We start from the raw sequence: 55279 nt of genomic DNA, 5'->3' as shown, positions 1-55279 counted from the left end.
GGCGTGGTCGTCCGCCCGGTAGACGGGGTCGCGCCCACGCGCCGGGTCTTCGCCGCCGTGCGCCGGGGCGCGGAGGAGCACCCTCTGATCCGGCCGGTACTGGACGCGCTGGCGGAGGCCGCGACCGAGGACTGATCCACCCCGCCGGGGCCTGCCTTCACCGGCGGAGTCCTGTGCGCATCCGGGAACGATTCTCGTATGTGGGATAATATCCCGGATGTGGACGGCGAAGTGATCGACAGCGTGGACGCCCGGCTCGCCGGACGCCTGGCCGAGCTGCGGGCGGAACGCGGCTGGTCCCTGGACGAACTGGCGGAGCGCAGCGGCGTGAGCCGCTCGACCCTCTCCCGGGCCGAACGTGCCGAGATCAGCCCGACCGCTTCGCTGCTCAACCGGCTCTGCGCGGTCTACGGCCGCACGATGTCCCGGCTGCTGAGCGAGGTCGAGGCGGAGCCTGCACAAGTGCTCCGCGCCGCCGAGCAGACCGTGTGGCAGGACCCGGCCTCCGGCTTCGTACGGCGGTCGGTGTCTCCTCCGCATCCCGGGCTGCGCGGCGAACTCGTGGAGGGGCGGCTCGCGGCGGGCGCCGACATCGCGTACGACCGGCCGCCCGTGCCCGGGCTCGAACAGCACATCTGGGTCATCGACGGCGCGCTGGAGGTGACGGCCGGGGACATGGAGCACCGGCTTTGCGCCGGCGACTGCCTGCGGCTGCGGGTGTGGGGGCCGACCCGGTTCCGCTGCCCCGGACCCGACGGCGCCCGGTACGCACTGGTGGTGGTGCTCCCATGACCACGATCTCCGCGCTGAGCGGGACCGAGGTGCTCGCCAGGGCGGAGGGCCTGGCCGAACTGCTGACCGACACCGTGCACGGCGGAGCCTCGATCGGCTTCCTGGCGCCGCTCGAGCGGTCCGAGGCGGTCGCCTGGTGGAGGGCGCGGGCGGCCGCGGTAGAGGCGGGCGCGCTCGCGGTGTGGGTGGCACATGAGGGGGACCGGGTGACGGGCACGGTCGGACTGGCCCTCCCCGACAAGGCGAACAGCCGCCACCGCGGCGAACTGGTCAAACTCATGGTGCACCGGGAGGCCCGCGGCCGTGGCCTCGGGCGCCGGCTGCTGGCCACGGCCGAACGGGGTGCCTCGGCGGCCGGGATCACCCTGCTCCACCTGGACACCGAGACGGGCAGTCCTGCCGAGGTCCTGTATCGCTCCGCAGGCTGGACACGGGTCGGGGCGATTCCGGACTACGCGGCGACACCGGCCGGTGTCCTGCACCCGACGACGGTCTTCTACAAGCATGTGGGGGATTCCCGCTGAGCGTGCGGTCTCTGTCAGTGGCATTGGCTACGGTGCGGGACATGCCGGACGCCGAAGACGTACGCCGTATCGCCCTGTCCCTGCCGGACACGGCCGAGAAGATCGCCTGGAACATGCCCACGTTCAGGGTCGCGGGGAAGATGTTCGCCACGCTGCCCGAGGACGAGACGTCCATAGCGGTGCGGTGCCCCAAGGAGGAGCGGGACGAGCTGGTCCTGGCCGAGCCCGAGAAGTTCTGGGTCGCCGATCATGAGGCGCAGTTCGCCTGGATCCGAGTGCGCCTCGCGACCCTCGAGGACGAGGCGGAGCTGCGCGACATCCTGGCCGACTCCTGGCGCCAGGCGGCCCCGCCGCGCCTTCTCGACCACCACCCGGAGCTGGGGCTTGCGGCCGGGGACTGACGTGCGGGTGACCGGCAGACAAACCGGTGCGCGACCACCGGCCCGAGTGCGGTATTGTTTCTGTGCGCGTTCGGCCGGGGGAAACCCCAGGTCAGGCGGGCAACGGGACGTGGCGCAGCTTGGTAGCGCACTTGACTGGGGGTCAAGGGGTCGCAGGTTCAAATCCTGTCGTCCCGACCAGCTTCATTGCAGGTCGGAGGCCGTTTTCTCAGAGATGGGAAGACGGCCTTCCGCACGTCCATACGCCGGTTGGCCGCCGTGCGGGCCAGGCATCGCGGGGCCGTGACCGGGCCGCCGTTCCACGGCCGTACGCGGTTCGCCGCCCTCCGGGAAAACGCTTGGACTCCACGGGCGCCGTCGCGGGACACTTCGACTCCTGGTCTGCCCCTGTTCGTCCGTCGTTGTCCCCACGAGCCGCATGTGGCACCCCGTCGTGCCCCGTCCGACCGCTCGCGACCCGAATGAGGGCCGCCCACCCGAACCACACCTCCACACGGCCATCGAGGTGGCGTCACCACCCGGAAGAAGCACGTGACGCCGCCGCACGACACCACAGGGTTGGGATGGGATCACCTGATTCGCGCAAGGTCGTGCCGGGCAAGCGTTCCGCGCTCCTGGCACTTCGTTACTACGTAAGGGAGTTGGCACGGCTGCGGCGGCTGACGCTGCCCGCGATGCTGCTGCCGGCGCTGGGCAACATCGGCATCAACTACATCGCGCCGCTGGTCGTCGCGAAACTCGTCGGCCGCATCGCCGGCGACTCCGGCATCGGCGTCGGTTCGATGCTTCCCTACGTCCTCGCCTTCGGCTGCGCCCTGCTGCTCGCCGAGGCGCTGTGGCGCCTCGGCCTCCACTGCCTGAACCGTCTGGACGCCCTCGGCATCGAGCGCCTGTACGTGATCGGCATGGACGAACTGTTCGCCAGGGACGCCGCCTTCTTACACGACAACTTCGCCGGATCGCTCACCAAGCGGGTGCTGAGCTTCGCCTCCCGCTTCGAGGAGTTCGTCGACACGCTGACGTTCAACGTCGTGGGCAGTTTCGTGCCGCTGCTGTTCGGCTCGGTGGTGCTGTGGGGCTACGAACCGCTGCTCGTCGTCGGGCTCCTGGCGATGATCGCACTGACGGCGCTGTGTGTGGTGCCCCTCATCCGCCGCCGCCAGGCACTCGTCGATCAGCGCGAGGAGGCGATCGCCCGGGTGTCCGGCCATGTCGCCGACAGCCTGATGAACATGGACACGGTCCGGGCGTTCGCCGCAGAGGAGAGCGAGGCCGCCGAGCACCGGTCCCGCGTCGCCGAGTCGCGGCGTCTGACGCTCAAGTCCTGGGACTACGGCAACCTGCGCATCGACACACTGGTCGCGCCGATGTCCGTGCTGACCAACGCCCTGGGCCTGCTGCTCGCGGTCATGCTGGGCGGGGGCGAGCACGGTGTGGAGGCCGTCGTGGTCGCCTTCACGTACTACAGCAACGCCACCCGGATCATGTTCGAGTTCAACCAGATCTACCGTCGTCTGGAGAGTTCGATGACGGAGGCCGCACAGTTCACCGAACTGCTGCTGACCCCTCCGACCGTGCTCGACCCGGAGACGCCGGAGGTCCTTCGGTCCCGGACCGGCGATGTCCGCTTCGAGCGGGTGACCTTCGCTCACGGAGGCGGCAAGCCGCTCTTCGAAGGGCTCGACCTGGCCGTGTCCAGCGGGTCCAGGATCGGGCTCGTCGGCCGGTCGGGCGGCGGCAAGACCACCTTGACCCGGCTGTTGCTGCGGATGACCGACATCGACGCGGGCCGGATCCTGGTCGGGGGTCAGGACATCAGCAGCCTGCGACAGGCGGACCTGCGCAGTCTGATCGCCTATGTGCCGCAGGACCCGGCGATGTTCCACCGCTCACTGCGGGACAACATCGCGTTCGCCAGGCCGGACGCCACCGACGCCGAGATCCGGCGTGCCGCCGAGGCGGCGCACGTCACGGAGTTCGCCGACGCGCTGCCGGACGGCTTCGACACCATGGTGGGCGAGCGTGGTGTCAAGCTGTCCGGCGGACAGCGGCAGCGGGTCGCCCTCGCCAGGGCGATCCTGCGCGACGCGCCGATCCTGCTGCTGGACGAGGCGACCAGCGCGCTGGATTCCGAGAGCGAGATCCTCGTCCAGGAAGCGCTGTGGCGGCTGATGGACGGGCGGACTGCGCTGGTCGTGGCGCACCGGCTGAGCACCGTCGCCGGCATGGACCGGCTGGTGGTCCTCGACCGCGGCCGGATCGTCGAGCAGGGCACCCACCGGGAGCTGCTCGCATCGGAGGGCGCCTACGCGAAGCTGTGGCAGCACCAGTCGGGCGGCTTCCTCGGCGACAGTCCCGCGCGGGCCGAACTGCACTGATCGCGTGCCTGGGCCCTCGGCGCCCCGACACGCGATCCCGTGCTGCGAAGGGGACCTCGGTGGCCGGCCTCCGGCCGCCGTCGTTCCCGCGGTCACCGCATGATGTTCACCGCGCGGGCCACGACCAGGCCCACGGTGACGATGGAGACGGCCGACTGCATGAGCATCAGCAGTTTCGCCCACCGTGACATGGGCATCGTGTCGGTCGGGCTGAACGCGGTCGCGTTGGTGTACGAGACGTAGAGGTAGTCGAAGAACGCCGGTTCCCAGTCCCGGCTGACCAGCTCCTGCACCTGCATCTGCGGGAAGAGGAAGTCGGGATGGGCGCGGTGGGCGTGCGCACGCGCGACGGGGCCACCACGGTCGAACTCCCAGTACCACAGGGCGAAGACCACGATGTTGGTGCCCCAGATGCCGGCCGCGACCAGGAGCAGTGAGCTCGCGGAACGCTCCTCGTGCCCGGTGAGCAGGGCGGTGAGCAGCAGCACCAGGGACCAGGCGTTGGCCAGGCTGGCGATCGCCGCGAGGGCCAGGGACGCGCTGCGGAGCGGAACCGACTCGCGATTGATCCTGCCCGGATTGCTGAGCAGCAGCACCGCAAGGAAGACGCCCTCCACGGCGGGCAGCAGCCAGTGAGGGTGAAGGGTCAGCTTTCGGGGCTCCGCGAGTTGGGCGGCGATGATGAGCGCCAGAACCGCGGCGACCTGCCAGCGGTGCTCACCGTCGGTCGGCCGCCGCCACGCGGGGACCTTGGCCTTCTGCGGTGCATCAGTCATGCGGGTAAGTGTCGTACGGCCTTCGGGCGGTTCCTTCGCAGGGGAGCGGTGCGCGCGTCCGGGTCGCCGGGCTCCCCGAACGGGAGCCCGGCGGACGGTTCAGGACTGCGTCTCGGCGCGGTCGGTCGTGCCCCAGAGCGTGTGGAAGCTGCCCTCGCGGTCGACCCGCCGGTAGGTGTGCGCGCCGAAGTAGTCCCGCTGGCCCTGGGTGAGGGCGGCCGGCAGGCGCTCGGCGCGCAGGGAGTCGTAGTACGAGAGGGCGGCGGAGAACGCCGGCACCGGCACACCCCTGCGGGCCGCCGTGGCGATCACCTCGCGCCAGGGCACCTGGGCGTCCCCGATCTCGGCCGCGAACCCCGCGTCGGACAGCAGGCTGACCAGACCCGGATCGGTGGCGTAGGCGGCGCGGATGCGGTCGAGGAAGGCGGCGCGGATGATGCAGCCGCCGCGCCAGATCCTGGCGACCGCGCCGAGGTCGATCTCCCAGCCGTACTCCTCGGCGGCGTCCAGGATCATCTTCCAGCCCTGGTCGTAGGCGATCAGCTTCGAGGCGTAGAGGGCCTGTTCGACCTGTGCGGTGAAGCGCTCGGCCTCGTACGGGGTGAGGTCCACTGCGTGCCGCCCGGCAGTCCGCGGTAGGCACGGCGCAGCGCGGACTGGCCGGAGGCGGCGCGGGCGAAGGTCGCCTGGGCGATGGCGGTGACGGGGGAGCCCAGGTCCAGTGCGGTCTGCACGGTCCAGCGCCCGGTTCCCTTCTGCCCGGCGGCGTCGGCGACGACGTCCACGAACGGCTCGCCGGTCGAGGCGTCCACGTGGGCGAGCACCTCCGCCGTGATCTCGATCAGATACGAGTCCAGGCGCCCCTTGTTCCACTCGCGGAAGATGCCGGCGATCTCGGCGGGGGAGTATCCCGCCACCTGGCGCAGCAGGTCGTAGGCCTCTCCGATCACCTGCATGTCCGCGTACTCGATGCCGTTGTGCACCATCTTCACGAAGTGCCCGGCGCCGTCGGTGCCGATGTGCGTCGTGCACGGCTCGCCGTCGACCTCGGCACTGATCTTCTCGAACATCGGTCCGAGCGAGGCATATGACTCCGGGGAACCGCCGGGCATGATGCTCGGTCCGTGCAGGGCGCCCTCCTCGCCGGCGGAGAAACCCGCGCCGACGAAGTGGATGCCCTGATCGCGCAGCGACCGCTCCCGGCGCCGCGTGTCGGAGAAGTGTGCGTTGCCACCGTCGATGATCATGTCCCCGGGCTCCAGGAGCGGCGCGAACTCCTCGATCACGGCATCGGTCGCGTCGCCCGACTGAACCATGATCATCAGGCGGCGCGGACGCTCCATCGCCGCCACGAACTCCTCGGCCGTCTCGGCGGCCACGAACGCGCCCTCGTGCCCGAACTCCTCGACCAGCGCCTTGGTTCGGGTCGGGGTGCGGTTGTGCACGGCCACGGTGTACCCGTTCCGCGCGAAGTTCCGGGCCAGGTTGCGGCCCATCACCGCGAGCCCGGTGACGCCGATCTGCGCGGTCGCCTGCATGCTGTGCTCCTTGGGTCCGGATCCACCGCCCCCGGGTGTCCCTCGGGTGCGGCGGACCTCGCTCGGTGCGGCTCGTACCGCTGTCGCGATCAGGTACGGACGGCGGGGCGGGAGTTGCTCACCGCGGGGAGCGGGATCTCGGCGCGCCACCGGAGCGCGCGCCGGTGGCGCGCGCCCGACCGGGCGAGGCCGGCCGCGTCAGGCGCCGAGGACGTGGAGGGAGACCCAGAGCGCCGCCACCGCGCACACCAGTGCGGTCGGCACGGCGATCGCTCCGAGCCGGGTGAACTCCTTGAGGTCGACGGCGTGCTCGTGCTGGTGGACGATGCGCCGCCACAGCAGTGTGGCCAGCGAGCCGGCGTAGGTGAGGTTGGGGCCGATGTTCACGCCGAGCAGGACGGCGAGGACCGCGCCCGGACCCGACGGGACGGCCAGCGGCAGCAGGACCAGGACCGCCGGCAGATTGTTGATCAGATTGGCCAGCACGGCGGCCAGGGCGGCGATGCCCAGCAGCGCGGGCAGGCCGGTCCCGTCGGGGAGCACCCGGCCGAGCGCGCCGGCGAGCCCGTTGTCGACGACTGCGCGCACCACCACGCCGAGCGCCAGTACGAACGCCAGGAAGGAAGGCGCCGCCGCCCGCACCACCGTGAGGGGGGTGGCCCGGCGCCGGACGAGCGCACGCACGGCCAGGACCAGCGCTCCGGCCAGCGCCGACCATGCGGGGTCGATGCCGAAGACGGACGCGACCACGAACCCGGCGAGCGTGCAGGCCACGGTCAGCAGGGCGAACAGGGGGAGCGCGGGCGGCTCCTCCCGCACCGGGGCCGCGGCTCCGGCGCCGAGGTCCCGATGGAAGAACCTGCGGAAGACGACGTACTCGGCGGTGACGGCCACCAGCCACGGCAGGGCCATCAGGGCGGCGAACCGTGTGAAGCTCAGCCCCGAGGCGCCGAACGCAAGCAGGTTGGTGAGATTGGAGACCGGCAGCAGCAGCGAAGCCGTGTTCGACAGATGGGTGCAGGCGTAGAGGTGGGGCTTGGGACGGGCGCCCATATGGGCCGCCGTGGCGAACACCACCGGGGTGAGCAGCACGACCGTGGCGTCCAGGCTGAGCACGGCCGTGATCACCGAGGCGAGGGTGAACACCGCGGTCAGCAGCCGACCGGGCCGGCCGGCCGCCCAGCGTGCCATCCAGGCGCCGCACGCCCGGAACAGCCCTTCCACGTCGCAGAAGTGGGCCAGTACCAGCACCGCCGCCAGAAAGCCGACCACCGGCCCGAGCCGCTCGGCCTCGGCCCCCGCATGGGCCGGGGAGATGGCGCCGGTCGCGATCGCGATGCCTGCCGCCGGAACCGCGACCACGGCTTCCGGCAGCCCGAACGGACGCACCACGGCGCCGGCCAGTACGGCGACGAGCAGAACGATGGAGAGGGCCTCGGCGAGCGGGGTGTTCAGAGTACGGTCCTTCCGGAACGGATTCGGCGGTGCCCTTCCATCACACCAGGTCGGACGGCATCGCTCGACGCGCAGCGCCCCGGATGACGGTGCGGCGTCGCCGTCACCCACCCGCCCGCAGTCGCCATCCGTGGTCCACCGGACCGATGCCGGCCCCCAGGGCGAAGCCCGCCGCGATGGCCTCGGTGACGTACTCCTTGGCCTGCCGCACGGCCTGCGGCACCTCCAGACCCTGCGCGAGCCCCACCGCGACCGCCGAGGCGAGGGTGCAGCCCGTGCCGTGGGTGTGCCGGTTGTCGTGGCGCGGAGCCCGCAGCCAGTGCTCCTCGCGGCCGTCGGTCAGCAGGTCGACGGCCGCACCGGGCAGATGCCCGCCCTTCACCAGCACCCATCGGGGCCCGTACGAGAGCAGCTCCGCGGACGCGCGGCGCATGCCCTCCTCGTCGGTCACCGCGATGCCGGTCAGCTCCGCGACCTCGTCCAGGTTCGGCGTGGTCACCGTCGCGCGCGGCAGCAGCCTGGTGCGCACCGCGTCCAGCGCGTCGTCGGCGAGCAGCCGGTCCCCGTGCTTGGAGACGCTCACCGGGTCCACCACGACCGGGACCCCCACGTCCGCGAGCAGTTCGGCCACTACGGTGACCAGGCGGGGCGAGGCGAGCATCCCGGTCTTCACCGCCTGGACGCCGATGTCGTCGACCACGCTGCGGTACTGTGCGCGCACCGCATCCACCGGCAATTCCCAGGCGCCCTGCACCCCGACGGAGTTCTGCGCGGTGACCGCGGTGACCACGCTCATGCCGTGGGCGCCCAGGGCCAGCATGGTCTTGAGATCGGCCTGGATCCCGGCGCCGCCCCCGGAGTCGGAGCCGGCGATGGTCAGGACGCGCGGCGGCGCGGTCATGCGCGGCCCTCCTCTCGGACGCGCAGCGGGGCGTACACCGCGAGGGCCACCAGGAACGCCACGTAGTACGAGACGTCGGCGCCGTGCAGCGCACGGGCCACCGGACCCACGTACAGGCCCGTGTCCATGAAGGGCACCGCTGCGGCGAAGGCGGCGGCGAAGGCGAGCAGCGGTGGCCACACCGACCGCGGCCGGGCCGTCTCGGCGGCGAGATCGGCCACCCGGCCGCGCCGTACGAGCCAGTCGACGACCACGATCGCCACGAATCCGGGGATCCAGTAGCCGACGAACAGCAGCACGTTCTGGAAGCGGGCGGTGGTGTCGGCCGCGTGCATCCACAGCACCAGCGGGAATCCGAGAGCGGCGGCGAGGGCGGCCGCCACCGGGCGCGGTGTGCGCAGGCCGATGGTCTGCAGCGCCAGCGAGCCGCTGTAGTCGTTCATGGCGTTGCTGCACAGGGCCGCCAGCGCCACCGCCAGCAGCCCGAACGCGCCCGGCGCTCCGCCGCCGAGCAACTGGTCCACCCCGGCGGCCGTCTGGTCGGTGAGCGCCGAGGCACCCCACAGGCCGAGGACCTGCACGGCCAGGAAGGACACCACCAGACCGAGCAGTGTGTACCAGAACATCCGGGTCCGGGACGTGGTGCTCGGCAGATAGCGGCTGAAGTCGCTGGCGTACGGGGCCCAGGACAAGGTCAGGCTCAGGGCGATCGTGCTGGTCAGTACGAACGCGCCCGCCCGGTCCGCGCCGTGTGCGCTGCCCGTCAGGGCAGGATGGACGCCGGCCGGCATCCGTACGGCGATCAGCGCGAAGGCGGCCGCGAGGACGAAGGTCATGACGATCTGGAGACGGTGGATCGCCTCGTAACCGAGCACCCCGAGCGCACCCTGCCCCAGCATCATGACCAGCACCCCGAGCCAGAACGGCCAGCCGCACAGGCGTGCGAGCGCGTCCCCGCCGAACAGGCCGATCAGTGCGTCCCAGGCGATCGAGGACAGCCATTGCAGGGCTCCGGGCAGCACCACCGCGCGTCCGAACGCGAGCCGGGCGAGCGGGAGCTGGCCCGCGCCGGTGCGGCTTCCCCAGGTGCCGAGGTAGGCCGTGGGGACGGCGCCCAGTACCGTGCCCAGCACCACGGCGACGAGCGCCGTGCCGAAGCCGAGGCCGAGCGTGATGCCGATGGTGCCCGTGAAGACACCGGTCATGGTCAGATTGGGGGCGAACCACACCGTGAACAGCCGGCCCGCGCCGCCGTAGCGGTTGCTCTCGGGGACCGGTTCGATGCCGTGTCCCTCGACCCTGAGATCCCCGGGAGCGGTGGGCATCCGTCCGTCGAAGACGGTCCGCCGGCCGTCGGCGGGCAACCCGCCGGAGACATGCGCCAATGGCATGAAAGACATCCCTCCGCCAGTACGAACTGGTTCAGGTTCAACGGGTGTGATCTCAGCCCGCAGATGGGGCACCCCGTGTCCGGTACGGCGGCAAGACTAACCCGAGCCGCCGGATGTGCCATACACAAGGGCCGCCACCGGATACCGTGGCGGCCGGTCGGAGCCTTGCGGCGTGGCGCCGCCCGTGCCGGCCGGTCCCACCGGCCCGAGTCGCTCGTGCGGCGTGCCCGGGACGGCCCGGACCGCCTTCCTGACGGCGCGGCACCCATCAACGCCCGGTCCGTGGCGCCGGATTCGGTGTCCGCGACGGGCTGAACCGGCGCTCCCGGACCGCTGTCCCGGTGGGCACGGCCGCCTTCACCGCGACGATCGCCGACCCCTCCGGCGGTCCTGCTCGAGCGTCACCTTCTCCACCACCTCGCGCATGACCCGGATGTCGTCGTCGGTGAGGTCCATACGCCGCTTCTGCAGGATGGCGACGACGCGGGGGCCGTCCGCCCTGCCGGGGGATCCCGTGTCATCGTCGGCGTCCTGGACCCGCAGCCAGGCCGCGAGTTCCTGGGACGTCATGTTCACCACCTGCTGGAACTCGTCCCACAGTGCGTCCGTCTCCAGGGCGTCGGCCATCGTGAACTCTCCTCTCGCCCTCGCGGGTCGCCCTCCGCTCCGTACGTGCTCGTGTCCGTATGTGTGCCCGTCCGCTCAGTCCTCCCGCGGCCAGTTCTCCGCCTCGAACATCCAGCGCTGCTTCTCCAGCTCCGCGGTGAGCCCGATCAGCAGGTCCTGGGTGACCGGGTCGGGTTCCGCGGTCGCGTCGATCCTGGCGCGCAGACGCCCGATCGCCGTCCCGAGCGACTCGACCATCAACCGGACGACGTCGGTGTCGCGCAGCCAGCCCTCCTTCGCGTCCGGGAGGCCGTAGGCGGAGCCGATGGTCTCCGGCCTGCCGTCTGGCGGGACGCCGAGCGCGGCCGCGCGTTCGGCCACGGTGTCGGAGTAGGAGCGTGCCGTGGCCACCACCTCGTCGAGTTGGAGGTGGATCGAACGGAACCTCGGTCCGACGATGTTCCAGTGGGCCTGCTTCGCCATGAGGGAGAGCCCGACCAGGTCGACCAGCGTTTCCTGCAGGGCTTCCCCGGTGATGGCACGTGCGGGCTCGGGAAGGGTGCTGTGCACCACGGTCATCGTGCGCTTCTCCTTGTCATGCGCCGCTTTCTGGACCGGAGCAGTGCGGCGCGTTCCCTCTCGTCGGTGCCTCCCCAGACGCCCGCCGTCTGCCCGGTGTCCAGTGCCCACTCGAGGCAGTCGGCAGCGACCGGACAGCGTCGGCACACACGCTTCGCGGCGGCGGCCTCCACCAGAGCCGGTCCCGTCGTGCCGACCGGGAAGAACAAGTCGGGGTCCTCCTCCACGCATGCCGCGTGCCGCAACCACTCCATGGGCGCCCGGGTGCCCGAGAGGCAGGGGGTGAAACCCGGCGGGAGGCGGGCGATCCGGGGATACCGAAGAGGTGGTTCTTCCCAGTGGCGGCCCGGCGTTCTATAGTCAAAAACTAGCAGTGCTAATTACTCGTCGAGGGTGCTCAGGAGTCCCGTCGTGCGTACCGTCCACTTCGCGGCAGCCCGCCGCACTCCCATCGGCAGACTGCGTGGCGCTCTGTCCTCCGTGCGGCCCGACGACCTCGCGGCGACCGTGATCCGCGGTCTGATGGCCGACGTGCCCGCCCTGGACCCGGCGCGCATCGACGACGTCTACTGGGGCGCCGCCAACCAGGCGGGCGAGGACAACCGCAACGTGGCCCGCATGGCCGCCCTCCTCGCCGGCCTGCCCGAGTCCGTGCCGGGCGCGACGGTCAACCGGCTGTGCGCCTCCGGCCTGGAGGCGGTCACCACGGCCGCCCGCACCGTCGCCGCCGGTGAGGCCGACATCGTGCTCGCGGGCGGCTCGGAGTCCATGAGCCGCGCCCCGTTCGTGCTGCCCCGCCCCGACGAGGCCCTGCCCCACCGCATGGAGACCGTGGACACCCGCCTCGGCTGGCGGCTGGTCAACCCGGCGATGAAGGACCTCCACGGTCTGCTGTCCATGGGCGAGACCGCCGAAGAGGTCGCCGAGCGGTACGGCATCACCCGCGAGCGCCAGGACGACTTCGCCCTGCGCAGCCACCGGCGGGCGGCCGACGCCCGCAAGAACGGATGCTTCGACGCCGAGCTGCTTCCCGTCACCAGGGCGGACGGTGTCACCGTCACGGCCGACGAAGGTGTGCGCGAGGACACGTCGTACGAGAAACTCGCCCGTCTCAAGCCGGTGTTCCGCGAGGGCGGCACCGTCACGGCGGGCAACGCCTCACCCATGAACGACGGTGCGGCGGCGCTCCTCCTGGTCAGCGAGGAGGCTTTGAACGAGCTGGGCCTGCAGTCCCTCGGCCGCTATGTCGCGGGGGCCTCGGCCGGTGTCCACCCGGACGTCATGGGCATCGGCCCCGTCCCGGCGACCGAGAAGGCGCTCGCACGCGTCGGCTGGACGATCGGCGACATCCAGGAGGCCGAGTTCAACGAGGCGTTCGCCGCCCAGGCCCTCGCCTGCGTGGACCGCCTCGGGATCGACCCGGACCTGGTCAACCCCACCGGCGGCGCCATCGCCCTCGGCCACCCGCTCGGCTGCTCGGGCGCCCGCATCCTGACCACCCTGCTGCACCGCATGCGGCGCACCGGTGCCGGCCGCGGCCTCGCCACCATGTGCGTGGGCGTCGGCCAGGGCAGCACGGTGCTCGTCGAGCGCGCTTAGGACCTGTCGTCCGGATCATGCCGGGATCCGGACGACAGGCCCTGGCAGCCGAGGACGAGGGCGGTCGCCGAAACCGCCCGGCCGGCGTCAGGAGCTCGTGAGAACGACGAGCTGCTGGGTCGCCCGGGTCATCGCGACATAGCGGTCGACCGCCCCCTCGACACCCGTCCCGAAGGCCTCCGGGTCGACGAGGACGACCAGGTCGAACTCGAGCCCCTTCGACAACTCCGCGGTCAGCGACCGCACGCGTGGTGTCGCCCGGAACGTGGGATCGCCGATGACACAGGCGACCCCGTCGGCATGCCCGTCGAGCCAGCCGGCGAGGATCGAGTCCCGGTTCGCGACGCGGCCGTGGACGACGGGAACTCCGGTGCTGCGGACGGACGTCGGCACATTGGCATCCGGGAGCACGGTCCGTACGGCCGGCTCGGCCTCCGCCATGACCTCCTTCGGCGTGCGGTAGTTGATGGTCAGGGACGCCACATCGATCCGGCCGAGCCCGATCCGCTCGAGCCGCTCACGCCACGACTCGGTGAACCCGTGCCGTGCCTGGGCCCGGTCCCCGACGATGGTGAAGCTCCGGGAAGGGCAGCGCAGCAGCAGCATCTGCCACTCCGCGTCGGTCAGTTCCTGGGCCTCGTCCACGACGATGTGCGCGAACGGGCCGGCCAGCGGTTCCTGCGCGGTGCCGGGCAGCGCGGCCTCGTCGATCAGACTGTCCTGCAGATCCCGTCCGCGCAGCATCGTCACCGCTCCCTCGCCGTCCTGGTCGGCCGCGAGCACGTTGTCGATGACCGCGGCCATGCGCTCGCGTTCGGCGGCGACTGACGCCTTGTGCCGGCGCCTGCGTCTCGACGACTCCGGGTCGCCGAGGCGCTGCCGGGCGGCGTCCAGAAGCGGCAGGTCCGACACCGTCCAGGCCTGGGGGTCCCTGCGCTGCAGCCTGCGGACGTCGTCGGGGTTCAGCCAGGGAGCGCACAACCGCAGATAGGCGGGTACCGACCACAGGTCTCCCACGAGGTCGGCGGCTTCGAGCAGCGGCCAGGCGCGGTTGAGGGTCCCGACCAGCTCCTCGTCACGTTGCAGCGCCCTTCGGAACAGATCGGGCGAGATGTCGTCGTCGTGCTTGTCCCTGAGCGTCGTGAGCAGGGCCTCCCAGATCTGGTCGCGCGCCTCGTTGTGCGGGGTACCGGGGTCGGGTGCCTCGAACGCCTCGGCCCAGTCGTCCGCAGTCAGCCGAACGTCGGCCCAGGGAGTGGTCACCGACATTGCGGCGGTGGGCGGCGACTCGTAGAACCGCACGGCCGTCTCGACGGCCTTCACCATGCTCGCGGAGGACTTCAGCCGGGCGACGGCCGGGTCGGTCTCGAACGCCGCTCCGGCCCCCTCCGCGACCAGGTCCCGCAGGGTGCAGGTCCGCACCCCGTCCTCTCCGAGGCTCGGCAGGACGTCGGAGACGTAGGCCAGGTACGGCTGGTGCGGGCCGACGAACAGCACGCCGCCCCGACGGTGGTCGATGCGGGGGTCGGAGTAGAGGAGGTAGGCGGAGCGGTGCAGCGCGACCACGGTCTTTCCCGTGCCGGGACCGCCGTCGACGACGAGGGCGCCGGGAGAGGCCGCCCGGATGACGGCGTCCTGGTCGGCCTGGATGGTGGCGAGCACGTCCCGCATCCGGTCCGAGCGGCTGCCGCCCAGCTCGGCGATGAAGGCGGACTGGTCGTCCAGAGCGGCGCGCCGCGCCAGTCCGTCGGCGGTGAACACCTCGTCCCAGTAGTCGCTGATCCGTCCGCGGGTCCAGCGGTACCTGCGGCGGCTCACCAGACCCATCGGATGGGCGTGGGTCGCCGCGAAGAACGGCTCGGCCGCCGGCGAGCGCCAGTCGATCAGCAGGCGGCGCCCCGTACTGTCCGTCAGGCCCAGTCGCCCGATGTACAGGGGCTCGGGGCTGTCCGCGTCCACCATGTGGCCGAGGCACAGATCCAGGCCGAAGCGACGCAGGGCGCGCAGACGGGCGGTCAGCCGGTGGACCTCCGCGTCCCGGTCCATAGCCTGCCGCCCGATGCCACCGGGCGACTTGAGTGCGGCGTCGAGGCGGTCGGACAGTTCGGCGATCGTCTGCTCCAGAGTGTCGGCGATCGCCGCGAAGTGCCGCTCGTCATCGGCGATCAGCAACGGGTCGGCCTTGGCGGAGAGGTTGTCGGGCAGGTCGAACGCGCTGGTGGTCAGGAAGTTCATGTCAGCAGCTCCGATCCGGGTTCGCGTCCGCCGAGTCCGGGGCCGCACACACGTGCGGCCCCGCGCCGAGCGCCCGCGACGGCAGTACGCGGCATCCCACCGGCACAACGTCACGGCACGCCCCATGAACCGACAAAAGCAAATGCACTTCGTGAATCTCCCATTTCCGCAAGTTCCGGCGTCGGTGTGCGATTGTGCGGCACGAACCGGGCCTTGCCGCAAGCCCCCCGGTGCGCTATACGTTGAGAGTGGCGAGGGGTGCGTGTCCACATCCGCACCGATCGGCCCCGGTGGACGACAGACCCTCGCGAGGCGCCAACGGACCCCGGGCGTGCGGGAACACAGGACCCGGATCGTCGCGGATCACCAGGCGAGACACCCCTGACGCGGCGAGATGCGTGGGCATAGCATCGGTCACCGCATGAACACGATGACGCTCTGGGACATATCCCTGTGGGGGTTCGCCGCGCTGGCCTTCGCCGCGCTGCTCGTCGGCTTCTCCAAGACCGCCGTGAGCGGCGCCAACACCGTCAGCCTGGCCATCTTCGCCGCCGTCCTGCCCGCCCGCGCCTCCACCGGCGTGCTGCTGCCCGTCCTGATCGTCGGCGACGTCCTCGCCGTCCTGACCTATCGTCGGCACGCCCACTGGCCGACCCTGTGGCGGCTGTTCCCGGCGGTCGCCGCGGGCGTCGTGCTCGGCACGCTGTTCCTGGTGTGGGCCGACGACGCGGTCGTACGGACGTCGATCGGTGCGATCCTGCTGCTGATGGCGGCGGTGACCGTGTGGCGGCGCCGACGCGCCGACCAGGACGTGGAACCGGACTCGGTGACCACACGGGCCGGCCGTGCCAAGGCACGTTCCTACGGCGTCCTCGGGGGCTTCACCACGATGGTGGCGAACGCGGGCGGCCCGGTGATGTCGATGTATCTCCTTTCGGCCGGATTCCGCAAGCTCGGCTTCCTCGGCACCTCGGCCTTCTTCTTCCTGATCGTCAACGTCTCCAAGGTGCCCTTCAGCGCGGGTCTCGGGCTGATCGACGGCCGCTCACTGCTGCTTGACGCGGCGCTCGCGCTGTTCGTGGTGCCGGGCGCGTTCCTCGGGAAATGGGCGGTCAACCGGATCAATCAGCGGCTGTTCGAGCAACTGGTGATCGCGGCGACGGTCGTGGGCGGCGTCCAGCTGCTGCTGCGCTGAGCCCGCGTCACACCGGTGTCCGCCCGACTACCGGAGCAGGGCGGGAAGGTCGGCGAAGGAGTCGAGGACGTGATCGGGCGCACCGCTCGCCGCCCGGTGCGTCTCGGGCAGATACTTGCCGGTCCTGACCAGGGCCCCGGTGATCCCGGCTCGCTGGGCCGCGAGCACGTCGGACTCGATGTCGTCGCCGATCATGAGCGCCTGATCCGCGCCGACCCCGAGATGGGCGAGAGCCGCCTCGAAGAACGCGGGCGACGGCTTGCCGGTGACGACGGCCTCGGTGTGTGCGGCCTTCTCCAGCCCCAGCAGGAACGCCCCCGAGTCGAGTTGCAGACCTTGGTCGGTGCGCCAGTACAGGTTACGGTGCATGGCGACCAGCCGCGCGCCTCTTTGCAGGTGGCCGAAGGCCCGGTTGAGTGCCGGGTAGTCGAACTCCGGGCCGGCACCTCCGAGAATCACGACGTCCGGGACCGTGTCCGCGTCGTCGACGAAGCAGACGCCGGTGAGATCCTCGCGGATGTCGCCGCTGTTGAGCAGCGAGCACCGTGCGCCCGGCAGACGGTCCGCGAGATACGCGGCCGTGACGGCGGGTGCGGTCAGGATGTCCTCGGCCGCGACGGGAAAGCCCACCGCGGAGAGGGTCCCGGCGATCGATGCGCGGGTGCGGGAGGTCGTGTTGGTGAGCAGGGCGACGGCGAGACCGGAGTCACGGATCTCGTGCAGGGCGTCGACCGTGCCGGGCAGGGGCTGCCAGGAGACGGTGAGGACCCCGTCGATGTCGATGAGGACGGCACGCACTGAATCCATGGCAGGACCCTAACGAGGCCGGCGGCCACCCGCCCTGCGGCGTGCGGGACACGATGCGACCGCCGCGCCGTCCGGCCGCGGGTACCGGCAGGAGACCGGAGGGAGGCCTGCCCGTACCCTCGGCACCATGTCCCCGCACGTCCTGGTCCTCGGCGGCACCGCAGAGGCACGTGAACTCGCCGCGTCGCTCGTCTCCCGGCACGGGGTGCGGGTGACCACCTCCCTGGCAGGGCGGGTGTCCCGGCCCGGTGCGCTCGAAGGTGAGGTTCGCGTCGGGGGTTTCGGCGGCGTCGAGGGACTGGCCGACTGGCTCCGGGGGCACCGGGTCGACGCGCTGGTCGATGCCACGCACCCGTTCGCCACGGGCATCACCGCGAACGCGACACGGGCGGCGGTGGCCACGCGCGTTCCGGCCGTGGTGCTGCGCAGGCCCGGCTGGAGCGCGGTCCCCGGAGACCGCTGGCACGATGCGGCCGACTTGGAGGACGCGGCGGCCCTGGTGCCCGCGCTAGGCCGACGGGTGTTCCTCACCACCGGTCGACTGGGGCTCGCGGCCTTCGCGGGCCTGGCCGGTATCCATTTCGTGGTGCGGTCGGTGGAGCCCCCACAGCCGCCCATGCCGCCGGACACCCGGGTGCTCTCGGCCCGCGGGCCGTTCACGGTCGAGGACGAGACGGCATTGCTCGTCGAGCACCGCATCGATGTGCTCGTGACGAAGGACAGCGGGGGAACGGCGACGGCGGCCAAACTCACGGCCGCGCGCGATCGCGGGCTACCCGTGGTCATGGTCCGCCGTCCGCCGCTGCCCGACGGGGTGACCACGGTGCCGGACGTCGTGGGGGTGCTGTCGTTCCTGGGGCTCGGTCCCCGATGACGGACGCATGGGCCGTGCCGACGGCGTGCACCGTCCCGTCGCGGTGATGCGCCCTCTTCACCCACGCCGGCAGTCGTGCGACGACGGTCGTCCTTCGTCGCCCGTCGTGCCGGGCGGGCGTTCGCGCGGTGCGCCGCGACGAACCGCCCGTTCCCGTCGCGGGGTTGGAGGCATCGTGTCGAGAAAGTCGTGCGTGCTGCTGGGGCACGGAAACGGAGCGTCGGCAACCGGCGACAGCACGGCAGATGCGCGTGACACGCCCCGCGACGCCGACATGATCCAAAGACAGGTCCTAGCCGCGCGGACGCCTGCGCAGCAGATAGGTGTCCATGATCCAGCCCTTGCGCTCCCGCGCCTGAGCGCGCAGGCGCTCGATGTGCTGTGTCGTTTCGGCCAGTGGACCGGAGACGAGGATCTCGTCCGGAGTGCCGATGTAGGCACCCCAGTAGATGTCGATGTCCTGGTCCGCGTACTGCCGGAAGGTCTGATGGGCGTCGAGCATCACCACGACGTCGTCGACCCCGTCGGGGAACCCCTCCGCCAGCCGCCGGCCCGTGGTGATCTGCACGGGCCGGCCCACCCGGTTGAGTCCCGTGCGGTGCCTTGCGACGAGTGCCGAGACGCTGCTGATGCCGGGCACGACGTCGTAGGAGAACGTCACCCCGCCCCGGTCCAGGATCTCCTCGAGGATGCCGAGCGTGCTGTCGTACAGCGCCGGGTCGCCCCACACCAGGAACGCTCCGGTCTCGTCCTCGCCCAGTTCCTCGACGATGAGCCGCTCGTAGATGCCGGCACGCGCCGAACGCCAGTCGCCGACGGCGGGGGAGTAGGCGGCGCCCCCGGCGGAGCGGTCGCGCTCCGGATCGCGCGCCTCGACGAGGCGGTACGCCCCCTCGGGCACATGTGCGTCGAGAATGTCCCGGCGCAGCTGGACGAGGTCCGACTTCGACTCGCCCTTGTCGAGGATGAAGAACACGTCCGTGCTCCTCAGCGCCTTGACCGCCTGCAGGGTCAGTTGGTCGGGGTCGCCCGCTCCGATGCCGATGACATGAATCTTTCGCACCCCCCGAGTCTGCCGTACCGCGCGGGCGGGCGGCCCGACGCCCCCGCCTCCGCCCGCTACGGCCGCCGGCCGCAAAGCCGGGGGGCCCACTCCCGCGCGTCGACCTTGGCCGCGTCCCGCTCCACCATCGCGGCCAACTCCCTTGCCCAGGAGATGAGTTCCGCCAGTGCCATGCCGTACGGACGGCTCTGTCCCGACTGTGCGGCCCAGCCCTCCACGGCCGTGGCGCCGCGCCGCAGCAGCCGGGTGCCACCGGTGGCGTTGCCGCGGGCCGCGTGCGTGAGTCCGACCGCCAGTTGGGCGAGCCCGCGCCACAGGGGGCGCTCCCCTTCGGGCCCGGACTTCCAGGCGTCCTCGAAGACCTCGTGCGCATGGAACGGTTTCCCGGCGTCCAGCAGGGCCTGGGCTTCGGTGACGCTGTTGTCAGGAGTCCGCAGGACCCCTTCGGGCTGGCGTGCGACCCCCTGGGCGTCGTACGGAAGGGGCCGCCCCAGTCCGTCCCGCGGCCGGGCGTTGCGGGCCCGCCCTTCCGCGTCCCGGTCGCGCCCTCGACGAGCCCGGGCTTCCGATGCGTCACTCATACCCCGATTGTCCCGCACCTCCCGCTCGCTTCGGGGCAGTACCTGCCGTGGGGTAAAGTTCTGTCCGCGCGATCACGCGGATCACCGCGGAAAGCGCACCGGGACGTGGCGCAGCTTGGTAGCGCACTTGACTGGGGGTCAAGGGGTCGCAGGTTCAAATCCTGTCGTCCCGACGGCGACGTCGGAAGTCTTCTCGGGTCAGGGGCTCTCTTTGCGGGGGCCCCTGACGCGTGAGCGCCGCGGCAACCCTCGTTCGCTCCTCGCCCACGCTTCGCGTCGGTGCCGTGCGGCACCTGTCGATCGTCCTCGGGTCCCGGTGTGCGGCCGCCTCAGTCCGCCTGCTCCGCGGAGAAGCTCACCTCCGCCGTGTCCATGGTTCCGCCGCGGCGCCCGGGAGCCTTCTGCCACTGCCAGTAGAGGTTCGTGTGCGCGATCACCTGCTCCGGGGCAGGCGCTCCGTATGCCGTGAGGTCCTCCGTGGTGTGCGCATCGGCGACCAGCGTCGCGTCGTATCCACGGACGAGGGCCCCGTGCAGGGTCGAGCGGATGCAGGCGTCGGTCTGGGCACCCGTGACGACGAGCCGGCCCACTCCCTGCCCGGCCAGCACCGACTCCAGGTCCGTCTCCTCGAAGGAGTCCAAGTAGGTCTTGTGGATGAGCGGTTCCGCGTCGCGCCGGACCAGCTCCGGGACGTAGTTCCAGCTCTCGCTGCCCCGCACGAGCTCGGCGCCGGAGTGCTGCACCCAGACCACCGGGACGTCCTCGGCGCGGGCCTTGTCGATCAGGGTGTTGATGTTCGCGATCATTTCGTCGCGGTTGTGGGAGCCGTCCACGACCCCGTTCTGGACATCTATGACGAGCAGTGCGGTACGGGGCCGGTCGGGAAGGGTCGTCATGGTGTCTCCCGTTTCTCGTCCTGGAACTGACCGGCCCCCACAGTAGGCCGCACCACTGACAGCGGCGACCGCCGTCCGGCCGGACGTCAGCGCAGCAGCTCCGCCAGACGGCGCCACGCGGCACGCGGCAGGGCGTCGCGGGGCCCGGCGTCGACCACTTGGACGGCGACGTGGTCCGCGCCAGCGGTATGGAACGCCTCGATCCGCTCCCGGATGCGGTCGTCGTCGCCCCAGGCGAACAGCGCGTCGACCAGGCGGTCGCTGCCGCCGTCGGCGAAGTCGTCCTCGGTGAAGCCGAAACGGAGGAGGGAGTTGGTGTAGTTGGGCAGGGTCAGGTAGAGGGCGAGGGTGCCGCGGGCCGTCGTACGGGCCCGGTCCGGGTCCGTGTCCAGGACGACCTTCGTCTCGGGCGCGAGAAGCGGTGCGGTGCCCAGGATCTCCCGGGCCACGGCGGTGTGTTCGACCGTCATCAGGTACGGATGCGAGCCGGCGGCGCGGTCGCGGGACAGTTCCAGCATCTTCGGCCCGAGTGCGGCGAGGACCCGGCGTCCCGCGGGGACCCCGGCGGCATCGAGCGCGTCCAGGTAGTCGACCATGGCCGAGTAGGGGCGACGGTACTGTTCCGTCATCTTGGCGTGACTCACGCCCAGTCCGAGCAGGAACCGCCCGGGACGGTCCTTCTCCAACTCGCCGAAGTGCGCCGCGGTCCCGGCGGCCTCGTGCTGCCAGATGCTCTGGATGCCGGTCGCCACGACAAGCCTCGAGGTCGCCTCGATCAGCGGGACCGCGTGGCGTACCGTGGCGCTGCCGCCGAGCCAGACGGCACCGAAACCGAGTTCTTCGAGTTCGGCGGCGGCATCGGCCAGTTCGCCGCGTCGCGCCTGGTCCTCCGAACGCAGTCCCACGCTCCAGACGCCGTGCCGTCCGACGGCCGCCTTCAGCGGGCCTGCGCCGTCCGTGCCTGTGACATCACCCATCGGTTCCCCATCCCTCCGCGCTCGGTGCAGCGCCGTGCTCCTGCATCACTTGATCACAGCAGAACCCAACGGATCGACGGCACGGCGCATTCCACGCCGGATGTACTCCTCGTGGGGCGGTACTTCACCTTGGGGCGGGGCACTTCGCAACCGGCGGGTGGTGGTTCCCTGCGGCCGCACGGACGCGGGCCCGACCGCCGGTCCCTGCCTCCGGAACCCGGTCGGCCGGCCGGTCCGCCCCGAGCCGGCCGGCAGCCGGGAGCGGGCGCAAAGCCGTGACAACGGGCTCATATAGGCTGCTCGCTCCGGTTCCCGCAGTCCGAGTGCCCGGGAGTGTTTCCAGTGACCGTAACGATCGATCCGTCCGGAGCGACGGGTTCGCCCGGGGACGAGCAGCCCGCGCGGGAGGCGTCGGCCGTCAACGCACCGGTCGTCCGGGCGACGCCCGCGGACGACGGGTTCTGGGTGGAGCCGGCGGCCACGGGCGACGCGGAGGCGTCCGACGTCGACGGGACGGTGGCGCGTGACGCCCACGATTTCGGGGTGTACGCCCGCACCGGCGGCTGGGCGTTCGCCCTGAAGGTGGCGCGCAGCGTACGGCCCGGCGGGCAGCCGGCGGGGGAGACCCCGAAGATCTCCGCCAAGCGGTTCGCCGAGCTGGCGGGATGCTCCCCGGAGCGGGTCATGCGGTACTACAAGGCGTGGGACAAGGCGGCCGACGACGGTCTCGTCCCCCACTTCGAGATCCTCGTCCCCGGCCAGGAGATCGCGCTGCCGGACTCCGACGCCTGGCTCGCCTACTACACGGCCCGCACCAGCGCCGCGTCCGAGCGTGGTCAGGCCATCGCCGCGTCCGCCGAGGCCGAGGGCATCCGGCCGACCAAGGCGCTGGAGGTCGCCGAGAATCCCACCGCACTGCGTGCCGCGATCCTGGCCGACCCCGCCACCGCCCGGGCCGCGCGTGCCGCCCTTCTCGACCGGCTCCGGGAGGACCCGGCCCTGCAGACCGAGCTCGCCCGTGACGTCGCCAGGACGGACGAGTTGAAGAAGGCGGTGGCCACCGAGAGCCGGGTCGCGGACCGTATCGGGTACGTCCGGCAGATCGTGGAGAAGGGCCAGGTCAAGACCCCTGCGGGGCAGACGATCGATGCGCCCGCCGAACTCCGTGCGCAGGCCGAGCGTCATCTTTCCCTGATCGACGAGCTGGACGACGGGGAGGAGGCGGGACCGTGGGCCGCCGAGGCGTACGACACGGTGAAGGAACTCGTGGCCCGGACCGTCGAGGCCGACCCCGACCTGCGTCTTCGGGAGCGCCGCACCAAGTTCTACAGCAGCCTGCAGCGGGCGACGAAGGTGTTCGAGGAGCTGACCCTCGACGACGTCGAGGACCTGGACGACCTGTATGAGGACGACATGCTCCAGCGGCTGGAGGAGCTGCAGTCCGCCGTGGGCAGCTGCATCGCGGTCCTGCGGGGAGCGGCACCGCCACAGGCCTGATCCTGGCGGAAGGTGGCCCACGGCGTCCGCCGCGGCCGTCCCCCCGCCGTCACCCGGCGAGTACCTCCGCCCAGCGGCTGGTCCCCTCAGGGTGCACCTCCACGCCGTACCGGGCCGACAGCGCGGCGACGATGCACAGCCCCCGGCCGTGCTCGTCCGGATCGATCGTCGCCGACGAGCGGCAGGTGGGTACGGCCGGTCCCATGTCGGTGACCGCGACGCGTACGGCATCGCGCCCGTTCAGCCGGGCACGCGACAGCCGTAGTGCCGCCGGCGGGAAGGCATGGACGACCGCGTTCGTCAGCAGCTCCGAGATCACGAGAAGCACATCCTCTGCGACGCCCGCGGGCAGGTTCCACCTGGTCAGAATGGCCTCCGCGCGTCGGCGCACGGTGGAGACGGCTCGGGGAGAGTGCGGGAGCGGGAAGACGTACTCCACTCCCTCCACAGGCGCGGCGTTGAGCTGCGCTATTGCCATGTGCCCTCCTCCTCGGGGCGAGCCGCCGGCCGGACGCCGGGCGTTCAGGCACGTTATGGACGGAGATCCGGCGGGTCAATGAGGGGTGGTCGGCATTACCGAACGCCGTCCTGAACCGGGAGGCGATCCGGATTAGGATCGGCTCATGGCCGGGCCAGTCCAGTCCATCGAGAGGGCGGCGGCGATCCTGCGCTTGCTCGCCGGCGGTCCCCGCCGGCTGGGGCTCGGCGAGGTGGCGTCGTCGCTGGGGCTGGCCAAGGGCACCGCCCATGGCATTCTGCGTACGCTCCAGCACGTGGACTTCGTGGAACAGGACGAGGCGACCGGAAAGTACCAGCTCGGAGCGGCACTGCTGCATCTCGGCACCAGCTATCTCGACGTCAACGAGCTGCGGTCGCGCTCGATCAACTGGGCCGACGCCCTGGCCGCCCGCAGCGGGGAGGCCGTCCGTCTCGGTACACCACTGGAAGGCAAGGTGCTCGTGGTGCACCACGTCTTCCGGCCGGACGACACCCTTCAGACGCTGGACGTGGGCACGCTGCTGCCCCTGCACGCCTGCTCCCTGGGCAAGGTGCTGCTGGCCTTCGGCGCCGAGCCCGTGGAGCCGCTCGTGGACGCGGGCCTCGAGGAGTACACCCGGCACACCCTGGTGCGCTCCGAGGATCTCAGCAGGGCCCTCGTCGAGGTGCGGGAGCTCGGCTGGGGCGCAGAGGTGCAGGAAATGGCCATGGGGGAGGCAGGCGTCGCCGCGCCGATCCGCGGGCACGGCGGCCTTGTGGTGGGTGCGATCGGAGTGTCGGGACCGGTCGAACGGATCTGCGACACCAAGGGCCGGCCGCAACCGGCCCTGATCACCTTGCTGCGGGAAGCCGCACGGGCGATCTCCAGAGACCTGGGCGCGGCCCGCTGGTAGCTCCCGGCGCCGCCGCGACGCATCGGAAGGCAGTCCCGATCATGGTTGAACGGTATGTGATGTCCATCGACCAGGGCACCACCTCCACGCGATGCATTCTGTTCGACCACCGCGGACGGCTGGTGACGGTCGCCCAACGAGAACACCGGCAGTTCTTCCCCCAGCCCGGCTGGGTCGAGCACGACGCCTCGGAGATCTGGCGCAACCTGGAGCGCATCGTGCCCGAGGCGCTGTCCGGCGTCGGCATAGACGTCGGGCAGATCACCGCCATCGGCATCGCCAACCAGCGTGAGACGACGGTGCTGTGGGACCGGCGGACCGGTGCCCCGGTGTGCCGGGCGATCGTCTGGCAGGACGTCCGGACCGCGCAGCTCGTCGAGGACCTCGGGCGGAGCCCCGGCGACGCGTTCTTCCTCGACCGCTGTTGTCTGCCCCCCTCCACCTACTTCTCCGCGCCCCGGCTCCGCTGGCTGTTCGATCACGTCGACGGCCTGGAGCAGCGGGCACGGGACGGTGAGGTGCTCTTCGGGACGGTGGAGAGCTGGGTGATCTGGAACCTGACCGGTGGCGCGGACGGCGGCCTGCACATCACCGACGCCACCAACGCCAGCCGTACGATGCTCATGAACATCCGCACGCTGACCTGGGACCCGGAACTGCTGGAGTTCTTCGGGGTCCCGAGCGCGATGCTGCCGGAGATCCGGCCGTCGATCGAGACCTACGGGCAGGCCCGCTCCGTGCTCCCCGGTGTCCCGATCACGGCTGCGCTCGGCGACCAGCAGGCGGCCCTGTTCGGACAGACCTGCTTCTCGCCGGGTGAGGCGAAGTGCACCTACGGCACCGGCAGCTTCCTGGTGATGAACACCGGTACCGATCTTGTGCGCTCCCGGCACGGGCTCCTCACCACCGTCGCGTACAAGATCGCGGATCAGCCCACGGTCTACGCACTCGAGGGCCCGATCGCCGTCACCGGTTCACTGGTCCAGTGGTTCCGCGACCGCCTCGGCCTGATCAGCAGCGCGCCCGAGATCGAGACGCTCGCGCTCACCGTCGAGGACAACGGCGGTTGCTACATCGTCCCCGCGTTCTCCGGCCTTTTCGCACCCCACTGGCGCAGCGACGCCCGCGGCGTCATCGTCGGGCTCACCTCGTACATCACCAAAGGGCACCTGGCGCGGGCCGTCCTCGAGGCCACCGGCTGGCAGACGCGCGAGGTCGTCGACGCCATGAACGCCGACTCGGCGCTCGCGATGAAGGAACTCAAGGTGGACGGGGGCATGACGTCCGACAACCTGCTCATGCAGTTCCTTGCGGATGTCCTCGACCTGCCCGTGGTGCGGCCCCTGGTCGCGGAGACGGTCTCCCTCGGGGCGGCGTACGCCGCCGGCCTCGCGGCCGGTTTCTGGCCCGACCTGGAGGTTCTGCGCCGCAACTGGCACAGGGCGGCGCAGTGGATGCCCGACATGGACCCGGAACGGCGGGAGTGGGAGTACGAGTGCTGGAAGCGCGCCGTCGAGCGGTCTCTGGGCTGGATCAGGCCGTCGGGACCGGCGTGACCGGATGCGGCCGGGGCGACTGGACGCGGTCCCCGTAGCACCATGAGTCGTTGAAATTTGCACGACATTGACGCTCGCACCTTTCGCCCGTTTTGGTAGGGTGACGTTCGCCACTTCGTCGTATTTCACCCTATACGGGGGCTTGATAAGCGATTCGGCGCATCATTCCCGATCGCCCGGTGATGTGTTTCACCCCAATAGTTCATTGTTCAACTATGCCGGAGTGCGTAGCTTGAGATCGCCGACACAACGGCAGGAACCCCACCGTTCGCATCCACCGGACGATGGGTCGCGCAAGGAGGAAAGACCATGAACAAGCTGGTGCGGCGTCTCACCACCGCGGGCGTCTCCGCTGCATTTCTCGGCGGCGCTCTCTTCGCTGCCGGCGGCTCGGCGATCGCGGCCACCCCGCAGACGCCCGGGCACGCCGCGGTCCGGTCCACTGTCGTCGCGGACACCAAGGTCGCCACCGTCCATACCCAGCACCGGGTCGATCCCTGGATCGCGGACCAGATCGCGATGTTCGACCCGTGGGTCGTCGGTCAGCTGGAAGACTTCGTCCCCTCGGGCGGCACCGGTGGTCAGCACGGGGTGAGCGACTGGCACCGCAGCCTCGATGACCACACTGTCGCCCTGAACGACGGCGCCCGCCCCTGATCCCACCGGTCCGCTTCCCCGCGGTACCGCGACGGTTCTCTCGCCCTTACGGCTCTCCGCACGGATCCGACACCCGACCCGTCCGTACCCGGACGCCGAACGTCGCCAACGCCCCCGACACCACCACTGCGGACAAGGCACTGCCGGCCAAGGCCGCCATGCTCAGCGCCCTCGGCCTGCACGTCCACCTGTGCGGTGACGTGCATGTGTGATCGCCCGGGCCGGCGAGGTCCCGGTCGGGCCCTTGGCGTTGGCCGCCCGTCCAGGTCGGCCCGCGATGAATCTCCCGGAGCCGCGTGCGGTCTTGAACGTTGCCCGCAGCTCGTCCTTCGATGCCCGTCGGTGGCCGCAGCGACGTCGGCTGAACACGAAGGTCCCGCGACTTCACTGCCGTCGGCCTGTTCCCGAGTGCCGGACGGCAGTGGTCGGTCACGCCGGTCCCTTTCCGTGCGCGGCACCGTCTCCAGCAGCGGCCCGGACGATGCCGGACAAGGGCGCCCGCCGGGTCTTCTTCCCGGCCAGGCGCCCTTCCTGGGGCTCTAGAAGAAGCCCAGCTTCTGCGGCGAGTACGACACCAGGAGGTTCTTGGTCTGCTGGTAGTGGTCCAGCATCATCTTGTGCGTCTCGCGGCCGATGCCCGAGCCCTTGTAGCCGCCGAAGGCAGCGTGCGCCGGGTACTGGTGGTAGCAGTTCGTCCAGACACGACCCGCCTGGATGGCGCGGCCCGCGCGGTACGCGGTGTTCATGTCCCGCGTCCACACACCGGCACCGAGCCCGTACAGCGTGTCGTTGGCGATCTTGATGGCGTCGTCGAAGTCGTTGAACGACGTCACGGACACCACCGGACCGAAGATCTCCTCCTGGAAGATCCGCATCCGGTTGTCGCCCTCGAAGATCGTCGGCTGGACGTAGTAGCCGCCCTTCAGCTCGCCGTCGTGCTCGATGCGCTCACCGCCCGTGAGGATCTTCGCGCCCTCCTGACGGCCGATGTCCAGATAGGAGAGGATCTTCTCCAGCTGGTCGTTGGACGCCTGCGCGCCGATCATCGTCTCCGTGTCCAGTGGGTGACCGGCCTTGATCTGCTCGGTGCGGGCGACGGCCGCCTCCATGAACTCGGCGTAGTGCCCCCGTTGCACCAGGGCCCGCGAGGGGCAAGTGCACACCTCGCCCTGGTTCAGCGCGAACATCGTGAAGCCTTCCAGCGCCTTGTCGCGGAAGTCGTCGTTCGCCGACCAGACGTCCTCGAAGAAGATGTTCGGGGACTTGCCGCCCAGTTCGAGGGTCACGGGGGTGATGTTCTCGGAGGCGTACTGCATGATCAGCCGTCCCGTGGTGGTCTCGCCCGTGAACGCCACCTTCGCCACGCGCGGGCTGGAGGCCAGGGGCTTGCCCGCCTCGACACCGAAGCCGTTGACGATGTTCACGACACCCGCCGGCAGCAGGTCGGCCACCAGGCTCATCCACACATGGATGGACGCCGGGGTCTGCTCCGCGGGCTTGAGGACGACCGCGTTGCCCGCCGCAAGGGCCGGTGCGAGCTTCCACGTGGCCATCAGGATCGGGAAGTTCCACGGGATGATCTGCGCCACCACGCCGAGCGGCTCGTGGAAGTGGTACGCCACCGTGTCGTCGTCGAGCTCGGCCAGCGAACCCTCCTGCCCCCGGATCGCCCCCGCGAAGTAGCGGAAGTGGTCGATGGCGAGGGGGATGTCCGCGGCCATGGTCTCCCGGACGGGCTTGCCGTTCTCCCAGCTCTCGGCCACCGCCAACTGCTCCAGGTTGGCCTCCATCCGGTCGGCGATCTTCCGGAGGACGTCGGAGCGCTCGGTCACGGAGGTACGGCCCCAGGCGGGTGCAGCGGCATGCGCCGCGTCCAGCGCCCGCTCCACGTCCTCCGAGGTACCCCGGGCGATCTCCGTGAACGGCTGCCCGTTCACCGGACTGGGGTTCTCGAAGTACTGACCGCGGGCCGGCGGCACGTACTCACCGCCGATGAAGTGGTCGTAGCGCGCCTGGTAGGAGACGATCGCGCCCTCGCTTCCGGGCGCTGCGTAACGGGTCATGCGGCTCTGCCTCCCGGGAAAGCGCTGCCCGCCGTTGGGCAGCTCTCGGCGCGAGGCTAGGGAATGCGACGTTGCGAGTACGTTGCGTGGCTGTGTCGGGCCGTATGCAGGGTGGGCACGCTGCGGGGGCCATGTCCGTGTGCGGCTGGTGCGAGTTGTGTGGCTGCCGCGCCGCGGGCACGGTGAGCACGCTGCGGTGTGGCCTTGCCCGAGCGCGGCTCGTCCGCGTTGCGTGGCTGTCGGGTCGTACGCACGGTGAGCGCACCGCTGGGACGCCGTGCCCGTGCGCGGCTTGTCAGTGCGGCAGCGCGCGTCCCCACCGGGGTGCCGCGAACTCCGACTCCAGCTCGTCGAGGCGTGCCCGCACCGTCGCCGTCGGCCGCACCGCCGCGAGCGCGCGCCAGATGTCGAGGTCGTCCTCGCCCCACGGAGCGTTCGCCCAGTCGGCCAGCAGGTCGGGGTCCCTGCGGGCGATGAGCGCGGTGCGCAGCCCGTCGTCGAGCCTGCGTCGCAGCCGGGCCACCGCCGGTGCCTGCGAACCCGGCAGCAAGGGGCCCCGGTACGCCGTCGCGGCCTCCGCCACTGCCCCGGACGCCAACCGCCGTTCCACGACCGCCACATCCGACTCGACCGCGGTCGTCAGCCTGTAGGGGCGTGAGGCGAGCAGTCCGGGACCGAGTACGCGTCGAAGGCGCGCCAGCTCGGCGCGCAAGGTGACCGGCGTGACCGACTCGTCCTCGTAGAGCGCGCACAGCAGTTCGTCGCCGGTCAGTCCTTCCGGATGCCTGGCCAGCAGGAGCAGGATCTCGCTGTGCCGGCGGCTGAGCCTGATCGTGCGGCCGTCCGCGAGGAGATGCGCCTCGTCGCGGCCGAGCGCGGTCAGCTCCACGCTGTCCGCCGCGGCCTCGGCCGGTGCCAGCAGCGCCAGTTGAGACTCGGCAGCGCGCGCAACCGCCTGGACGAACCCCAGGCTGTGCGGATGCGCGAGTCTGTCGCCACCGGTGATGTCCACTGCGCCGAGCACGCGCCCGGTGCGTGGATCGTGCACCGGTGCCGCCGCGCACGTCCACGGCTGGACCCGCACGGCGAAGTGCTCCGCCGCGAACACCTGCACCGGCCGGTCCACGGCGACCGCCGTCCCCGGCGCGTTCGTCCCCACCGCCGACTCCGCCCAGCGCGCCCCCGGCACAAAGTTCATCCGGTCCGCCCGCCGCCGGGTCGCGGGATGTCCCTCGACCCACAGCAGCCTGCCCTGCGCGTCGCACACGGCGAGCAGATGCTCCCCGTCCGACGCGAACGGACCCATCAGCTCCCGCACCAGCGGCATCACCCGGGCGAGCGGGTGTGCCGCGCGGTAGGAACCCAGGTCGCCGTCCGTCAGTTCCACACGGGCCGTACCGTCGGGCCCCACGCCCGCCCGCGCCGAGCGTCGCCACGACTCGGCCACCACAGGGCGGACCCGGCGCGCCACCGTGCCCACCGCTCTGAACGTCTCGTGGGCGCGACGCAACTCCCGTGCTCGCTCGACGGGATCGGCCCCCGGCTCGAGGGCCACCCACACATCGGTCAACTCGGCCTCCCGGGACGGCGCTCCGCTGGGGACATCGTCACTCCGGGGGTCCCGGTCGACAACCGTTTGGACCGTCATCGACCCGAACGGGGCCGGGGGAAGCCGCGTTCGCCCCGGAACCATGGCGGGAGCCCGGTCCCGGGAGGCCGCCGAGCGCACGGGGTGGGATCCGTCGGCCTCGCCTCCCATCAGGAGCCGACGGCCGTGGACCCTTGCCGTCAGCCGAAGTTGACCAGTTGCATGTACCGCGCCCAGTCCCAGTCCGGTCCCGGGTCGGTGTGGTCCGTGCCGGGGACCTCGTAGTGCCCGATGATGTGCGCACGGTCCTTCGGGATGCCGAATCTCGCGCAGATCGCCGCCGTCAGCCGGGCGGACCCCTCGTAGATGGAGTCGGTGAAGTAGCCGGGCCGGTCCACCCATCCTTCGTGCTCGATGCCGATGCTGCGCGTGTTGTAGTCCCAGTTGCCCGCGTGCCAGGCGATGTCGTGTTCGCGGACGCACTGCGCGATGTGCCCGTCCACCGACCGGACCACGTAGTGGGCGGACACCTTCTTGCGCGGGTTCGTGAAGATGCCGAGTGTGTTGGTGTAGGTCGCCTGGGTCACATGGATGACGACGCGGTCGACGGGATGACTCAGCGGCCGGGCCGAGGCCGTGAAGTTGGCCGGGTCAGCCGCCATCCAGACGGCGAAGGGATGATCGACGATCCGGGGGCGGGCGGCGGCGGGTACCGAGGGAAGCAGTGCGTAGGGCACCGCGGCGAGGGCCGCGCCCTTCAGCAACCGTCGTCTGCTCAAATGGTGTTCCGCTTGTTCCGAAGCGTCTTGGTCCATGGAGGAAGTGCCTTCCGCGCCTGAGGTCCGCAGCTGTGCCGGTCTTGTTCCTGGAGTGCTCAACGCCCCAGTGTTGCGGCCGTTTCGCGCAACTGCGTGTGGATTCCGCGATGCGTCTCGCGCGCGGGCAGCCATTCCTTGCGAATCTTGGCCACACACGTGTAGTTGGTGTCGCAGACGTTCGCCAGCGGCGATTCGACCGTCTGGGTGGCGAACTGATACGCGTCCAACTCGCCGAAGCCGTAGTCGCGCACCAGCCACTGCACCAGATCGAGCTGGGATATCCGGAAGGCGTCCTCCAACGGGCGGGCCGAGCCGGTCGAGATGATATGGGTGTCGGACTCGATCCGCGGCCAGGGCGTGGCGATCCCCTTGAGCAGTTCGACGATCACCACGGTGTTCATCGCGCATTCGACGGCCACACCGCATGTCTCGCCCTCACCCTGCCTGGCATGCCCGTCGCCCAGGCTGAACTGCCCGCCTTTGACGTTCACTCCCAGATAGCAGGTGACGCCCGCCCGCATCTCCGGAGTGTCCATGTTTCCCCCGTGCGCGTCCGGTACGAGAGCGGAGCGCACCTCGAGATTGGCCGGCGCCACGCCCACCGTCCCGTGCATGGGATCCATCGGCAGTTCGACGCTGATGTCGCCGTCGTGCGCGGTGAACAGGGCGGTACGCCGGTCCCGGTCGAGTTGCCAGATCCACACGGTCTCCGGCAACGGCGGCTGCAGGGTGGCCGTGGTGTGTGTGGAGGTCAGCGCTCCGAACAGAGGCACCGTGGTCGAGGCCGCCCAGTCCCGGGCGGGCTCGATCGACACGAAGTGGATCGCAAGGGTGTCGCCCGGCTCGGCGCCCTCCACATGGAACGGACCGGTCTGCGGATTCAGGAACGGGAACTCGCACACCTCGGACACGAGGTCCTTCTCCGACCGCACGCGTCCGGCGAAGCAGTCCTCGGTGTACAGGTCGAGCACGGTGCCCGGCACGATCCGCGCGACGGGCGGAGCACCGCCGAACGTCCACGCGTACTCGCCGGGCGCGGGGCGCACGGTCAGGATTCGGGGATCACTCATTGCTGCACGGCTCCGTTCGGGCGGGGATCGGGTGCGGATGAATCGTCGAGATGGACCCGGGCGGTCTCGGCTATGCGCCCGGGACGGCGCCGCAGCAGGACGAGCAGCACCACGACCCCGGCGGCCATCCAGACACCGACGATCGGCCCGGCGTACGACACCGGTGCCGACAGCGTGGTCACGAAGTCGAAGACGGGCAGGCCCGCCGCGGTCAGCAGGGCGGGCACGAAGGCGGCGATGCCCAGCAGCGGGAACAGCAGATGCTTCACCGGGCTGAACGACTCGCGCCCGCGGCGAAGGAAGTAGCCCGTGCAGGCCGCGTTCACGACGATGTACACACCGATGACGACGGTGACGATGACCGTGGCCAGCAGGAGGAATGCGGTGACAGGGTCGTAGTACAGGCCGAGCCCCAGCATGACGGCGACGGCCACCACGCCTTGCACGAGGACTCCGGCCACGGGGGAGAGGTGACGGGGGTGGAGGCGGGCGAAGACGGCCGGGAACACCTTGATCCGCGCGAACGCGAAGGCCGTGCGGGTCGACACATTGGCGCACGCGTTGGCGTTGGCGACGGTGGAGTTGACGACCGCCAGGAACACCAGGACCCAGAAGAGCCCGAAGGACGCACGCGCCACACCCTCCCAGGAGGCCGCTCCCGAGGCACCGAAGCCGGCGAAGCGGTCCGGACCGAAGTACACGGTCATGGCGTACGTCGTGACCACGTAGAAGAGGCCGATCGCCAGCGCGGCCCCTAGGACAGCACGGTGCATCGTGCGCCGCGGGTCCTTCGTCTCCTCCGCGAGCGGCGCGGCGGCCTCGAACCCCGCGAAGGCGAGCACCGTGTACACCGACCCGGCGAACACGCCACTGATGCCTTCGTATCCCTTGGCGGTGTGGGAGGTGCCGAACACGGACAGCGTGTTGTCACCGCCCGCCCTGACGATGAGCCAGACCGCGAAGACCAGGAGGACCAGCACCTCGAACGCACCGAGGATCGTGCCGAAGCGGGCCGAAGCCCGCACGCCGAAGTATCCCGCCGCGGCGATGACCACCGCTCCGGCGACGGCCCACGGCCACCACAGGTCCTCGGGGTACGAGGGCCACTCCTGGTGCAGCGTCCCTGCCGTGGTGAAGCCGAGCTGCAGGAGCAGCAGCGGCGGTACCAGTGCCTCGACGAAGACGTAGCCCCAGCCGACGAGGAAACCGACCGCCGGATGCAGCCCCTGCGCCGCATATGTCGCCACCGAGCCCGCCGAGGGCAGCCGGCGCGCCAGTTCGGCCACGCACGACGCGGTGAACAGGCAGGCCACGAGGGCGACGAGGACGGCAAGCGGAAGACTGCCGCCCGCGAAGGCGGCTCCCGAGGGGATGGACGCCGCGACCGCGGCGGCCGGCGCCATCGCCGTGATGCTCTGGAAGAGGACTTCGCGCAGACCGATCGCCTCGCGCCGCAAGCCCAAAGGTGCTTGCCCCGCCATATGAATCCCCCGATCCGACTCGTGCGCGGTCGCCGCCCGGCAGCTGCGCCTCGCGTGAACAACGGTAAGGCGCTGGGCGGTTGAGCAGGAAGGGGGCGGTGTCCTTGGTGGACGACGACGGGATTGTGGACAACTCCCTCACCCGTTGGAGGGGGAGCGGCCCGTCGAGAGGCCCGCAGGGCCCTCGCAGGCGGCTCCGCCGGTGCGGCCCGCCCGCTACACCCGTTCCGCGACGGCCGCCGGGTCGTCCAGCACCGCCCGCACGACCGAGTGCGCGGCGCCGAGCAGCGGTCCCTCGGGCCCCAGACGCGACACCGCCACCGCGCAGCCCCGGCCCGCCGTCCGCCGTGCCAGCTCCCGCTCCAGGGACGGCAGTAGCCAGGGCGCCAGGGCGGCCAGTGCACCACCGACCACGACCGCCTGCGGGTCCAGCAGGTTGACGGCTCCGGTCAGCGCGATACCGAGCGCGGTCCCCGCCTCGCCCAGTGCATCGCGCACCTCCGTGTCGCCTTGCGCGGCCCGTTCGGCCAGCAGCCCGACACGGTCCTGACCCGGTGGCAGTCCGGCCGCGCGCAGCACCGCCTCCTCGCCGGCGTACTGCTCCAGGCAGCCGCGCCCACCGCACGCGCACTCCGGTCCGTCGGGGCGCACGGGCACATGTCCCAGTTCGCCGGCGAAGCCGTGCGTACCGCGCAGCAGCCGCCCGTCCACGACCACCGCGCCACCGATACCGATCTCCGCCGAGACGTGCAGGAAGTCACGAGGGGTGGCTTCGCCGAGCCACAGTTCCGCGAGCGAGCCGAAGTTGGCCTCGTTGTCGACGGTCAGCGGCAGTCGGGCGGGAATCAGGGGCCCGAGGTCGAGATCGTGCCAGTCGAGGTTGGGGGCACGCACGACGGTCCGGGCATCGCGCGCGACCAGGCCGGGCACCGCGACGGCGAGTCCGGCGGGCCACAGCCCTTCCCGTTCCGCCTCCGCCACCACCTGACCCACGAGCGCGGTCAGTTCACCGAGCACCGGCTGCGGTGGGCGGCCGCGGTTCGTGCCGTGCCGCACCGCCCGCGCCCGTACGGCACCGCGCAGATCGACCGCGCACACCGCGAGGTGGTCGACCCCGATCTCGGCACCGATCCCGGCGGGACCACGACCGCTGACGGTCAGCGCGGAACCGGGTCGCCCGACGCGGCCCGGGCGCTCCGGCCCCAGTTCCTCCAGCAGTCCCGTACGGATCAGCTCGTCGACCAGTGTCGAGACGGCCGCCCGGGTCAGGCCGATCCGCGAGGCGACCGCGGCACGCGACAGCGGACCCTCGGCGCTCACGGTGTGCATGACCCGTGCCAGATTGCGCCGGCGCATGCCTTGCTGGGTGTCCGGCAGCCGGCGGCCGGGGCTGGACGGATGGGCTTCGTGCAGCGGTGCGGTCATGCCTCCCTCGGATCCCGTCAGTGCCGGTCCGGCTCGCGCTCCAGCAGCGGTGCCGCGTCGGAGAGTACCCCGGCGATCCTGGTCAGGGCCGCGTCGTCACGCTGCACGGCCTCCAGCACCGGACCGCGGGCCGTGTCCCAGCGCCGGGCGACGGCGGCCGGGTCCTCGCCCGTCAGCAGTCCGGCAGCCTGCGCGGCGGCCCCCAGCGCGACGAGTTCCTTGGCCTCCGGCACCTGCACGGGACGCCCCGAGAGCCGGCGCACCGTCTCCTGCCAGGCCCTGCCGCGGGCACCGCCACCGATGAGCAGCAGCGGAACCGTGCGGTCGGCGTCCTCGTCGAGCACAAGGTCGAGGGCACCCAACAGCGAGTGGACCGCCCCGTCGTACGCCGCCTGCAGCAGCTGGCCGGGCGTGGTGTCGTGCCGCAGGCCGTGCAGCAGTCCCGTGGCGTGCGGGAGATTCGGGGTGCGCTCCCCGTCGAGGAAGGGGAGCAGTGTCACGCCGGTGCCCGGTTCGACGGCCTCGCGGTCCCGGCCCAGCAACGCGGCGATCCGGTCGACGGCGAGGGTGCAGTTCAGGGTGCAGGCCAGGGGCAGCCAGTCGCCGTGCGCGTCCGCGAAGCCCGCCACGGTGCCGGTCGGGTCGGTGGGGCGGCGCTTGGAGACCGCGTACACCGTGCCGGACGTGCCGAGGCTCAGCACTGGGGTGCCGGGGCGCAGGCCGAGGCCCAGGGCGGCGGCCGCGTTGTCGCCCGTTCCCGGAGCGACCAGGGTGCCCTTGGAGAAGGGCAGGTCATGGGCGTCACGCACGGTGCCGGCGACTTCGCCGGGGCGCACCACCCGGGGCAGCAGGGCGGGGTCGAGTCCCACGTGCGCGAGGATCTCCGCGTCGTACGACTCCGTCGCGGACGCCCACCAGCCGGTGCCGGAGGCGTCGCCGCGGTCGGTCGTGCCATGACCCGTGAGACGTTCGGTGAGGTAGTCGTGGGGCAGACGAACGGCCGCGGTCGCCCGGACGGCCTCCGGCTCGTTCTCCGCGAGCCACGCCCACTTGGTGACCGTGAAGGACGCGCCGGGAACGCTGCCCGTGCGGTCGGCCCATGCCTTCGGGCCGCCCAGTTCCTCCACGAGCCGGCGGGCCTGGGGCGCCGACTGCACGTCGTTCCACAGCAGGGCCGGGCGTACCGGGTCGCCGTGCGCGTCCAGGGTGACCAGTCCGTGCTGCTGGCCGCCGATGGAGACCGCGGCCGCCTCGCGGGCCGCCTCGCCGCACTGCTCCAGTGCCTCGCACAGGGCGTCCCACCACTGGCGCGGATCGCTCTCGCGGCTCGCGCCCGTCGAGACGGTGTGCGGTGCCTGACCGGTCGCCACCACCTGTCCGGTCGATGCGTCGACGACCAGGGCCTTGGTGGACTGGGTGGACGAGTCCACCCCGACGACGAGCGGACCCTCGGCTGCTGACATCGGGCTCTCCTCTTCCGCGGCTGGCGGGATCTGGCCTGTGAGGGCGTGTCGCGGGCCCCTGCGGCCCTGTGTGCACACTTCGTCACCGTACGAAGTCTTCGTACAGGGACACATCGTCTCTTCCCAGAGATGCCTTCGCATACTAATTTGTTAAGCGCCATGACGAAATAGTCTTCAGCGAGCAAGGAGCCGTGGCATGAACTACCAGCCCACCCCCGAGGACAGGTTCACCTTCGGCCTGTGGACCGTCGGCTGGCAGGGACGGGACCCCTTCGGCGACGCCACCCGGCGTGCCCTTGATCCGGTGGAGACGGTTCAGCGCCTCGCCGGGCTCGGGGCCTACGGAGTCACGTTCCACGACGACGACCTGATCCCCTTCGGATCCTCGGACAGCGAGCGCGAGTCGCACATCAAGCGCTTCCGGCAGGCCCTCGACGCGGCCGGGATGACCGTGCCGATGGCCACCACCAACCTGTTCACGCACCCCGTGTTCAAGGACGGGGCCTTCACCGCGAACGACCGGGACGTCCGTCGTTACGCGCTGCGCAAGACCATCCGCAACATCGACCTGGCGGCGGAGCTGGGCGCGAAGACCTATGTCGCCTGGGGCGGCCGGGAAGGCGCCGAGTCCGGCGCGGCCAAGGACGTGCGCGCCGCCCTCGACCGCATGAAGGAGGCCTTCGACCTCCTCGGTGAGTACGTGACCTCCCAGGGCTACGACCTGCGTTTCGCCATCGAGCCCAAGCCGAACGAGCCGCGCGGCGACATCCTGCTGCCGACCGTCGGTCACGCCCTCGCGTTCATCGAGCGCCTGGAGCGCCCGGAGCTCTACGGCGTCAACCCCGAGGTGGGCCACGAGCAGATGGCCGGCCTCAACTTCCCGCACGGCATCGCCCAGGCCCTGTGGGCGGACAAGCTCTTCCACATCGACCTCAACGGCCAGTCGGGGATCAAGTACGACCAGGACCTGCGTTTCGGCGCGGGCGACCTGCGGTCCGCCTTCTGGCTGGTGGACCTCCTGGAGAGCGCCGGCTACAGCGGCCCGCGTCACTTCGACTTCAAGCCGCCGCGGACGGAGGACCTCGACGGCGTCTGGGCCTCGGCCGCGGGCTGCATGCGCAACTACCTCATCTTGAAGGAGCGTTCCGCGGCCTTCCGCGCGGACCCGGAGGTCCAGGAGGCCCTGCGCGCCTCGCGTCTGGACCAGCTCGCGCAGCCGACCGCGGCGGACGGCCTTGAGGCCCTGCTCGCGGACCGCGGTGCCTTCGAGGAGTTCGACGTGGAGGCGGCCGCCGCGCGCGGCATGGCCTTCGAGCGTCTCGACCAGCTGGCCATGGACCACCTGCTGGGCGCGCGCGGCTGATCGCTGCCGAATCCCGCCTGTGGGCGACCTCCGCGCGCAATGCTCCGGAATCATGCGATCCACGACATGACTCCGTATCAACCGCCGTGCGGGGGTCGCGCCATGGGCCCGTCCGGGGCAACTCTGGCGGTATGGCCATCCCGCCCATGCCACCCCAGCGACCAGGAGACACGCCGCCCGCGGACCACGGCGGATTCGGCCCGCCGTCCGGAGAGGGCCATGTCCCCGTCTCCGGCGGCTACGGTCCGCCCACCCGCGACCAGGGCACGCCCTACGGGAGCCCCGCTTCCGGCGGCTACGGCCCACCACCGGGCGACGGACACTGGTCGCCGGGCTCCGGGGGCGGCCTGCCCCCGGAACCGCCACAGGGACCGCCCGGTACCCCCGGTCCGCGCCGCGGTGTGATCTTCCTCGCCGTCGCCGTGATCGTGGCGCTGGGAATCGTCGCCGCGGTCCTGTTGGTGAACCGCGGAGGCGGGTCCCCGGAGCGCAAGCCGCCCGCCGGGAGCAGTCCGAGCGGTTCGTCCGCCCCTTCCCTCGGCATCCCGTCCGGACTGCCCACCGAGCTGCCCTCCGAGTTGCCCACAGAACTGCCTTCGGGGCTCCCTTCGAGCCTGCCGACGAAGCTGCCGTCCGGCTTCCCCAGCGAGCTGCCCAGCGGCCTCCCGAGCGGCCTCGAATCGCTCTTCGCCACCCCTGCTTCCTGATCCGCGGCGGGACCCGCCGGCCGTTCCTCGCCGGCGGGCGCCACGCGCGCGTGTCAGGGTTCGCGGCTCAGGGTTCTCTCAGGGTCGCGGTCCGGAACCGGCCGGAGCACGTGCCCGTTCTCAGAACAGAGAGCGGTGCCGCCGAGGCCCGCGAGCGGCTTCGGCCGCGAAGGAGGCGACACATGTCGAGAAACACGAAGATCGCCACGGGGGCGGTGCTGGCCGGGCTCGTCCTGTGGATCTGGCTGCCCTGGTGGGCGGTCCTTCTGATCGTGGTGGGGGTCCCCACGGCGGCGTACCTCACCTTGGACCCCTCCCAGCGGCGCAGGCTGCGCCGCGTCGCACGCAAGGAGATCGGCCGCTGAGGGGTCAGCGGCCGGCCGGGGCGTCCGTCAGGGCGCAGGAGCCGACCACGTCGCCGTTCGCGGGCCTGCCGACGGTACGGTCCGCGGGCGGCTGCACGCCCCGGTCCACCCAGGCGGTGAGCGCGTCGAAGGCGGCCCGGTAGCAGGGCAGGACGGGCCGCAGCCGGTCGGGATAGGTGTCGTAGAGGCCGTCGACATGGGTGCCGCCCTCGACGGTGTAGTAGCGGTGCAGTGCGCCGCGTCCGCTACGGGCCACCATGCGGGCGTAGACGTCCGAGTCCGTGGCCTTGGGCAGCAGGGCGTCCAGGTCGCCGTGCAGTGTGATCAGCGGTTTCCCGATCCGTCCTGTGAGGGCGACGCGGGCCACCGCCCGGTGCACGGACGCCGGTCGGGCCGCGTAGTCGTACGCCGCGTCCGAGCGGCAGGGCACGAGTATCTCCTCCGCCGTCGACCCCGCGGACGCGCCGGGGCAGGCGGTGTCGTACGAGGGGTCGAACTCTGCGCGATAGATCTTCTGCGTCAGACCCCAGTAGGCCTTTTCGTGGTACGCCCACAGGAATTCCGACCCCCGGGCGAACCCGGCCGCGTAGAGGTCCTCGTCCCGGGCCGAGCCGAGCGCCCGGGCCACGGTCACCGGCAGCGACGTCAGGAGGTTGGGGCCCTCGGCCGTCCACAGGGCGCCCTCCCAGTCCACGCCGCCGTCGTACAGCTCGGGCCGGTGCTCCAGCTGCCAGCGTGTCAGATAGCCGCCGTTGGAGATCCCGGTCATGTACGTCCGCCGGGGTGCTCGTCCGTAGTGTGCGGCGACGACCCGCTTGGCGGCGAGCGTCAGCTGGGTCGTACGCCGGTTCCACTCGTCGACCGCGTCACCGGGGCGGTTTCCGTCCCGGTAGAAGTCCGCCCCGCTGTTGCCCTTGTCCGTGGCCGCGTACGCGTACCCCTGGGCGAGGACCCGGTCGGAGATCGCCGTGTCGGTCGCGTACTGCCGGCGCGTTCCGGGCGCTCCGGTGACGACGAGGCCGCCGTTCCAGTGGTCGGGCAGCCGGATCACGAACTGGGCGTCGTGGTTCCAGCCGTGCGTCGTGTTGGTGTGCGAGTCGTCCGGGAAGTAGCCGTCGATCTGCAGACCCGACACGCCGGACGGGCTGCGGGTGTCCTTGGCCGTCAGTCCTGCCTGATCCGCCATGTCCGTGTACGGGGTCCCCGCGAGAGCGGACGTCGTCATGTCATAGAGGCAGGCGCTCTGCTGGAACGCGGCGCCCGGTACCCGCACCTTCTCCTGCCGGCCGCAGGGGTCACCGCCGACGGCCGAGGCAGGGCCGCCGAGGGTCGAGGCCAGCAGGGCGGCGGCGAACAGTACAACGCTTCGTGACAGGCGCATGGCGGGGCCTCCGGGACGCGACGGGAGCACGGAGCTGCCCATGCTGCGGCCGCGGGAGTCCGCCGACCATGGGTGCGGGCCACAGGGACGTGGCGGGCCCTATGGGGGCACACAACGCGCCCCTGGCGGCCGGCCGCTGATCCATCCCGATGCGCCGGACGTCTCAGAGCGGGCGTACCGCCATCTTGTCGAGGGCCGCCAGCAGGCTCGGCAGCTCCGGGCCCCGGCCCACGGGGACCACCTCGCCGGGTTCCTCGTCCAGGAGGACGAACGCGATGTCGTCGGTCCGGGCGATCATGGACCAGCCGGGCCCGTCGGCGCGGAGGATGCGCGCGTCTCCCGAAGCGAACGAGGACCGCACACGTCCCAGCGGCGGAGGGGCGTCCACGTATGCGCGTGCTTCGGCGAGGACGCGGCGGACGCCGGTGCTGAGCCTGCTCTCGCCCACGACCTCGGCCGGCTCGACTCCCTTCTCGGCCTTCGTCCCGTCGTCTGCGGGTGCGAAGGCGTTGTCGTCGAGCTGCTCGCGCCAGACGGCCCACCGCAGTGCGATGTCGTCGGCACCCAGACGCCGTTGTGCGGGCCCCCAGGCCTCGGTGTCCGGTGGCGCGAGCGGCCTGCGGTCGACGAGTTCGGGACCGGGGTCGTGGGGTGCGGGCACGTTGGGCGCCGCGACGGCCACGGCCAGCGGCCAGCCCGGCAGAGCGGCCACGACCGACCGCTCGTCGGGCGACAGGTCGTACTCCATGCCGCAGTCCCAGGACGCGATCGCCACGGCCACGAGCGAGACGTCGTCGACCACCACCGTCCAGCGCGCCCCATCGCCGTCCTGGCCGAGCACGAGCCCGTATCCGTCGGCGACGGGTGGCAGGTCGAGAGCCGCGCAGGCCTCAGGAAAGTCGTCGCCCAGCACGCTCGGGAACTGCGCGGGCGTCAACAGAATCGCCGTCAGCACATACAGCGCGTCGTCCTCGGCGGCGACGGCGTCCTCGTCCGTCCCGGCCATGCCATCCTCCCCAAGCTTTCGTCCGTCGGCGCACCTTAATGCGCCCGCGAGCCACTTGTCACGAGTGCGAATTCCATGAAGAGCCGCACGTGTCAGGCCGGACCGGGCGAATCGACCGGAGGAAAGTCCGCACTAGGCGGCGGGCAGACCGAGAAGCGTGCGCGCGACCGCCCGCGGTGACTCGTCGCGCTCCCGCGCAAGGGCGATGACCGCGCGGCAGGCAAGCTCGCTCACGCCGAACGACAGCGCCTCCGGAGAGACCCAGGTCGAGACCTCGTCCATCCGGTCCCGGTCGTCCTCGGCACACGCCGCGACATACTCGGAGGCCGCCTCGAAGAGGTTGTGCGTGCGCTTCTCGCCGCCTGCGGGCTCCTCCAGGCGCAGGGACTTGACGAGTCTGCCGACCGATGTGCGGATCCTGTCGAACATGCCGGGCCACCTTCCCCCTCGCGGTTGCCTTCTTCGACGTGCATCTGCTGCTCTCAACCTAAGGTCGAAGCCGCGATGGCAGAAGGGGGACAGGACAGTGAAGCGATTCGATCGACTCGAACGGATCAGGCGTCTGGATCCTGAGAAGGACGCCCTGGAGATCTACCGGCTCAGCACCGCCTACGAGTTCCCCTGGGACTACACCCGTGCCCTGGAACTGGCTCTCTACCGCACCTACGCCGTCCCCCGTATCGGTCGTCTGCTCGCGGAGACCGGTGAGCTCACCGAACGGACCCAGAAGCGCTACGACGACACCGCGCTGCTGCTCGGCACCATCGTGGAGCACGGCTTCGACGGCGAACAGGGACGCACCGCGATCCAGCGCATCAACCAGATGCACTACAGCTACGACATCGCCGACGACGACATGCGGTACGTGCTGTGCACCTTCGTGGTGACGCCGAAGCGATGGATCGACGCCTACGGATGGCGCAGGCTTTCCCGGCACGAGACGGTCGCATCCGTCGTGTACTACCGCACCCTCGGGCGGTACATGGGCATCAAGGACATCCCGGAGACCTACGAGGAGTTCGAGACCTTCCTCGACGCCTACGAGGAGGCCCACTTCGGGACGGACGCGGGAGCCCGGCGCGTTTCCGACGCGACCCTGGACCTGATGGCCTCCTGGTACCCGCGCGCGCTGGCTCCCGTGGTTCGCCTGGCGACGCTCGCCCTGCTCGACGACTCGCTCCTCGAAGCCTTCCGGTACGAGCCGCCGAGTGCCGCCACGCGTGCGTCGGTGCGCCGCGCGGTCCGTGTCCGGGGCCGTCTCGTACGCCTCATGCCTCCACGGCGCGCTCCCCACTTCGCACGGCAGAACCCGGAGATCAAGGGCTATCCGAACGGCTTCCGCGTCGCCGCTCTGGGGACCCGTCCCGTCCCTGGTGTCCAGGGATGTCCGGTCCGGCGGACGGGCGATGCGGCAGGCCTTCCGCCCGAGTGAGCCGGACGTCGGCAGTAGGGGGCGAATCGGCCCGGGCGGTGGCCTGCGCGATGGCGCAGTCCGTGCCAAAAGGGGCGGCCCGCCGATCGAACGGCGAACTGAGCGACGGCCAGGGCCCGGAGGCCGAGGACGCGGTGTGCGTGCCGGGTTCAACGCCATGTCCGGCGACCCGGACGTGCTCGTGGCGGAGGTGGCTCCCCGGCTGCGGCTCAGCCCGCGCGGACGGCCACGGCGAGGAAACGTGAGTCCTCGTCGACGTACGACGTCATCCGCCAGCCCGAACCGGCCAGCAGAGGGCCGAGGTTCGCCTCGGCGCGCAGATCGTCGGGGGTGATCTGCCGGCCTTGCCGGGCCGCGAGCGCCGCCCGCCCGATCGGATGGAACAGCGCGAGAAGACCGCCGGGCCGCACCACCCGGGCCAACTCCCGCAGATTCTCGGTGGGACGCGGCAGGTGGGCGATCAGACCGGCCGCGAACACCGCGTCCAGGGATCCCGTCCGGACAGGGAGCGCGGCCACGTCGGCGAGCAGCAGCAGGCCGTCGCGGTCGCGTCCGGCCCGCACGGCGGCCTCCAGCATGGCCGGGGTGAGATCGGCGCCGAGGACGACCCCTGAGGCCCCTACGGCGGCACGCAGCGGCGTGAGGGCCCGGCCCGTGCCGCAGCCCGCGTCGAGCACGCGATCACCCGAGCGCAGTCCGAGACCGTCGACCGCCGCGGCGTACGCCGGACCGTCGTCGGGGAATCGCGCATCCCAGTCGGCCGCACGCGCCCCGAAGAACTCCTGGACGTGTGTGTGGTCGTCGCTCATGTTCCCCATGATTCCTCACCCCCACGAACGGTGCCGCAGTGCACATGTTCGAGCGTGATGCGATCGTTCCAGGGCCTGACTGTGTCAGATTGCAACACCTTTCGAAATGCGCCCCCTCTGTGCGCTCGCGCTCCGACTAGCGTCCCGTGGCCATGGGACACATGGACCACGCCGCATTCGGCTGGCTGACACCCTTGCTGTCATACGTGATGGCGTGCATAGGCGCGGCCCTCGGGCTGCGCTGTACGGTTCGCGCGCTGAGCGCCACCGGCAGGTCGCGTCGCAACTGGCTCCTCACCGCGGCCTCGGCGATCGGCACGGGCATCTGGACCATGCACTTCGTGGCCATGCTCGGTTTCGCCACCACCGGTACCGAGATCCGCTACGACGTGCCGCTGACCATCCTCAGCCTGCTCGTAGCCATGATCGTCGTCGGTGCCGGCGTCTTCGCCGTCGGCTACAGCCGTGACCGCGGCCGGGCCCTCGTCCTGGGCGGCCTCACCACCGGCCTCGGCGTCGCCAGCATGCACTACCTCGGCATGGCGGCGCTGCGGCTGCACGGGGCGGTGCACTACGACCCGCTGATGGTGGGGCTTTCCGTACTGATCGCCGTCGTCGCGGCGACGGCGGCCCTGTGGGCCGGACTGAACATCAAGTCGCCCGTCGCGGTCACCGTCGCCTCGCTCGTCATGGGCGCGGCGGTCAGCAGCATGCACTACACCGGAATGTTCGCAGTGAGCGTTCATGTCACTCCGTCCGGCGCGTCCCTTCCCGGGGCCACGGCGATGCAGTTCATCTTCCCCCTCGCCGTCGGCCTCGGGTCCTATCTCTTCCTCACCTCGGCGTTCGTCGCCCTGTCGCCGACAGCCGGGGAGCGCGAGGCTTCCGCGTCGGCCCAGCGACCCGTCGAGAGCGCGGCCCACTGACCGCGGGCCCGGACGACACGTTCCCGACACTCTCCGAGCGAGGAGTTCATGCGAACATCCCGTAGGGCCCGCACGGCCGGTGCCGGACCGAACCCCGCGCCTCCGGTGCGCGGCCGAAGGGCGCACGCCGGCCCGCCGGCCGACGAGCGCCCCGAGACCGACGAGCCGAGGGGCACGGAGTCCGATCCGCCCGTGCGGGCGGGACGCCGGCACATCCGCCCCCGTACCGTCCGGGCGAAGATCGTCTGCCTGCTGATGGTGCCCGTGATCTCCCTGCTCGCCCTGTGGGCCTACGCCACCGTCACCACGGCCCAGGACATCGCAGGGCTGCGCCGGCTCCAACGTGTGGACTCCATGGTTCGCGCCCCGCTCGCCGACGCCGTGGCCGCGATCCAGGCCGAACGCGTGGCCGCCGTGCGTTATGCGACCGACCCTGCCGCCGAGCGTCCGGACGACCTGAAGGCCCTGGCCGGCCGGACCGACCGTGCCGTGGCCAAGTTGCGGCTCGGTGACCGCAACACGGTCGCCGACGGTGCCGATCTGCCTTCCGGCCTCCCCGGCAGGCTCGAGACCTTCGTCACCGGCGCCGAAGCACTGCGCTCCCTGCGGGGCGACCTTCTCGCCCATCGCGTCGGCTGGGACGAGACGTACGGGCAGTACACCAGGACCATCGCCACGGCCTTCGCGGTGGGCGGCGCGCTCACCGACGTCCAGGACGCCGACCTCGGCTCCGACGCGCGCGTGCTGCTGGAGTTCTCCCGCGCGGGCGAGTCGCTCGCCCAGGAGGACGCCGTCCTCACGAGCGCCCGCCTAGCGGGCACTCTCGACGGCGAACGTCTGAGGTTGTTCACGGGCGCCGTGGACACCCGGCGGACGCTGACCGAATCCGCCGTGGCGGACCTGCGCGGTTCGGAACAGGCCGCCTGGCAGCGGATCGCCAGGAGCGACGCATACGCCGACCTCGGCGCGGTCGAGGACAAGGTGCTGGCCGGGAAGCCCGGTGCCCAGGCCGTCGGCGCGGCGCCCGCGGCCACCTGGACCCCGGCGCACACGCGCGTGCAGGGCGGAATGCGGGCCATCGAGACGGACGCGGGCCGAGGAGTGGCGGACCGGGCGGACCCGTTCACGCGCGGTGTGCTCACCCCCGCCGGTGCCGCGGTCCTGCTGGGGCTCGTCGCCGTCGCCGCCTCGCTCGTCATCTCCGTCAGGATCGGACGGGGACTCGTCGTCGAACTGGTCAGCCTGCGCAACGGCGCCCTGGAGATCGCGCGGCGCAAACTGCCCGAGGCCATGCGCAAGTTGCGTGCCGGGGAGGAGATCGACGTCGATGCGGAGGCGCCGCCGGGACTGTCCGCCGAGGACGAGACGGGACAGGTCGCCGAGGCGCTGGGCACCGTGCACCGCGCGGCCCTGCGCGCCGCGGCCGAACGCGCGGAGCTCGCCAGCGGAATCTCCGGCGTGTTCGTCAACCTGGCCCGGCGCAGCCAGGTTCTGGTGCATCGTCAGCTCAGCCTGCTCGACAGCATGGAGCGCCGCTCCGAGGACCCGAGCGAGCTGAGCGACCTCTTCCGGCTCGACCACCTCACCACACGCATGCGGCGCCATGCCGAGAGTCTGATCATCCTCTCCGGAGCCGCGCCCGGCCGTGCCTGGCGCATGCCCGTCTCACTGACCAACGTCGTACGGGCCGCCGTCTCCGAAGTCGAGGACTATGCGCGCGTGGAGGTGCGACGCCTCCCCGAAGCCTCGGTGACCGGTTCTGCGGTGGCGGACCTCACGCATCTGCTCGCCGAGATCATCGAGAACGCCGCCCAGTTCTCGCCTCCCCACACGCGCGTGCGCGTCAGCGGGGAGCCCGTCGGCAACGGCTATGCCATCGAGGTCGAGGACCGGGGACTCGGCATGGGCAGGGAGACCCTGACCGAGGCCAACCGGCGTATCGAGCAGTCCGAGGCGCTCGACCTGTTCGACAGCGACCGGCTCGGCCTCTTCGTGGTCAGCCGGCTCGCCGCCCGGCACGGGATCAAGGTACATCTGCAGACCTCGCCCTACGGCGGCACCACCGCTGTCGTCCTGCTGCCGACCGCGCTGCTGCACCACGGGGCGGAGGGGCGTCCCGCCCGGCCGGCCGAAGCCGAGCGGCACGAGGGCCACGAGCACGCGCCCGTGGCCGCCGTTGTGCGCAGCAAAGAGCCGGTGGAACAGGCCGAGGAGCGGCCCGCGTTGGCGGGCCCTGCCCCGGCCGGCATGCGGACGTCCGCCGGAGCCCCACCGGACAAGGCGCCACCCGGGGTCACCACGCTGAGGCTGCACCGCAGCGGGGACGACTCGGAGGGCTCCGAGGACCTGCCGCGGCGTGTACGGCAGGCAAGCCTCGCCCCCCAGCTGCGCAAGCAGAGCGAGCAGGAACCGACCACGGGCCCCCGGGGCCCGGTGCGCGACGACGAGCGCACACCCGAACTGGTACGGGACCGCATGGCGGCCTATCGCGAAGGCTGGGTGCGTGGCGGGGGCCGCGCAGCCGGGCGGGCGGCAGGACACGTCGGCGACAGCAGCGAAGGAGACCCTGCATGATCCAGGACCCCGGTATGAGGACCGCCCAGCGGTCGGGCGAACTCGACTGGTTGCTGGACGACTTGGTGGTGCGCGTCAAGGAAGTGCGACACACCGTGGTGCTTTCGAACGACGGACTGGCGGTGGGCGCCTCCTCCGATCTGAGCCGTGAGGACGCCGAGCACCTCGCCGCCGTCGCCTCCGGCTTCCACAGCCTCGCCAAGGGTGCGGGCCGGCACTTCGGTGTCGGCGGAGTCCGCCAGACGATGGTCGAGATGGACGACGGCTTCCTCTTCGTGGCGGCCGCGGGCGACGGATCCTGTCTGGCCGTTCTCACCGCCGTCACGGCAGACATCGGTCTGGTGGCGTACGAGATGGCACGGTTGGTGAAGCGTGTCGGCGAGCACCTCTACACCCCGCCAAGGGCGTCCGCCGGGCCGCCCGCCGCCGGATGACGGCCGAGGGCGGTCGCAGATGACCGACGACCGGACAGGCGCTCCGGACGGGCCGGGCAGCCAGTGGTACGACAACGAGGCGGGACCGCTCGTCCGTCCCTATGCGATGACGGGCGGGCGTACCGCACCGGGACCCAGCGGGGTGCGCTTCGACCTCATCGCCCTCGTCTCCCTCGACATCGGGGCGCTGGACGGGGTCGACGACGCCTCACTGGGTCCGGAGCACCGTTCCCTCATCGATCTGTGCCGCATCGAGACGCAGTCCGTCGCCGAGCTGGCCGCGGACGCCGACCTTCCGGTGGGCGTCGTGCGTGTGCTGCTGGGGGATCTGCTGGAGCTCGGCTGTGTCACGGTCTCGCGCCCCGTACCGCCGGCCCAGCTGCCCGACGAACGGATTCTGCGCGAGGTCATCGAGGGGTTGAGGGCCCTTTAGACGGTGCACCGGATCCACCTCGCGCCGCGATGTGCGCCGATTCCGGAACCGAATGGGCCGCAAGTGGTCAGATCGGTCAAATACCGGTCCAAGGCCTCGCGGGCGGGTTGCAGTTGTCATGATGCTGACTCCGCACGGATGTACTGACATCGACCGTTGCCGGCACTCCCGAGAGAAGTGATCGATGGTCTCCGAGCACTCCGACGCCTCCGAGGACGAAATGACCGCCCTGGCGTTGAAGATACTGGTCGCCGGCGGATTCGGCGTGGGCAAGACGACCTTGGTGGGTGCGGTCAGCGAGATCAGGCCCCTGCGCACGGAGGAGCTGCTGAGCGAGGCCGGCCAGTCCGTCGACGACACCGACGGAGTGGACCAGAAGGTCACGACGACGGTCGCCATGGACTTCGGGCGGATCACCATCCGGTCCGGGCTCTCGCTGTACCTCTTCGGCACGCCGGGCCAGGACCGCTTCTGGTTCCTGTGGGACGAACTGTCCCAGGGCGCCCTCGGCGCCGTCGTCCTCGCGGACACCCGGCGACTCGAGGACTGCTTCCCCGCGGTGGACTACTTCGAGCACCGGCACATCCCGTTCGTGGTGGCGGTCAACTGCTTCGCGGGTGCCCGCACGTACGGCGCCCACGACGTGTCGCGTGCCCTCGATCTCGACCGGGGCACTCCGGTGGTGCTGTGCGACGCCCGGGACCGGGACTCCGGGAAGGAGGTGCTGATCCGGCTGGTGGAGTACGCCGGGCGGATGCACACCGCCCGGCTGCTGGATTCCGTCGGCTGACGCGTTACTCGGAGACGGCGGAGTAGGCCAGCGCCTTCTCGATGCGGACCCGCACGAGGAGTTCGCCCGGGACTCCGTTGCGGGCACCGAACTCCTCGGCCCGTTCCTCACCCATGTACCGGGCGCCGATCCGGGCCGCCCAGTGCCGCAGCTCGTCCAGATTCTCCGACAGCCGTGCGCGTCCCTGGAGCACGACGAACGCGTACGGCGGCCGGTCGTCGTCCACGCACAGGGCGACGCGTCCGTCCCTGGCCAGATTCCGTCCTTTCACCGTCTCCTTCCCGGTGTTGAAGACCAGGTCGTCGCCATCGAGCAGGAACCAGATCGGTGCCACGTGCGGACTTCCGTCCGCCCGGACGGTGGAGAGTTTCCCGGTGCGGGTGCCGTCCGAGACGAAGGCCCGCCATTCCTCGTCGGTCATCTTCTGTGCCATGCCTCCATCCTGCTTGCCGCGAAGGCGGCTGTGGTGAAGGCTGGCTGATCGGATCCTCCGGCGAGGAGGAGCGACTTCACGGGGAGAGAGGAAAATGGGGCAGAACACGGAGCTCGGCTGGCTCCTGGACGATCTGACCGAGCGCGTGGAGTACATACGGCATGCGCTGCTGTTGTCCAACGACGGACTGGTGACCGGAACGAGCACAGGGCTGCGGCGGGAGGACGCCGAGCACCTGGCCGCGGTCTCGTCCGGTCTGCACAGCCTGGCCAAGGGCTCGGGCCGCCACTTCGGTGCGGGCCAGGTGCGGCAAACCATGATCGAATTCGATGACGCGATCCTGTTCGTCACCGCCGCGGGCCCGGGTAGCTGTCTGTGTGTGCTCAGCGCGGCCGAGGCCGATATCGGCCAGATCGCCTACGAGATGACGCTGCTCGTGAACCGGGTCGGGGACCACCTCGCTGTGGAGTCACGGGAACGGGACCGCGCGCCGTCCGTCGATCTGTGAGCCGTCCACGGATCCCGGCCGGGGCGGTCCGCACGCGTGCTTGTGGTCTCCCGCGGGCGCGCGTCCACGGCTGACCCCCTGCGCAGGACAAGAACACTTCGCGGACCGTCGACACGGCATCGGACGTGCACCGCGGACGGCCCCTCGGGCCTGCGAGGAAGGGCGATGCGCCGAGTTATCCACAGGCAGAAAACGGAATTCGGTGATCCGGCTACGGTTTTTCCGAGGCGGACGCACTGGGCGCTCGCCACGGACTCCACGGGGGAGAGCCGCCATGTCCGGAAACACGATCACGTCCACCGTCGCCGAGGCCACCCGCACTGCTCCGGGTGCCGCTTCCCGGCGCACATCGCTGGCCCTGAGCGGCGCCGTGCGCGAACTGGACCTCAAGCGCGGCGAGTTCGAGCTCGCTGTGCAACTGGGCTATGTGCGGACCGTTCCCGGTGAGACAGGAGTCCGTCGCGTCACGCGGGCGGAGCTGGACCGGGTGCGAGGCGAGGAGGACTTCCCGGATTCGCTCCGGAAGCGGGTCCAGGTGATGGGCACACGTGACGGAGCCGCCCTGATGGGTGTGTCCCCCGCCAGGTTCACGCGCTTCGCCCGGCTCGGCCTGATCGTGCCGGTCAAGTGGTACGTCAACCGCTACCAGGCCGTGGTCTGGCTGTATCTGGCCGAGGAGTTGCGGCAGTTCGCCACCGGCGAGGCCAACGCGCCACTGCTCGCAGGCCGCACGCCGCAGGGGGTGCGCGACCAACTGGACGGGGGCCTGGATCTGCGGCCCCGCAACTGGCGGGGCCGCCACCTCGGATTCCGGTTGCGCGAGACGGACGACCTCTGGGCCAAGGCCGCAGTGGTGGCCTCCCACCTCGACCCGGCGCAGGTGGAGGAGACCGTCCGCGATCCGTACGAGCGTGCCGAGTTGTACCGGCTCCGACCCACGCAGGCCGTACCGGGATCGCCCGACTCGCCCGCTGCACGGATCGCCGCGCGGATCACGACGGCGGACGATGACGACGAGATCGGCTGGCTCCGGGCCGACCTGGCGCAGGCGGTCGTCGAGGCCCGCCGGTACCGCCCCGCGCCGGGGGCGCCGTCCGAGCAGCCGGCCGGTCCTCCCGGAGGCGTGAGCACCCCCCAGGAACCGCCGATGCGGGCGGATCCGACCTCCTCACGAGGCATGTTCGGCTGGTTGTGCCGCGGGAGCTCCTGACCTGGCGCGCCCGGGTCGGGGCCGTGTACGCCCGGCGTCATCGCTCGAGTCGGCGGAACAGCCCTTCCTGGACGACCGAGACGAGCAGCCGTCCCTCGATGTCGTAGATGCGGCCGCGGGCAAGGCCGCGGCCACCCACCGCGATCGGGGACTCCTGGTCGTACAGGAACCACTCGTCCGCGCGGAACGGCCGGTGGAACCACATGGCGTGGTCCAGCGACGCCATGTCGAAGCCCCGTGGCCCCCACAGCGGTTCGACGGGAATCCGGACGGCGTCGAGGAGGGTCATGTCGCTCGCGTAGGTGAGCGCGCAGGTGTGCACGAGCGAGTCGTCCCCGAGAGGGCTCACCGCACGCATCCAGACGGCGCTGCGCGGTTCCGCGTCCTTGATCTCCTCGGTGGTCCAGCGCAGCCGGTCCACATAGCGGATGTCGAAGGGCTGACGCCGCGCCATCCGCTCCAGCGTCTCGGGCAGGGTGCCGAGGTGCTTCTCGACCTCCTGGGCCACCGTCGGCAGCGATTCGGGGCCCGGCACCTCCCGCGCCGGCGGCAGCTGGTGCTCGAAGCCCCCCTCTTCAGGCACGTGGAAGGAAGCGGTCAGATTGAAGATCGTGCGGCCCCGCTGTACGGCGGTGACCCGACGGGTGGTGAACGACCTGCCGTCCCGCACCCGTTCGACCTGGTACACGATGGGAACGCCCGGGATGCCCGGGCGCAGGAAGTACGCGTGCAGCGAGTGCACCGGCCGTTCGCCGTCGGTGGTGCGGCCGGCGGCGACCAGGGCCTGGCCGGCCACCTGGCCGCCGAAGACCCGCTGCAGGGACTCCTGCGGGCTGCGGCCACGGAAGATGTTGAGCTCGATCTGCTCCAGGTCGAGCAGGTCGACGAGCCTCTCGGCCGGGTTCGTCATGAATCGGTTTCTCCTGTGCTCACAGCTGCCCGACGTCGGTGACCCGGACGACGGCACGGCCCTCCGCATCGGATGCCGCGAGGTCGATCTCGGCGCTGATACCCCAGTCGTGGTCGCCGTTCGGATCGGCGAAGGCCTGCCGGACGCGCCACAGCCCGTGCTCCGGCTCCTGCTCGATCATCAGCAGCTTGGGACCGCGGGCGTCGGGGCCGGTGCCGAGCTCGTCGTACTCGTCCCAGTACTTGTCCATCGCCGCGCCCCACGCCTCGGCGTCCCAGCCGGATTCGCCGTCCATTTCGCCGAGTTCCTCGACCTGGTCCAGAGCGGCGAGCTCCACCCGGCGGAACATGGCATTGCGGACCAGGACGCGGAAGGCCCTGGCGTTCGTGGTGACGGGCTTGACCTCGTCGGCCTTCTCCTGGGCCTGCTCGGCCGTCAGTTCCTCGGGGTTGGCCAGCTGCTCCCACTCGTCGAGCAGGCTGGAGTCCACCTGGCGCACCATCTCACCGAGCCAGGCGATCAGGTCCTCCAGATCGTCCGACTTCAGGTCGTCGGGGACGGTGTGCTCCAGGGCCTTGTAGGCGCTGGCCAGGTAACGCAGCACGATCCCCTCGGTACGGGCGAGCTCGTAGAAGGAGACGAACTCGGTGAAGGACATCGCCCGCTCGTACATGTCGCGGATGACCGACTTCGGCGACAGCGGATGGTCGCCGACCCACGGGTGGCTCTTGCGGTAGGTGTTGTAGGCGTGGAAGAGCAGTTCCTCGAGCGGCTTGGGGTAGGTCACGTCCTGGAGCCGCTCCATGCGCTCCTCGTACTCGACACCGTCCGCCTTCATCGCCGCCACGGCCTCACCGCGCGCCTTGTTCTGCTGGGCGACCAGGATCTGCCGTGGGTCGTCGAGGGTGGACTCGACGACCGAGACCATGTCGAGCGCGTAGGAAGGGGACTCAGGGTCGAGGAGCTCGAAGGCGGCCAGCGCGAAGGTGGACAGCGGCTGGTTGAGCGCGAAGTCCTGCTGGAGATCGACCGTGAGGCGCACGATACGACCCGTGGCGTCCGGCTGATCGAGCTTCTCGACGATGCCGCCGTCCAGCAGCGAGCGGTAGATCGCGATCGCCCGCCGGATGTGACGCAGCTGCTGCTTGCGCGGCTCGTGGTTGTCCTCCAGCAGATGGCGCATGGCCTCGAAGGCATTGCCCGGCCGGGCGATCACCGACAGAAGCATCGTGTGGGTGACCCGGAAGCGGGAGGTGAGCGGCTCGGGCTCGGAGGCGATCAGCTTCTCGAAGGTGTTCTCCGTCCAGCCGACGAAGCCCTCCGGTGCCTTCTTGCGCACCACCTTGCGGCGCTTCTTCGGATCGTCGCCGGCCTTGGCGAGTGCCTTCTCGTTCTCGATGACGTGCTCCGGCGCCTGCGCCACGACCAGGCCCGCCGTGTCGAAGCCGGCGCGCCCGGCGCGTCCCGCGATCTGGTGGAACTCACGGGCGCGCAGGGTGCGGACCCGGCTTCCGTCGTACTTGGTCAGCGCGGTGAACAGCACGGTGCGGATGGGGACGTTGACGCCGACGCCCAGGGTGTCCGTGCCGCAGATGACTTTCAACAGACCGGCCTGGGCCAGCTTCTCCACCAGGCGGCGGTACTTGGGCAGCATGCCGGCGTGATGGACGCCGATGCCGTGCCGTACATAACGGGAGAGGTTGCGGCCGAACTTGGTGGTGAAACGGAAGTTGCCGATCAGCGCGGCGATCTCGTCCTTCTCCTCGCGCGAGCACATGTTGATGCTCATCAGCGCCTGGGCCCGTTCCACGGCCTGCGCCTGCGTGAAGTGGACGATGTAGACCGGGGCCTGCCGGCTGTCCAGGAGGTCGGTGAGCGTCTCGGTGAGGGGGGTCAGCCGGTACTCGTAGGAAAGCGGGACGGGACGGGTCGCGGAGCGCACCACCGTGGTCGGCCGCCCGGTGCGGCGGGTCAGGTCCTTCTCGAACATCGAGACGTCGCCGAGGGTCGCCGACATCAGGATGAACTGCGCCTGCGGCAGCTCCAGGATCGGGATCTGCCACGCCCAGCCGCGGTCGCCCTCGGCGTAGAAGTGGAACTCGTCCATGACCACCTGGCCGACATCGGCCTGCCTGCCGTCGCGCAACGCGATGGATGCGAGGACCTCGGCTGTGCAGCAGATCACAGGGGCGTCCGCGTTGACGGAGGCGTCGCCGGTGAGCATGCCGACGTTCTCCGTGCCGAAGAGCTTGCACAGCTCGAAGAACTTCTCCGAGACCAGCGCCTTGATCGGCGCCGTGTAGAAGGTGACCTCGTCCCGGGCGAGAGCGGCGAAGTGCGCACCGGCGGCGATCATGCTCTTGCCGGAGCCGGTCGGCGTGGAAACGATCACGTTCGCTCCCGAGACCGCCTCGATCAGTGCCTCCTCCTGATGGGGATAGAGGGTGAGACCGCGCTCCCCGGCCCACGACTCGAAGGCTTCGTAGAGAGCGTCGGGGTCTGCGGTCTGCGGGAGCTGATCGATGAGGGTCACGCCCCCATCTTGCCTGCCCGGGCAGCGGATGGGGGAATCGGATGCCGGTTGGAAGATCACGAACGCTACGCTGTGGCGCCTACGAGGCGTCAGCGCACACCGGCAACTGGGCAGCGCGAAAAGAAGAATGGGGCGGGAAGCGGCCATGATGGGACCAGCACACTCACTGTCGGGGGCCGCGGCCTGGCTCGGGGTCGGGGCCGCGGCCGCCGCGGCGGGCCACCCGATGCCCTGGCCGGTGCTCCTGGTCGGGGCCCTGATCTGCGCGGGCGCCGCGCTGGCTCCGGATCTGGACCACAAGGCGGCCACCATCTCGCGGTCCTTCGGACCGATCTCCCGCTGGGTGTGCGAGATCGTCGACAAGCTGTCCTACGCCGTCTACAAGGGGACCAGGAAGGCGGGGGACCCGCGCAGGTCCGGCGGTCACCGCACCTTGACGCACACGTGGCTGTGGGCGGTGCTGATCGGTGCCGGCACCTCCGTCCTCGCCATCACGGGCGGCCGCTGGGCGGTGCTGGCCATCCTCTTCGTGCACATGGTGCTCGCCATCGAGGGGCTGCTCTGGCGGGCGGCACGCGGTTCGAGCAGCGATGTCCTGGTGTGGCTGCTGGCGGCGACGAGCGCCTGGATCCTCGCGGGCGTACTCGACAAGCCCGGCAACGGCTCCGACTGGCTGTTCGCGGAGCCGGGCCAGCAGTATCTGTGGCTCGGCATGCCGATCGTCCTGGGTGCCCTGGTGCACGACATCGGTGACGCGCTCACGGTCTCGGGCTGCCCGATCCTGTGGCCCATACCCGTGGGCCGCAAGCGCTGGTACCCCCTGGGCCCGCCGAAGGTGATGCGGTTCCGCGCCGGCAGCTGGGTCGAGCTGAAGGTGCTGATGCCGGT

The 55279-nt window shown here is 71.0% G+C and carries 52 protein-coding genes, 2 tRNA genes, 1 pseudogene and 1 riboswitch (2 of these 56 only partly in view); of the genes and pseudogenes, 26 read left to right on the top strand and 29 right to left on the bottom strand.

Annotation, left to right across the window (positions count from 1 at the left end; all coding sequences use genetic code 11):
• From ADL25_RS11525 to ADL25_RS11500, 6 genes are all read left to right on the top strand, one after another.
• Nucleotides 1-135, top strand: partial view of a LysR family transcriptional regulator gene (locus ADL25_RS11525; protein WP_059127575.1) — the end only. The gene continues 771 nt to the left of window position 1, outside the view; 135 of the gene's 906 nt are visible here — the last part of the coding sequence; the start codon falls outside the window, past its left edge; it ends in the stop codon at nucleotides 133-135.
• A 63-nt stretch (nucleotides 136-198) separates the two neighbouring features.
• Nucleotides 199-792: a helix-turn-helix domain-containing protein gene (locus ADL25_RS11520; protein ID WP_059127574.1), complete on the top strand. Its 594-nt coding sequence runs from the start codon at nucleotides 199-201 to the stop codon at nucleotides 790-792.
• The gene (locus ADL25_RS11515) at nucleotides 789-1316 is read left to right on the top strand and encodes a GNAT family N-acetyltransferase (protein ID WP_059127573.1); all 528 of its coding nucleotides are present in this window, start codon (nucleotides 789-791) and stop codon (nucleotides 1314-1316) included. Before ADL25_RS11520 ends, ADL25_RS11515 begins: the two co-directional genes overlap by 4 nt.
• 41 nt (nucleotides 1317-1357) lie before the next feature.
• Nucleotides 1358-1717 (top strand): MmcQ/YjbR family DNA-binding protein, encoded by a 360-nt coding sequence (locus tag ADL25_RS11510; RefSeq protein WP_059127572.1) that lies wholly within the window; start codon nucleotides 1358-1360, stop codon nucleotides 1715-1717.
• Between the two features lie 103 nt (nucleotides 1718-1820).
• Nucleotides 1821-1897: transfer RNA gene (locus tag ADL25_RS11505), tRNA-Pro, on the top strand.
• 383 nt (nucleotides 1898-2280) lie between these two features.
• Nucleotides 2281-4095: an ABC transporter ATP-binding protein gene (locus ADL25_RS11500; protein ID WP_079050302.1), complete on the top strand. Its 1815-nt coding sequence runs from the start codon at nucleotides 2281-2283 to the stop codon at nucleotides 4093-4095.
• A 92-nt stretch (nucleotides 4096-4187) separates the two neighbouring features.
• On the opposite strand, the gene ADL25_RS11495 is transcribed toward ADL25_RS11500, so the two are convergent.
• The 8 genes and pseudogenes from ADL25_RS11495 to ADL25_RS11460 all read right to left on the bottom strand — a co-directional run bounded on the left by ADL25_RS11495 (nucleotide 4188) and on the right by ADL25_RS11460 (nucleotide 11595).
• Nucleotides 4188-4871, bottom strand: coding sequence for a DUF1345 domain-containing protein (locus ADL25_RS11495; RefSeq protein WP_059127571.1), 684 nt, complete (start codon nucleotides 4869-4871; stop codon nucleotides 4188-4190).
• Nucleotides 4872-4970: 99 nt separating this feature from the next.
• A pseudogene (gene gndA / locus ADL25_RS11490) lies at nucleotides 4971-6409 on the bottom strand (NADP-dependent phosphogluconate dehydrogenase).
• A 198-nt stretch (nucleotides 6410-6607) separates the two neighbouring features.
• Nucleotides 6608-7864, bottom strand: coding sequence for an arsenic transporter (locus ADL25_RS11485; RefSeq protein WP_059127609.1), 1257 nt, complete (start codon nucleotides 7862-7864; stop codon nucleotides 6608-6610).
• A 103-nt stretch (nucleotides 7865-7967) separates the two neighbouring features.
• Nucleotides 7968-8765, bottom strand: a complete 798-nt coding sequence (gene thiD, locus ADL25_RS11480) for a bifunctional hydroxymethylpyrimidine kinase/phosphomethylpyrimidine kinase (RefSeq protein WP_059127570.1) — start codon at nucleotides 8763-8765, stop codon at nucleotides 7968-7970.
• Nucleotides 8762-10156 (bottom strand): purine-cytosine permease family protein, encoded by a 1395-nt coding sequence (locus tag ADL25_RS11475; RefSeq protein ID WP_059127569.1) that lies wholly within the window; start codon nucleotides 10154-10156, stop codon nucleotides 8762-8764. The genes thiD and ADL25_RS11475 overlap by 4 nt, the downstream gene beginning before the upstream one ends.
• Nucleotides 10148-10242, bottom strand: a riboswitch (TPP riboswitch). It overlaps the preceding gene by 9 nt.
• A 271-nt stretch (nucleotides 10243-10513) precedes the next feature.
• Nucleotides 10514-10783 carry a DUF3140 domain-containing protein gene (locus ADL25_RS11470; RefSeq protein WP_059127568.1) on the bottom strand — a complete coding sequence of 90 codons (270 nt, stop codon included), beginning with the start codon at nucleotides 10781-10783 and terminating at the stop codon, nucleotides 10514-10516.
• Between the two features lie 75 nt (nucleotides 10784-10858).
• Nucleotides 10859-11341, bottom strand: coding sequence for a Dps family protein (locus tag ADL25_RS11465; RefSeq protein ID WP_059127567.1), 483 nt, complete (start codon nucleotides 11339-11341; stop codon nucleotides 10859-10861).
• The gene (locus ADL25_RS11460; RefSeq protein ID WP_059127566.1) at nucleotides 11338-11595 is read right to left on the bottom strand and encodes a WhiB family transcriptional regulator; all 258 of its coding nucleotides are present in this window, start codon (nucleotides 11593-11595) and stop codon (nucleotides 11338-11340) included. The genes ADL25_RS11465 and ADL25_RS11460 overlap by 4 nt, the downstream gene beginning before the upstream one ends.
• A gap of 157 nt (nucleotides 11596-11752) precedes the next feature.
• Here ADL25_RS11460 and ADL25_RS11455 point away from each other — a divergent pair, with 157 nt between their 5' ends.
• Entirely contained in the window at nucleotides 11753-12940 is a 1188-nt protein-coding gene (locus ADL25_RS11455; protein WP_059127565.1) for a thiolase family protein, read from the top strand.
• 87 nt (nucleotides 12941-13027) lie between these two features.
• Here ADL25_RS11455 and helR read toward each other — a convergent pair whose 3' ends face one another.
• Nucleotides 13028-15175, bottom strand: coding sequence for an RNA polymerase recycling motor ATPase HelR (helR, locus tag ADL25_RS11450; RefSeq protein WP_059127564.1), 2148 nt, complete (start codon nucleotides 15173-15175; stop codon nucleotides 13028-13030).
• A 421-nt stretch (nucleotides 15176-15596) separates the two neighbouring features.
• Here helR and ADL25_RS11445 point away from each other — a divergent pair, with 421 nt between their 5' ends.
• Nucleotides 15597-16370 carry a sulfite exporter TauE/SafE family protein gene (locus tag ADL25_RS11445; protein ID WP_059127563.1) on the top strand — a complete coding sequence of 258 codons (774 nt, stop codon included), beginning with the start codon at nucleotides 15597-15599 and terminating at the stop codon, nucleotides 16368-16370.
• 27 nt (nucleotides 16371-16397) lie between these two features.
• On the opposite strand, the gene ADL25_RS11440 is transcribed toward ADL25_RS11445, so the two are convergent.
• On the bottom strand, nucleotides 16398-17177 hold the full coding sequence (locus tag ADL25_RS11440) for an HAD-IIA family hydrolase (RefSeq protein WP_059127562.1): 780 nt from the start codon (nucleotides 17175-17177) through the stop codon (nucleotides 16398-16400).
• A gap of 127 nt (nucleotides 17178-17304) precedes the next feature.
• On the opposite strand from ADL25_RS11440, the gene ADL25_RS11435 reads away from it, so the two are divergent.
• Nucleotides 17305-18051, top strand: a complete 747-nt coding sequence (locus ADL25_RS11435; RefSeq protein WP_059127561.1) for a cobalt-precorrin-6A reductase — start codon at nucleotides 17305-17307, stop codon at nucleotides 18049-18051.
• A 292-nt stretch (nucleotides 18052-18343) separates the two neighbouring features.
• Here ADL25_RS11435 and cobF read toward each other — a convergent pair whose 3' ends face one another.
• Nucleotides 18344-19114 (bottom strand): precorrin-6A synthase (deacetylating), encoded by a 771-nt coding sequence (gene cobF / locus ADL25_RS11430; RefSeq protein ID WP_059127560.1) that lies wholly within the window; start codon nucleotides 19112-19114, stop codon nucleotides 18344-18346.
• 56 nt (nucleotides 19115-19170) lie between these two features.
• Nucleotides 19171-19695 (bottom strand): DUF309 domain-containing protein, encoded by a 525-nt coding sequence (locus tag ADL25_RS11425; RefSeq protein WP_059127559.1) that lies wholly within the window; start codon nucleotides 19693-19695, stop codon nucleotides 19171-19173.
• A 99-nt stretch (nucleotides 19696-19794) separates the two neighbouring features.
• Between ADL25_RS11425 and ADL25_RS11420 the strand changes: the two genes are divergently transcribed.
• A tRNA-Pro gene (locus ADL25_RS11420) sits at nucleotides 19795-19868 on the top strand.
• 156 nt (nucleotides 19869-20024) lie between these two features.
• Here ADL25_RS11420 and ADL25_RS11415 read toward each other — a convergent pair.
• On the bottom strand, nucleotides 20025-20591 hold the full coding sequence (locus tag ADL25_RS11415) for a cysteine hydrolase family protein (RefSeq protein WP_059127558.1): 567 nt from the start codon (nucleotides 20589-20591) through the stop codon (nucleotides 20025-20027).
• 86 nt (nucleotides 20592-20677) lie between these two features.
• A complete protein-coding gene (locus ADL25_RS11410; RefSeq protein ID WP_059127557.1) occupies nucleotides 20678-21568 on the bottom strand; it encodes an LLM class F420-dependent oxidoreductase in 891 nt (296 codons plus the stop codon).
• A gap of 342 nt (nucleotides 21569-21910) precedes the next feature.
• Between ADL25_RS11410 and ADL25_RS11405 the strand changes: the two genes are divergently transcribed.
• On the top strand, nucleotides 21911-23065 hold the full coding sequence (locus tag ADL25_RS11405; protein WP_079050301.1) for a hypothetical protein: 1155 nt from the start codon (nucleotides 21911-21913) through the stop codon (nucleotides 23063-23065).
• A 49-nt stretch (nucleotides 23066-23114) separates the two neighbouring features.
• On the opposite strand, the gene ADL25_RS11400 is transcribed toward ADL25_RS11405, so the two are convergent.
• Complete coding sequence (locus tag ADL25_RS11400) at nucleotides 23115-23543, bottom strand: ATP-binding protein (protein WP_059127556.1); 429 nt, start codon at nucleotides 23541-23543, stop codon at nucleotides 23115-23117.
• Nucleotides 23544-23688: 145 nt separating this feature from the next.
• Between ADL25_RS11400 and ADL25_RS11395 the strand changes: the two genes are divergently transcribed.
• The 3 genes from ADL25_RS11395 to ADL25_RS11385 all read left to right on the top strand — a co-directional run bounded on the left by ADL25_RS11395 (nucleotide 23689) and on the right by ADL25_RS11385 (nucleotide 26669).
• Nucleotides 23689-24456: an IclR family transcriptional regulator gene (locus ADL25_RS11395; RefSeq protein ID WP_059127555.1), complete on the top strand. Its 768-nt coding sequence runs from the start codon at nucleotides 23689-23691 to the stop codon at nucleotides 24454-24456.
• Between the two features lie 41 nt (nucleotides 24457-24497).
• Complete coding sequence (gene glpK / locus ADL25_RS11390) at nucleotides 24498-26012, top strand: glycerol kinase GlpK (protein ID WP_059127554.1); 1515 nt, start codon at nucleotides 24498-24500, stop codon at nucleotides 26010-26012.
• 309 nt (nucleotides 26013-26321) lie between these two features.
• Nucleotides 26322-26669 (top strand): hypothetical protein, encoded by a 348-nt coding sequence (locus ADL25_RS11385; protein WP_059127553.1) that lies wholly within the window; start codon nucleotides 26322-26324, stop codon nucleotides 26667-26669.
• Nucleotides 26670-27208: 539 nt separating this feature from the next.
• On the opposite strand, the gene ADL25_RS11380 is transcribed toward ADL25_RS11385, so the two are convergent.
• From ADL25_RS11380 to xylB, 7 genes are all read right to left on the bottom strand, one after another.
• Nucleotides 27209-28732 (bottom strand): aldehyde dehydrogenase family protein, encoded by a 1524-nt coding sequence (locus tag ADL25_RS11380; RefSeq protein WP_059127552.1) that lies wholly within the window; start codon nucleotides 28730-28732, stop codon nucleotides 27209-27211.
• A gap of 295 nt (nucleotides 28733-29027) precedes the next feature.
• Nucleotides 29028-30302: a GAF domain-containing protein gene (locus tag ADL25_RS11375; protein WP_059127551.1), complete on the bottom strand. Its 1275-nt coding sequence runs from the start codon at nucleotides 30300-30302 to the stop codon at nucleotides 29028-29030.
• A 218-nt stretch (nucleotides 30303-30520) separates the two neighbouring features.
• Nucleotides 30521-31135 carry an N-acetylmuramoyl-L-alanine amidase gene (locus ADL25_RS11370; protein WP_059127550.1) on the bottom strand — a complete coding sequence of 205 codons (615 nt, stop codon included), beginning with the start codon at nucleotides 31133-31135 and terminating at the stop codon, nucleotides 30521-30523.
• Between the two features lie 59 nt (nucleotides 31136-31194).
• A complete protein-coding gene (locus tag ADL25_RS11365; RefSeq protein ID WP_059127549.1) occupies nucleotides 31195-32208 on the bottom strand; it encodes an acetamidase/formamidase family protein in 1014 nt (337 codons plus the stop codon).
• The gene (locus ADL25_RS11360) at nucleotides 32205-33689 is read right to left on the bottom strand and encodes an APC family permease (protein ID WP_059127548.1); all 1485 of its coding nucleotides are present in this window, start codon (nucleotides 33687-33689) and stop codon (nucleotides 32205-32207) included. Before ADL25_RS11360 ends, ADL25_RS11365 begins: the two co-directional genes overlap by 4 nt.
• Nucleotides 33690-33905: 216 nt before the next feature.
• A complete protein-coding gene (locus ADL25_RS11355) occupies nucleotides 33906-35114 on the bottom strand; it encodes an ROK family transcriptional regulator (RefSeq protein WP_059127547.1) in 1209 nt (402 codons plus the stop codon).
• 17 nt (nucleotides 35115-35131) lie between these two features.
• Nucleotides 35132-36577 (bottom strand): xylulokinase, encoded by a 1446-nt coding sequence (gene xylB / locus ADL25_RS11350; protein WP_059127546.1) that lies wholly within the window; start codon nucleotides 36575-36577, stop codon nucleotides 35132-35134.
• 196 nt (nucleotides 36578-36773) lie between these two features.
• Between xylB and xylA the strand changes: the two genes are divergently transcribed.
• From xylA to ADL25_RS11335, 3 genes are all read left to right on the top strand, one after another.
• Nucleotides 36774-37940: a xylose isomerase gene (xylA, locus tag ADL25_RS11345; protein WP_059127545.1), complete on the top strand. Its 1167-nt coding sequence runs from the start codon at nucleotides 36774-36776 to the stop codon at nucleotides 37938-37940.
• Nucleotides 37941-38071: 131 nt separating this feature from the next.
• On the top strand, nucleotides 38072-38647 hold the full coding sequence (locus tag ADL25_RS50410; RefSeq protein WP_234380875.1) for a hypothetical protein: 576 nt from the start codon (nucleotides 38072-38074) through the stop codon (nucleotides 38645-38647).
• Nucleotides 38648-38829: 182 nt separating this feature from the next.
• On the top strand, nucleotides 38830-39012 hold the full coding sequence (locus ADL25_RS11335; protein WP_059127544.1) for a hypothetical protein: 183 nt from the start codon (nucleotides 38830-38832) through the stop codon (nucleotides 39010-39012).
• Between the two features lie 4 nt (nucleotides 39013-39016).
• On the opposite strand, the gene ADL25_RS11330 is transcribed toward ADL25_RS11335, so the two are convergent.
• The 3 genes from ADL25_RS11330 to ADL25_RS11320 form a co-directional block, all read right to left on the bottom strand.
• Nucleotides 39017-40393 carry a tannase/feruloyl esterase family alpha/beta hydrolase gene (locus ADL25_RS11330; RefSeq protein ID WP_059127543.1) on the bottom strand — a complete coding sequence of 459 codons (1377 nt, stop codon included), beginning with the start codon at nucleotides 40391-40393 and terminating at the stop codon, nucleotides 39017-39019.
• Between the two features lie 163 nt (nucleotides 40394-40556).
• A complete protein-coding gene (locus ADL25_RS11325; protein WP_059127542.1) occupies nucleotides 40557-41399 on the bottom strand; it encodes a hypothetical protein in 843 nt (280 codons plus the stop codon).
• A gap of 132 nt (nucleotides 41400-41531) precedes the next feature.
• Nucleotides 41532-41828, bottom strand: a complete 297-nt coding sequence (locus ADL25_RS11320; RefSeq protein WP_059127541.1) for a hypothetical protein — start codon at nucleotides 41826-41828, stop codon at nucleotides 41532-41534.
• Nucleotides 41829-41925: 97 nt separating this feature from the next.
• Between ADL25_RS11320 and ADL25_RS11315 the strand changes: the two genes are divergently transcribed.
• Nucleotides 41926-42831, top strand: a complete 906-nt coding sequence (locus ADL25_RS11315; protein WP_059127540.1) for an oxygenase MpaB family protein — start codon at nucleotides 41926-41928, stop codon at nucleotides 42829-42831.
• Nucleotides 42832-43040: 209 nt separating this feature from the next.
• Here ADL25_RS11315 and ADL25_RS11310 read toward each other — a convergent pair whose 3' ends face one another.
• Nucleotides 43041-43640, bottom strand: a complete 600-nt coding sequence (locus ADL25_RS11310; protein WP_059127539.1) for a class I SAM-dependent methyltransferase — start codon at nucleotides 43638-43640, stop codon at nucleotides 43041-43043.
• Nucleotides 43641-43792: 152 nt separating this feature from the next.
• On the opposite strand from ADL25_RS11310, the gene ADL25_RS11305 reads away from it, so the two are divergent.
• The 5 genes from ADL25_RS11305 to ADL25_RS11285 all read left to right on the top strand — a co-directional run bounded on the left by ADL25_RS11305 (nucleotide 43793) and on the right by ADL25_RS11285 (nucleotide 48797).
• Complete coding sequence (locus tag ADL25_RS11305; RefSeq protein ID WP_059127538.1) at nucleotides 43793-44566, top strand: MHYT domain-containing protein; 774 nt, start codon at nucleotides 43793-43795, stop codon at nucleotides 44564-44566.
• A 48-nt stretch (nucleotides 44567-44614) separates the two neighbouring features.
• A complete protein-coding gene (locus ADL25_RS11300) occupies nucleotides 44615-47140 on the top strand; it encodes a nitrate- and nitrite sensing domain-containing protein (RefSeq protein ID WP_059127537.1) in 2526 nt (841 codons plus the stop codon).
• On the top strand, nucleotides 47137-47574 hold the full coding sequence (locus ADL25_RS11295; protein WP_059127536.1) for a roadblock/LC7 domain-containing protein: 438 nt from the start codon (nucleotides 47137-47139) through the stop codon (nucleotides 47572-47574). Before ADL25_RS11300 ends, ADL25_RS11295 begins: the two co-directional genes overlap by 4 nt.
• A 19-nt stretch (nucleotides 47575-47593) precedes the next feature.
• Nucleotides 47594-48007: a DUF742 domain-containing protein gene (locus tag ADL25_RS11290; protein WP_059127535.1), complete on the top strand. Its 414-nt coding sequence runs from the start codon at nucleotides 47594-47596 to the stop codon at nucleotides 48005-48007.
• A 184-nt stretch (nucleotides 48008-48191) separates the two neighbouring features.
• Nucleotides 48192-48797 (top strand): GTP-binding protein, encoded by a 606-nt coding sequence (locus tag ADL25_RS11285; protein ID WP_059127534.1) that lies wholly within the window; start codon nucleotides 48192-48194, stop codon nucleotides 48795-48797.
• 4 nt (nucleotides 48798-48801) lie between these two features.
• Here the strand turns inward: ADL25_RS11285 and ADL25_RS11280 are convergent, their stop codons facing one another.
• Entirely contained in the window at nucleotides 48802-49230 is a 429-nt protein-coding gene (locus ADL25_RS11280; protein WP_059127533.1) for a PPOX class F420-dependent oxidoreductase, read from the bottom strand.
• Between the two features lie 94 nt (nucleotides 49231-49324).
• Here ADL25_RS11280 and ADL25_RS11275 point away from each other — a divergent pair, with 94 nt between their 5' ends.
• Nucleotides 49325-49738, top strand: coding sequence for a roadblock/LC7 domain-containing protein (locus ADL25_RS11275; RefSeq protein WP_059127532.1), 414 nt, complete (start codon nucleotides 49325-49327; stop codon nucleotides 49736-49738).
• Between the two features lie 274 nt (nucleotides 49739-50012).
• On the top strand, nucleotides 50013-50948 hold the full coding sequence (locus ADL25_RS11270) for a DUF6397 family protein (RefSeq protein WP_059127531.1): 936 nt from the start codon (nucleotides 50013-50015) through the stop codon (nucleotides 50946-50948).
• Nucleotides 50949-50985: 37 nt separating this feature from the next.
• Here the strand turns inward: ADL25_RS11270 and ADL25_RS11265 are convergent, their stop codons facing one another.
• Nucleotides 50986-51858 carry an acyl-CoA thioesterase gene (locus tag ADL25_RS11265; protein ID WP_059127530.1) on the bottom strand — a complete coding sequence of 291 codons (873 nt, stop codon included), beginning with the start codon at nucleotides 51856-51858 and terminating at the stop codon, nucleotides 50986-50988.
• A 19-nt stretch (nucleotides 51859-51877) separates the two neighbouring features.
• On the bottom strand, nucleotides 51878-54391 hold the full coding sequence (locus tag ADL25_RS11260; RefSeq protein ID WP_059127529.1) for a DEAD/DEAH box helicase: 2514 nt from the start codon (nucleotides 54389-54391) through the stop codon (nucleotides 51878-51880).
• Nucleotides 54392-54536: 145 nt separating this feature from the next.
• On the opposite strand from ADL25_RS11260, the gene ADL25_RS11255 reads away from it, so the two are divergent.
• Nucleotides 54537-55279, top strand: partial view of a metal-dependent hydrolase gene (locus ADL25_RS11255; RefSeq protein ID WP_059127528.1) — the 5' portion only. 52 nt of this gene lie beyond the right edge of the window; the window shows 743 of its 795 coding nt (coding positions 1-743); it begins with the start codon at nucleotides 54537-54539; the stop codon falls past the right edge of the window.

This window comes from Streptomyces sp. NRRL F-5122 (assembly GCF_001507435.1).
Taxonomy (GTDB): Bacteria; Actinomycetota; Actinomycetes; order Streptomycetales; family Streptomycetaceae; genus Streptomyces; species Streptomyces lannensis.
Note: the sequence above shows the minus strand (reverse complement) of the source record. Positions and strands in the feature narration are given on the sequence as shown.

Excerpts from the sequence above, each read along its gene's own strand:
- ADL25_RS11520 (WP_059127574.1), top strand. The coding sequence starts at position 199 with ATGTGGGATAATATCCCGGATGTGGACGGCGAAGTGATCGACAGCGTG.
- ADL25_RS11515 (WP_059127573.1), top strand. The coding sequence starts at position 789 with ATGACCACGATCTCCGCGCTGAGCGGGACCGAGGTGCTCGCCAGGGCG.
- ADL25_RS11510 (WP_059127572.1), top strand. The coding sequence starts at position 1,358 with ATGCCGGACGCCGAAGACGTACGCCGTATCGCCCTGTCCCTGCCGGAC.
- ADL25_RS11500 (WP_079050302.1), top strand. The coding sequence starts at position 2,281 with ATGGGATCACCTGATTCGCGCAAGGTCGTGCCGGGCAAGCGTTCCGCG.
- ADL25_RS11495 (WP_059127571.1), bottom strand. The coding sequence starts at position 4,871 with ATGACTGATGCACCGCAGAAGGCCAAGGTCCCCGCGTGGCGGCGGCCG.
- thiD (WP_059127570.1), bottom strand. The coding sequence starts at position 8,765 with ATGACCGCGCCGCCGCGCGTCCTGACCATCGCCGGCTCCGACTCCGGG.
- ADL25_RS11475 (WP_059127569.1), bottom strand. The coding sequence starts at position 10,156 with ATGCCATTGGCGCATGTCTCCGGCGGGTTGCCCGCCGACGGCCGGCGG.
- ADL25_RS11470 (WP_059127568.1), bottom strand. The coding sequence starts at position 10,783 with ATGGCCGACGCCCTGGAGACGGACGCACTGTGGGACGAGTTCCAGCAG.
- ADL25_RS11465 (WP_059127567.1), bottom strand. The coding sequence starts at position 11,341 with ATGACCGTGGTGCACAGCACCCTTCCCGAGCCCGCACGTGCCATCACC.
- ADL25_RS11460 (WP_059127566.1), bottom strand. The coding sequence starts at position 11,595 with ATGGAGTGGTTGCGGCACGCGGCATGCGTGGAGGAGGACCCCGACTTG.
- helR (WP_059127564.1), bottom strand. The coding sequence starts at position 15,175 with ATGAACTTCCTGACCACCAGCGCGTTCGACCTGCCCGACAACCTCTCC.
- ADL25_RS11445 (WP_059127563.1), top strand. The coding sequence starts at position 15,597 with ATGAACACGATGACGCTCTGGGACATATCCCTGTGGGGGTTCGCCGCG.
- ADL25_RS11440 (WP_059127562.1), bottom strand. The coding sequence starts at position 17,177 with ATGGATTCAGTGCGTGCCGTCCTCATCGACATCGACGGGGTCCTCACC.
- ADL25_RS11435 (WP_059127561.1), top strand. The coding sequence starts at position 17,305 with ATGTCCCCGCACGTCCTGGTCCTCGGCGGCACCGCAGAGGCACGTGAA.
- ADL25_RS11425 (WP_059127559.1), bottom strand. The coding sequence starts at position 19,695 with ATGAGTGACGCATCGGAAGCCCGGGCTCGTCGAGGGCGCGACCGGGAC.
- ADL25_RS11415 (WP_059127558.1), bottom strand. The coding sequence starts at position 20,591 with ATGACGACCCTTCCCGACCGGCCCCGTACCGCACTGCTCGTCATAGAT.
- ADL25_RS11410 (WP_059127557.1), bottom strand. The coding sequence starts at position 21,568 with ATGGGTGATGTCACAGGCACGGACGGCGCAGGCCCGCTGAAGGCGGCC.
- ADL25_RS11400 (WP_059127556.1), bottom strand. The coding sequence starts at position 23,543 with ATGGCAATAGCGCAGCTCAACGCCGCGCCTGTGGAGGGAGTGGAGTAC.
- ADL25_RS11395 (WP_059127555.1), top strand. The coding sequence starts at position 23,689 with ATGGCCGGGCCAGTCCAGTCCATCGAGAGGGCGGCGGCGATCCTGCGC.
- glpK (WP_059127554.1), top strand. The coding sequence starts at position 24,498 with ATGGTTGAACGGTATGTGATGTCCATCGACCAGGGCACCACCTCCACG.
- ADL25_RS11385 (WP_059127553.1), top strand. The coding sequence starts at position 26,322 with ATGAACAAGCTGGTGCGGCGTCTCACCACCGCGGGCGTCTCCGCTGCA.
- ADL25_RS11380 (WP_059127552.1), bottom strand. The coding sequence starts at position 28,732 with ATGACCCGTTACGCAGCGCCCGGAAGCGAGGGCGCGATCGTCTCCTAC.
- ADL25_RS11370 (WP_059127550.1), bottom strand. The coding sequence starts at position 31,135 with ATGGACCAAGACGCTTCGGAACAAGCGGAACACCATTTGAGCAGACGA.
- ADL25_RS11365 (WP_059127549.1), bottom strand. The coding sequence starts at position 32,208 with ATGAGTGATCCCCGAATCCTGACCGTGCGCCCCGCGCCCGGCGAGTAC.
- ADL25_RS11360 (WP_059127548.1), bottom strand. The coding sequence starts at position 33,689 with ATGGCGGGGCAAGCACCTTTGGGCTTGCGGCGCGAGGCGATCGGTCTG.
- ADL25_RS11355 (WP_059127547.1), bottom strand. The coding sequence starts at position 35,114 with ATGACCGCACCGCTGCACGAAGCCCATCCGTCCAGCCCCGGCCGCCGG.
- xylB (WP_059127546.1), bottom strand. The coding sequence starts at position 36,577 with ATGTCAGCAGCCGAGGGTCCGCTCGTCGTCGGGGTGGACTCGTCCACC.
- xylA (WP_059127545.1), top strand. The coding sequence starts at position 36,774 with ATGAACTACCAGCCCACCCCCGAGGACAGGTTCACCTTCGGCCTGTGG.
- ADL25_RS50410 (WP_234380875.1), top strand. The coding sequence starts at position 38,072 with ATGGCCATCCCGCCCATGCCACCCCAGCGACCAGGAGACACGCCGCCC.
- ADL25_RS11335 (WP_059127544.1), top strand. The coding sequence starts at position 38,830 with ATGTCGAGAAACACGAAGATCGCCACGGGGGCGGTGCTGGCCGGGCTC.
- ADL25_RS11330 (WP_059127543.1), bottom strand. The coding sequence starts at position 40,393 with ATGCGCCTGTCACGAAGCGTTGTACTGTTCGCCGCCGCCCTGCTGGCC.
- ADL25_RS11325 (WP_059127542.1), bottom strand. The coding sequence starts at position 41,399 with ATGGCCGGGACGGACGAGGACGCCGTCGCCGCCGAGGACGACGCGCTG.
- ADL25_RS11320 (WP_059127541.1), bottom strand. The coding sequence starts at position 41,828 with ATGTTCGACAGGATCCGCACATCGGTCGGCAGACTCGTCAAGTCCCTG.
- ADL25_RS11310 (WP_059127539.1), bottom strand. The coding sequence starts at position 43,640 with ATGAGCGACGACCACACACACGTCCAGGAGTTCTTCGGGGCGCGTGCG.
- ADL25_RS11305 (WP_059127538.1), top strand. The coding sequence starts at position 43,793 with ATGGGACACATGGACCACGCCGCATTCGGCTGGCTGACACCCTTGCTG.
- ADL25_RS11300 (WP_059127537.1), top strand. The coding sequence starts at position 44,615 with ATGCGAACATCCCGTAGGGCCCGCACGGCCGGTGCCGGACCGAACCCC.
- ADL25_RS11295 (WP_059127536.1), top strand. The coding sequence starts at position 47,137 with ATGATCCAGGACCCCGGTATGAGGACCGCCCAGCGGTCGGGCGAACTC.
- ADL25_RS11290 (WP_059127535.1), top strand. The coding sequence starts at position 47,594 with ATGACCGACGACCGGACAGGCGCTCCGGACGGGCCGGGCAGCCAGTGG.
- ADL25_RS11285 (WP_059127534.1), top strand. The coding sequence starts at position 48,192 with ATGGTCTCCGAGCACTCCGACGCCTCCGAGGACGAAATGACCGCCCTG.
- ADL25_RS11280 (WP_059127533.1), bottom strand. The coding sequence starts at position 49,230 with ATGGCACAGAAGATGACCGACGAGGAATGGCGGGCCTTCGTCTCGGAC.
- ADL25_RS11275 (WP_059127532.1), top strand. The coding sequence starts at position 49,325 with ATGGGGCAGAACACGGAGCTCGGCTGGCTCCTGGACGATCTGACCGAG.
- ADL25_RS11270 (WP_059127531.1), top strand. The coding sequence starts at position 50,013 with ATGTCCGGAAACACGATCACGTCCACCGTCGCCGAGGCCACCCGCACT.
- ADL25_RS11265 (WP_059127530.1), bottom strand. The coding sequence starts at position 51,858 with ATGACGAACCCGGCCGAGAGGCTCGTCGACCTGCTCGACCTGGAGCAG.